The 57,671-nt window shown below is 43.4% G+C and carries 56 protein-coding genes, 2 pseudogenes, 1 riboswitch and 1 other annotated feature (1 of these 60 running past the window's edge); of the genes and pseudogenes, 19 read left to right on the plus strand and 39 right to left on the minus strand.

The features are described from left to right. Nucleotides 1–214 precede the first annotated feature (214 nt). Nucleotides 215–2,650 carry a hybrid sensor histidine kinase/response regulator gene (locus tag HC752_RS13005; RefSeq protein ID WP_190335600.1) on the minus strand — a complete coding sequence of 812 codons (2,436 nt, stop codon included), beginning with the start codon at nucleotides 2,648–2,650 and terminating at the stop codon, nucleotides 215–217. A 119-nt stretch (nucleotides 2,651–2,769) separates the two neighbouring features. Between HC752_RS13005 and HC752_RS13010 the strand changes: the two genes are divergently transcribed. Continuing rightward, the gene (locus HC752_RS13010) at nucleotides 2,770–3,339 is read left to right on the plus strand and encodes a UPF0149 family protein (protein WP_190335601.1); all 570 of its coding nucleotides are present in this window, start codon (nucleotides 2,770–2,772) and stop codon (nucleotides 3,337–3,339) included. Between the two features lie 96 nt (nucleotides 3,340–3,435). Here HC752_RS13010 and nadA read toward each other — a convergent pair whose 3' ends face one another. The 18 genes and pseudogenes from nadA to aspS form a co-directional block, all read right to left on the minus strand. After that, entirely contained in the window at nucleotides 3,436–4,497 is a 1,062-nt protein-coding gene (gene nadA / locus HC752_RS13015; protein ID WP_190335602.1) for a quinolinate synthase NadA, read from the minus strand. Between the two features lie 179 nt (nucleotides 4,498–4,676). Then, nucleotides 4,677–5,456 (minus strand): tol-pal system protein YbgF, encoded by a 780-nt coding sequence (gene ybgF / locus HC752_RS13020; protein WP_190335603.1) that lies wholly within the window; start codon nucleotides 5,454–5,456, stop codon nucleotides 4,677–4,679. A gap of 13 nt (nucleotides 5,457–5,469) precedes the next feature. Then, nucleotides 5,470–5,832, minus strand: a pseudogene (gene pal, locus HC752_RS13025) (peptidoglycan-associated lipoprotein Pal); the annotation flags it as partial. A gap of 77 nt (nucleotides 5,833–5,909) precedes the next feature. Then, nucleotides 5,910–6,006, minus strand: a pseudogene (locus tag HC752_RS25455) (peptidoglycan-associated lipoprotein Pal); the annotation flags it as partial. A gap of 69 nt (nucleotides 6,007–6,075) precedes the next feature. Next, on the minus strand, nucleotides 6,076–7,428 hold the full coding sequence (gene tolB, locus HC752_RS13030; protein WP_190335605.1) for a Tol-Pal system beta propeller repeat protein TolB: 1,353 nt from the start codon (nucleotides 7,426–7,428) through the stop codon (nucleotides 6,076–6,078). Between the two features lie 12 nt (nucleotides 7,429–7,440). After that, the gene (gene tolA / locus HC752_RS13035; RefSeq protein ID WP_190335606.1) at nucleotides 7,441–8,496 is read right to left on the minus strand and encodes a cell envelope integrity protein TolA; all 1,056 of its coding nucleotides are present in this window, start codon (nucleotides 8,494–8,496) and stop codon (nucleotides 7,441–7,443) included. Between the two features lie 18 nt (nucleotides 8,497–8,514). Beyond that, nucleotides 8,515–8,955 (minus strand): ExbD/TolR family protein, encoded by a 441-nt coding sequence (locus HC752_RS13040; RefSeq protein WP_190335607.1) that lies wholly within the window; start codon nucleotides 8,953–8,955, stop codon nucleotides 8,515–8,517. Continuing rightward, on the minus strand, nucleotides 8,955–9,641 hold the full coding sequence (tolQ, locus tag HC752_RS13045; protein WP_190335608.1) for a protein TolQ: 687 nt from the start codon (nucleotides 9,639–9,641) through the stop codon (nucleotides 8,955–8,957). Before tolQ ends, HC752_RS13040 begins: the two co-directional genes overlap by 1 nt. Next, a complete protein-coding gene (ybgC, locus tag HC752_RS13050) occupies nucleotides 9,631–10,053 on the minus strand; it encodes a tol-pal system-associated acyl-CoA thioesterase (protein WP_342029477.1) in 423 nt (140 codons plus the stop codon). Before ybgC ends, tolQ begins: the two co-directional genes overlap by 11 nt. Nucleotides 10,054–10,203: 150 nt before the next feature. Further along, nucleotides 10,204–10,512, minus strand: coding sequence for a cyd operon protein YbgE (ybgE, locus tag HC752_RS13055; RefSeq protein ID WP_190335610.1), 309 nt, complete (start codon nucleotides 10,510–10,512; stop codon nucleotides 10,204–10,206). Then, nucleotides 10,502–10,612, minus strand: a complete 111-nt coding sequence (gene cydX / locus HC752_RS13060; protein WP_190335611.1) for a cytochrome bd-I oxidase subunit CydX — start codon at nucleotides 10,610–10,612, stop codon at nucleotides 10,502–10,504. The genes ybgE and cydX overlap by 11 nt, the downstream gene beginning before the upstream one ends. A gap of 11 nt (nucleotides 10,613–10,623) precedes the next feature. After that, the gene (gene cydB, locus HC752_RS13065) at nucleotides 10,624–11,760 is read right to left on the minus strand and encodes a cytochrome d ubiquinol oxidase subunit II (RefSeq protein WP_190335612.1); all 1,137 of its coding nucleotides are present in this window, start codon (nucleotides 11,758–11,760) and stop codon (nucleotides 10,624–10,626) included. A 15-nt stretch (nucleotides 11,761–11,775) separates the two neighbouring features. Beyond that, on the minus strand, nucleotides 11,776–13,362 hold the full coding sequence (gene cydA / locus HC752_RS13070) for a cytochrome ubiquinol oxidase subunit I (RefSeq protein ID WP_190335613.1): 1,587 nt from the start codon (nucleotides 13,360–13,362) through the stop codon (nucleotides 11,776–11,778). A 512-nt stretch (nucleotides 13,363–13,874) separates the two neighbouring features. Beyond that, complete coding sequence (gene ruvB / locus HC752_RS13075) at nucleotides 13,875–14,888, minus strand: Holliday junction branch migration DNA helicase RuvB (RefSeq protein ID WP_190335614.1); 1,014 nt, start codon at nucleotides 14,886–14,888, stop codon at nucleotides 13,875–13,877. Nucleotides 14,889–14,909: 21 nt separating this feature from the next. After that, a complete protein-coding gene (gene ruvA, locus HC752_RS13080) occupies nucleotides 14,910–15,527 on the minus strand; it encodes a Holliday junction branch migration protein RuvA (protein WP_190335615.1) in 618 nt (205 codons plus the stop codon). 84 nt (nucleotides 15,528–15,611) lie between these two features. Then, on the minus strand, nucleotides 15,612–16,133 hold the full coding sequence (gene ruvC / locus HC752_RS13085) for a crossover junction endodeoxyribonuclease RuvC (RefSeq protein ID WP_190335616.1): 522 nt from the start codon (nucleotides 16,131–16,133) through the stop codon (nucleotides 15,612–15,614). A gap of 158 nt (nucleotides 16,134–16,291) precedes the next feature. After that, on the minus strand, nucleotides 16,292–17,035 hold the full coding sequence (locus HC752_RS13090) for a YebC/PmpR family DNA-binding transcriptional regulator (RefSeq protein WP_190335617.1): 744 nt from the start codon (nucleotides 17,033–17,035) through the stop codon (nucleotides 16,292–16,294). A 139-nt stretch (nucleotides 17,036–17,174) separates the two neighbouring features. Beyond that, complete coding sequence (gene aspS, locus HC752_RS13095) at nucleotides 17,175–18,953, minus strand: aspartate--tRNA ligase (protein WP_190335618.1); 1,779 nt, start codon at nucleotides 18,951–18,953, stop codon at nucleotides 17,175–17,177. A gap of 280 nt (nucleotides 18,954–19,233) precedes the next feature. On the opposite strand from aspS, the gene HC752_RS13100 reads away from it, so the two are divergent. The 6 genes from HC752_RS13100 (at nucleotide 19,234) to HC752_RS13125 (ending at nucleotide 25,356) form a co-directional block, all read left to right on the plus strand. Continuing rightward, nucleotides 19,234–20,100 (plus strand): DUF72 domain-containing protein, encoded by an 867-nt coding sequence (locus HC752_RS13100; protein WP_190335619.1) that lies wholly within the window; start codon nucleotides 19,234–19,236, stop codon nucleotides 20,098–20,100. 118 nt (nucleotides 20,101–20,218) lie between these two features. Next, nucleotides 20,219–20,947 carry a carboxy-S-adenosyl-L-methionine synthase CmoA gene (cmoA, locus tag HC752_RS13105; RefSeq protein ID WP_190335620.1) on the plus strand — a complete coding sequence of 243 codons (729 nt, stop codon included), beginning with the start codon at nucleotides 20,219–20,221 and terminating at the stop codon, nucleotides 20,945–20,947. A 46-nt stretch (nucleotides 20,948–20,993) separates the two neighbouring features. After that, a complete protein-coding gene (cmoB, locus tag HC752_RS13110) occupies nucleotides 20,994–21,965 on the plus strand; it encodes a tRNA 5-methoxyuridine(34)/uridine 5-oxyacetic acid(34) synthase CmoB (RefSeq protein WP_190335621.1) in 972 nt (323 codons plus the stop codon). Between the two features lie 149 nt (nucleotides 21,966–22,114). Then, complete coding sequence (locus tag HC752_RS13115; RefSeq protein WP_190335622.1) at nucleotides 22,115–22,861, plus strand: ATP-dependent zinc protease family protein; 747 nt, start codon at nucleotides 22,115–22,117, stop codon at nucleotides 22,859–22,861. Nucleotides 22,862–22,880: 19 nt separating this feature from the next. Beyond that, complete coding sequence (locus HC752_RS13120) at nucleotides 22,881–24,389, plus strand: inactive transglutaminase family protein (RefSeq protein WP_190335623.1); 1,509 nt, start codon at nucleotides 22,881–22,883, stop codon at nucleotides 24,387–24,389. A 4-nt stretch (nucleotides 24,390–24,393) separates the two neighbouring features. Continuing rightward, on the plus strand, nucleotides 24,394–25,356 hold the full coding sequence (locus tag HC752_RS13125) for an alpha-L-glutamate ligase-like protein (protein WP_190335624.1): 963 nt from the start codon (nucleotides 24,394–24,396) through the stop codon (nucleotides 25,354–25,356). Between the two features lie 96 nt (nucleotides 25,357–25,452). Here HC752_RS13125 and HC752_RS13130 read toward each other — a convergent pair whose 3' ends face one another. Together HC752_RS13130 and cysS are read right to left on the minus strand one after the other, a co-directional pair. After that, nucleotides 25,453–26,031: a thymidine kinase gene (locus HC752_RS13130; protein ID WP_190335625.1), complete on the minus strand. Its 579-nt coding sequence runs from the start codon at nucleotides 26,029–26,031 to the stop codon at nucleotides 25,453–25,455. 69 nt (nucleotides 26,032–26,100) lie between these two features. Then, on the minus strand, nucleotides 26,101–27,486 hold the full coding sequence (gene cysS, locus HC752_RS13135) for a cysteine--tRNA ligase (RefSeq protein WP_190335626.1): 1,386 nt from the start codon (nucleotides 27,484–27,486) through the stop codon (nucleotides 26,101–26,103). Between the two features lie 220 nt (nucleotides 27,487–27,706). On the opposite strand from cysS, the gene HC752_RS13140 reads away from it, so the two are divergent. The 4 genes from HC752_RS13140 (at nucleotide 27,707) to HC752_RS13155 (ending at nucleotide 30,956) form a co-directional block, all read left to right on the plus strand. Continuing rightward, nucleotides 27,707–28,201, plus strand: coding sequence for a peptidylprolyl isomerase (locus tag HC752_RS13140; RefSeq protein WP_190335627.1), 495 nt, complete (start codon nucleotides 27,707–27,709; stop codon nucleotides 28,199–28,201). A 38-nt stretch (nucleotides 28,202–28,239) separates the two neighbouring features. Further along, entirely contained in the window at nucleotides 28,240–28,965 is a 726-nt protein-coding gene (gene lpxH / locus HC752_RS13145) for a UDP-2,3-diacylglucosamine diphosphatase (protein ID WP_190335628.1), read from the plus strand. 137 nt (nucleotides 28,966–29,102) lie between these two features. Beyond that, the gene (locus tag HC752_RS13150) at nucleotides 29,103–30,314 is read left to right on the plus strand and encodes an EAL and HDOD domain-containing protein (protein WP_190335629.1); all 1,212 of its coding nucleotides are present in this window, start codon (nucleotides 29,103–29,105) and stop codon (nucleotides 30,312–30,314) included. Between the two features lie 138 nt (nucleotides 30,315–30,452). Next, nucleotides 30,453–30,956: a YchJ family protein gene (locus HC752_RS13155; protein ID WP_190335630.1), complete on the plus strand. Its 504-nt coding sequence runs from the start codon at nucleotides 30,453–30,455 to the stop codon at nucleotides 30,954–30,956. Between the two features lie 81 nt (nucleotides 30,957–31,037). On the opposite strand, the gene hisIE is transcribed toward HC752_RS13155, so the two are convergent. From hisIE to HC752_RS13200, 9 genes are all read right to left on the minus strand, one after another. Then, the gene (hisIE, locus tag HC752_RS13160; protein ID WP_190335631.1) at nucleotides 31,038–31,673 is read right to left on the minus strand and encodes a bifunctional phosphoribosyl-AMP cyclohydrolase/phosphoribosyl-ATP diphosphatase HisIE; all 636 of its coding nucleotides are present in this window, start codon (nucleotides 31,671–31,673) and stop codon (nucleotides 31,038–31,040) included. Next, the gene (gene hisF, locus HC752_RS13165; protein WP_190335632.1) at nucleotides 31,670–32,443 is read right to left on the minus strand and encodes an imidazole glycerol phosphate synthase subunit HisF; all 774 of its coding nucleotides are present in this window, start codon (nucleotides 32,441–32,443) and stop codon (nucleotides 31,670–31,672) included. Before hisF ends, hisIE begins: the two co-directional genes overlap by 4 nt. Next, nucleotides 32,425–33,162, minus strand: coding sequence for a 1-(5-phosphoribosyl)-5-[(5-phosphoribosylamino)methylideneamino]imidazole-4-carboxamide isomerase (gene hisA, locus HC752_RS13170; protein WP_190335633.1), 738 nt, complete (start codon nucleotides 33,160–33,162; stop codon nucleotides 32,425–32,427). Before hisA ends, hisF begins: the two co-directional genes overlap by 19 nt. Nucleotides 33,163–33,173: 11 nt before the next feature. Continuing rightward, nucleotides 33,174–33,788 (minus strand): imidazole glycerol phosphate synthase subunit HisH, encoded by a 615-nt coding sequence (hisH, locus tag HC752_RS13175; RefSeq protein WP_190335634.1) that lies wholly within the window; start codon nucleotides 33,786–33,788, stop codon nucleotides 33,174–33,176. A 14-nt stretch (nucleotides 33,789–33,802) separates the two neighbouring features. Further along, nucleotides 33,803–34,876 (minus strand): bifunctional histidinol-phosphatase/imidazoleglycerol-phosphate dehydratase HisB, encoded by a 1,074-nt coding sequence (hisB, locus tag HC752_RS13180; RefSeq protein ID WP_190335635.1) that lies wholly within the window; start codon nucleotides 34,874–34,876, stop codon nucleotides 33,803–33,805. Between the two features lie 15 nt (nucleotides 34,877–34,891). Further along, nucleotides 34,892–35,944: a histidinol-phosphate transaminase gene (gene hisC / locus HC752_RS13185; protein ID WP_190335636.1), complete on the minus strand. Its 1,053-nt coding sequence runs from the start codon at nucleotides 35,942–35,944 to the stop codon at nucleotides 34,892–34,894. Continuing rightward, complete coding sequence (hisD, locus tag HC752_RS13190; protein WP_190335637.1) at nucleotides 35,944–37,242, minus strand: histidinol dehydrogenase; 1,299 nt, start codon at nucleotides 37,240–37,242, stop codon at nucleotides 35,944–35,946. The genes hisC and hisD overlap by 1 nt, the downstream gene beginning before the upstream one ends. Before the next feature lie 4 nt (nucleotides 37,243–37,246). Continuing rightward, nucleotides 37,247–38,143, minus strand: a complete 897-nt coding sequence (gene hisG / locus HC752_RS13195) for an ATP phosphoribosyltransferase (RefSeq protein ID WP_190335638.1) — start codon at nucleotides 38,141–38,143, stop codon at nucleotides 37,247–37,249. Nucleotides 38,144–38,199: 56 nt separating this feature from the next. Then, nucleotides 38,200–38,332: a sequence feature (His leader region), on the minus strand. A 230-nt stretch (nucleotides 38,333–38,562) separates the two neighbouring features. Then, complete coding sequence (locus HC752_RS13200) at nucleotides 38,563–40,191, minus strand: Na+/H+ antiporter NhaC family protein (protein WP_190335639.1); 1,629 nt, start codon at nucleotides 40,189–40,191, stop codon at nucleotides 38,563–38,565. 98 nt (nucleotides 40,192–40,289) lie between these two features. Continuing rightward, a riboswitch (Lysine riboswitch) is annotated at nucleotides 40,290–40,473 on the minus strand. Between the two features lie 323 nt (nucleotides 40,474–40,796). Between HC752_RS13200 and HC752_RS13205 the strand changes: the two genes are divergently transcribed. The 4 genes from HC752_RS13205 (at nucleotide 40,797) to HC752_RS13220 (ending at nucleotide 46,725) form a co-directional block, all read left to right on the plus strand. Then, nucleotides 40,797–41,201 (plus strand): H-NS family histone-like protein, encoded by a 405-nt coding sequence (locus HC752_RS13205; RefSeq protein WP_190335640.1) that lies wholly within the window; start codon nucleotides 40,797–40,799, stop codon nucleotides 41,199–41,201. Between the two features lie 367 nt (nucleotides 41,202–41,568). Next, nucleotides 41,569–42,243, plus strand: a complete 675-nt coding sequence (gene imuA / locus HC752_RS13210) for a translesion DNA synthesis-associated protein ImuA (RefSeq protein WP_190335641.1) — start codon at nucleotides 41,569–41,571, stop codon at nucleotides 42,241–42,243. A gap of 3 nt (nucleotides 42,244–42,246) precedes the next feature. Continuing rightward, nucleotides 42,247–43,647: a Y-family DNA polymerase gene (locus HC752_RS13215; protein WP_190335642.1), complete on the plus strand. Its 1,401-nt coding sequence runs from the start codon at nucleotides 42,247–42,249 to the stop codon at nucleotides 43,645–43,647. 6 nt (nucleotides 43,648–43,653) lie between these two features. Beyond that, nucleotides 43,654–46,725, plus strand: a complete 3,072-nt coding sequence (locus tag HC752_RS13220) for an error-prone DNA polymerase (RefSeq protein ID WP_190335643.1) — start codon at nucleotides 43,654–43,656, stop codon at nucleotides 46,723–46,725. Nucleotides 46,726–46,822: 97 nt separating this feature from the next. Here HC752_RS13220 and HC752_RS13225 read toward each other — a convergent pair whose 3' ends face one another. Together HC752_RS13225 and HC752_RS13230 are read right to left on the minus strand one after the other, a co-directional pair. Then, nucleotides 46,823–47,473, minus strand: a complete 651-nt coding sequence (locus tag HC752_RS13225; protein WP_190335644.1) for a YccT family protein — start codon at nucleotides 47,471–47,473, stop codon at nucleotides 46,823–46,825. A gap of 60 nt (nucleotides 47,474–47,533) precedes the next feature. After that, nucleotides 47,534–48,505, minus strand: a complete 972-nt coding sequence (locus HC752_RS13230) for a porin (protein WP_190335645.1) — start codon at nucleotides 48,503–48,505, stop codon at nucleotides 47,534–47,536. A 514-nt stretch (nucleotides 48,506–49,019) separates the two neighbouring features. On the opposite strand from HC752_RS13230, the gene dinG reads away from it, so the two are divergent. The 4 genes from dinG to rsmS are packed head-to-tail and all read left to right on the plus strand — an operon-like array spanning nucleotide 49,020 to nucleotide 52,614. Beyond that, nucleotides 49,020–51,095: an ATP-dependent DNA helicase DinG gene (dinG, locus tag HC752_RS13235; protein ID WP_190335646.1), complete on the plus strand. Its 2,076-nt coding sequence runs from the start codon at nucleotides 49,020–49,022 to the stop codon at nucleotides 51,093–51,095. Nucleotides 51,096–51,116: 21 nt separating this feature from the next. Continuing rightward, a complete protein-coding gene (locus tag HC752_RS13240; protein WP_190335647.1) occupies nucleotides 51,117–51,896 on the plus strand; it encodes a TSUP family transporter in 780 nt (259 codons plus the stop codon). Further along, entirely contained in the window at nucleotides 51,893–52,444 is a 552-nt protein-coding gene (locus HC752_RS13245) for a primosomal replication protein (RefSeq protein WP_190335648.1), read from the plus strand. The genes HC752_RS13240 and HC752_RS13245 overlap by 4 nt, the downstream gene beginning before the upstream one ends. Then, nucleotides 52,441–52,614, plus strand: coding sequence for a pleiotropic regulatory protein RsmS (gene rsmS, locus HC752_RS13250; RefSeq protein WP_190335649.1), 174 nt, complete (start codon nucleotides 52,441–52,443; stop codon nucleotides 52,612–52,614). The genes HC752_RS13245 and rsmS overlap by 4 nt, the downstream gene beginning before the upstream one ends. 79 nt (nucleotides 52,615–52,693) lie before the next feature. Here rsmS and HC752_RS13255 read toward each other — a convergent pair whose 3' ends face one another. The 7 genes in view from HC752_RS13255 to HC752_RS13285 are tightly spaced (at most 19 nt apart) and all read right to left on the minus strand, a layout consistent with a single transcriptional unit that may run on beyond the window. Next, nucleotides 52,694–53,209, minus strand: a complete 516-nt coding sequence (locus HC752_RS13255; RefSeq protein WP_190335650.1) for a DUF3833 domain-containing protein — start codon at nucleotides 53,207–53,209, stop codon at nucleotides 52,694–52,696. Next, the gene (locus HC752_RS13260) at nucleotides 53,206–53,757 is read right to left on the minus strand and encodes a chalcone isomerase family protein (RefSeq protein WP_190335651.1); all 552 of its coding nucleotides are present in this window, start codon (nucleotides 53,755–53,757) and stop codon (nucleotides 53,206–53,208) included. Before HC752_RS13260 ends, HC752_RS13255 begins: the two co-directional genes overlap by 4 nt. After that, nucleotides 53,754–54,278, minus strand: coding sequence for a DUF2878 family protein (locus HC752_RS13265; protein WP_190335652.1), 525 nt, complete (start codon nucleotides 54,276–54,278; stop codon nucleotides 53,754–53,756). Before HC752_RS13265 ends, HC752_RS13260 begins: the two co-directional genes overlap by 4 nt. A 19-nt stretch (nucleotides 54,279–54,297) precedes the next feature. Beyond that, nucleotides 54,298–55,527 (minus strand): SAM-dependent methyltransferase, encoded by a 1,230-nt coding sequence (locus HC752_RS13270; protein ID WP_190335653.1) that lies wholly within the window; start codon nucleotides 55,525–55,527, stop codon nucleotides 54,298–54,300. Further along, the gene (locus HC752_RS13275) at nucleotides 55,521–56,279 is read right to left on the minus strand and encodes a DUF1365 domain-containing protein (protein ID WP_190335654.1); all 759 of its coding nucleotides are present in this window, start codon (nucleotides 56,277–56,279) and stop codon (nucleotides 55,521–55,523) included. The genes HC752_RS13270 and HC752_RS13275 overlap by 7 nt, the downstream gene beginning before the upstream one ends. Beyond that, a complete protein-coding gene (locus HC752_RS13280; RefSeq protein ID WP_190335655.1) occupies nucleotides 56,276–57,553 on the minus strand; it encodes an NAD(P)/FAD-dependent oxidoreductase in 1,278 nt (425 codons plus the stop codon). Before HC752_RS13280 ends, HC752_RS13275 begins: the two co-directional genes overlap by 4 nt. A gap of 16 nt (nucleotides 57,554–57,569) precedes the next feature. Then, on the minus strand, nucleotides 57,570–57,671 hold the 3' end of the coding sequence (locus HC752_RS13285) for an SDR family NAD(P)-dependent oxidoreductase (RefSeq protein ID WP_190335656.1). It continues 633 nt past the right edge of the window; the window shows 102 of its 735 coding nt (coding positions 634–735); the start codon falls outside the window, past its right edge — the gene reads right to left on this strand; it ends in the stop codon at nucleotides 57,570–57,572.

A 57,671-nucleotide genomic window follows, 5' to 3' on the forward strand; every position in this document is an offset into this window, starting at 1 on the left:
TGTTCGAATAACGTTTGCCATTCTTGGTTGGTTCGTCGTTTGACCATTTCAAGTCTCCTTTGAGTTGGAGACTTGATCTTATTATTCGAGACGGATGATTAGAACGCGGGGTTCATGATGCGCTTACGATTTATCGATATAATTAATGCGAAAAAGCACCGAAAGCTAAACCTCCGGAGCCTTAATAAGAGCTTTTTGTAATTAACTTACGAAGTCAGTCAGCTAAACTTAACGTCAGCACGTTAATGTCTTCTTCTGATGGCATTGTATTTTCACGAAGAGCTGTCACGATTGTGTCGATTGTGCTGAGTTCATCATTACTAAACCTTATGCTGTCTTGGCTTATGATGCACTCTAGGATCTGAGTTGCTTGTTCAAAGTCTTGGTTATCTAGGCAGACATACAAATCAATTAATCTCTGCTCAGTGTGCTTACTCGATGCTTTCATCGAGCTAGAGGAGCTGAATTCTAATGCATTCTTCTTCAACTGATTTAAACGTTCTGAGAACTTGATTAAAACATCATCTAATTCCCTTTCATCAATCGGTTTGGCGAGAATGTGGTCAGCTCCTGCATCCAGCATTTTTTCTCGTGTCTCTTTGAATACATCCGCGGTGCAACCAAGAATGAGTCCTTTAGATGATGGGTGTTTCAAGTGACGAATCCGCTGCGTCGCTTCAATGCCATCCATCACTGGCATATGGTTATCCATTAAGATGAGGTCAAAGGCTTTCTGAGTGACGATTTCAACTGCTTGCGCTCCATCGACAACGCTGGTGGTATCAAACCCCTTACTGCGTAAGAAGGCATCCATGATCATAGTGTTCGTTCGATTGTCTTCTACTATCAGGGCAGACAAACCATTACAGTCAAATTTTTGGTGAACGACGTCTTGTGTACTTTCTGGTAAGCAAACGTCTATTTGCAACGTTAAGAAGAAGCTAGAACCAATGCCCTCCTCACTTTTTACGCTTATATTCCCCCCCATTCCGTGTACGATTTTTTGAGTGATCGCTAGCCCAAGCCCTGTCCCACCGAAGCGCCGAGTAGTTGTAGATTCGGCTTGCTCGAACGGTTTGAATATTTTCCCTTGTGCTGATTTTGAAATACCAATGCCAGTATCACGCACTTGTATCGACAAGTAGACTTTTCCATCACGCTCATATTCGTTTAAATACACTTCAATAAAACCGCGAGAAGTAAACTTAATAGCGTTGCTCAGTAAGTTAAAAAATATCTGCCGGATCCGCGCTTTGTCGCCGTTGTACCAACGCTCTGGCGGCACTTCACTATATACTTTAAAATTCAACCCCTTTTCTGCCGCTAACGAAAAGTACACACTATTTATACTGCCGATAATGCTGATCAGTGGAAAAGGGGACGGGTCGAGCTCCAGCTTGCCTTGCTCTATTTTAGAAAAGTCCAAAATTTCGTTGAGAAGCGTCATCATATGCTCGCCGGACTCATAAAGACTATGTAGCAGTTTACTCTGATATTCCGTTAAGTCTGTTTTAGCCAGTATTTGCGCCGTACCTAACACACCGTTCATTGGTGTTCGAATTTCATGTGATAAGGTTGCGAGGAAGGCAGATTTCGCTTTGGTCGATGCTTTCGCCTTCACCGTTTCTTCTCTTAAGTACACCGTCTTGCTATTAAAACTATCAATGAGATGCTTTATTTCATCATGGCTGTTGTATTTCATATCAATGATGCCATGAGTCGTGCTATCGGACACCTTGTCTGCAATCACGACAATCGGGCGTATTAAGTAGCGATTAATTAAGTAGTAACCGATCATCACACAAAGCAACAAAAACGGCCCGATGACAAATTCCAAGCTCATCACCAATTCAAACGTTTCTTCTCCAACCAATCTTTTGGCGTTAACCACCTCAATTTCCCAATTGTATTTCCCAAACGACAGCCTAGAAATATAAATATCTTTTGTGAGTGAAAAGTTGTGCTCCGTTATGGCATTGCCCGTTTTGTCTTTAATCAACACACCGAGCTCATATTGATTGGCATGGTTTTGAACGTATTTAATTAATTCCGACAGAGAGATGTCGATAGTAGAAACCCCTTTAACCACGCCATTCTGATAGTAAGGTGTCGACGCCGTAATCATTTGAACATGGGTATACGGATCGATATAGACATCAGACCAAGAGACCTCTTGAGCCTTAACATTTAAAGCGGAGGTATACCAAGGTTCGAGATTATATCCTCTTGATTCTGGGTTGTTCCATAAATGGATGAGGTCAACACCGCCCTCAGAGTTCTTGTTATAGAAAAGGCTATTAAGCCGAATATCTTTATCTATCGAGTAAGGCTCTGGCCATGTACCGCCACTCACTATCATGTTGGTACTTTGTGCAATCATGGCGGGCAGAATAGATTTCAAGTCATCATATTGCTCTGAAGCTTCACCTACGGCCGCAATAGCGTATAACAAGCCTAGGGAACCGTTTAACGATTCGTCTAAACTGGTCGCAAGAAGTTCGGTTCTTAAATCTAAGTTTTGTTGAAGCTTACTTTTGATGGGAGACTCTACAACCAAGTAGGTAACGCTGCCTACGGTAGCAATAAAGAAACAGAGGTATAAACCTAAAGCGATGATACTTTTCTTTTTAAGTGAAGATTGAATCGCCATATTATTAGCCAACAATACACATATTAGAAAACCTATATCTAAGTATGGTCTTCATCAACCCTTTTTCCAGTTGCTTGAGCTTGATACACTATCTTAATCACTCAAGAAGGAAACGTATTTTGACTTTAACAGAATTACTTGCTCTACCAGAAATGGAAGACAAAATTTTAAACGAATACCAAATCCGTGGGTTTGTCACATCCATGGCAGCTGCTCCGAATATTATTGACCCAGCTGAATGGCTTGCGTTTCTTTGGGGCGGTGAAGAAATCGCCCCCTTTTCTACCCCTGAACATTTAGAGTTTTTTGCAGATAAAGTTATTGCTATTTGGAATGATGCGAGACCAAAACTACTTGAAGGGACTTGGCAGTGGCCTGAAAACTGCGCTCTAGATGACGAAGAAATTGTCAATGAACAAACTCGTCATTTCACTGAAGGGTTGTTACAAGGCTGGGGAGTATCTCGTGATGATTGGGAAACATTAATGCCCGAAGACAGTGAAGATAACGCGCTTTTAGGTGGCGTTATTTTATCCATGAGCATGTTGTATGATCCAGAAACGGCGGTCACCACTCTCGCACAGCAAGGAATAGAGGGGCTAGAACAGTTTGAAGAGATCTTCAATGCCATTCCCGTTATGCTTTGTGGGTTAACCCAACGTGGTGTGACATTAGCGGAAGCTCAGTAACGGCTGAGTTCTTACCTTGGATCACAATATTCCATAATCAAAAATGCCGCATGTATCGCGGCATTTTTCGTTTTTCTAAAGCACTGAATAAGGTCTTTAAGCGTTACCTTTTACTTGCATATTGAGCTGTTCTGCGAATTCCAACATCCGGTTTAGTGGAATAAGAGACTTCAATCGAACCTCTTCATCCACAAAAATTTCGTGCTCCTCTCCACCATCAGTTAGCGCACTCTCAATAGCCGATAGACCATTCATCGCCATCCAAGGGCAATGAGCACAGCTACGACAAGTCGCACCTGCGCCAGCAGTTGGTGCTTCAATAAGCTCCTTTTCAGGCACCAATTGTTGCATTTTAAAGAAAATACCCTTGTCTGTTGCAACAATCATTTTCTGATGCGGTAACTCTTTTGCTGACTTGATCAACTGGCTAGTGGAGCCTACCGCGTCTGCTAACTCTACCACGCTTGCCGGAGATTCTGGGTGAACCAAAATAGCGGCATCTGGGTAGAGGTTCTTCATCTTTTTCAATGCGTCAGCAGAAAATTCATCATGCACGATGCATTCACCTTGCCAAAGCAACATGTCTGCACCTGTTTTGTTCGAGATATAAGAACCCAAATGACGATCGGGTCCCCATATAATGGGCTTGTCTTCTGCATCTAGATGTTCGACAATTTCAAGCGCAATACTTGAGGTAACCACCCAATCCGCCCGTGCTTTTACTGCTGCCGACGTGTTGGCATAAACTACAACGGTATGATCAGGGTGGGCATCGCAGAATTCGGTGAATTTATCGGCTGGACAACCAAGGTCAAGCGAGCATTCTGCTTCTAGATTTGGCATTAGGATGCGCTTTTCTGGTGTCAGGATTTTTGCGGACTCTCCCATAAAACGCACGCCACCAATGATCAATGTACTTGCTGGGTGGCGATTACCAAACTTTGCCATTTCTAAAGAATCGCCAACGAAGCCACCAGTCGCTTCGGCCAACGCCTGAATTTCAGGATCAGTGTAGTAATGTGCAATCAATACCGCGTCTTTTTCCTTCAGCAACGTTTTAATATTGGCTATGTGCTGCTGCTTTTGGTCTTCAGTTAGAGGGACGGGTTTAGGAGGAAAAGGATATACGGTCTCAATTGTGTCTAAAATGTGGCTCATTGCTCTTGCTCTACGCAACTTCCAAGTAATCCGAGTATTGTATACCCAAATGACCGCAGGCTTCCAGAGCCTAGATAGGCAAGTGGTGAATTAGTTATTTCAATTTGATTGGTTTTGATACTTGGTACGAGGGAGAGATAGAAATAAATCAGGGTCACTAAGTGACCCTGATTTTTCAATTATTGCATCTGTTTTTTTGCCATATCAGCTGATGCGCTTTGAGGATATTCACTGATAACTTGCTGATAGTATTTTACCGCAGCATCCGACTTATTATTCCGCTTAGCAATGTCCCCAAGCTTGAGTAAAGCATCGGCCCGCTTACTCGACTCTTTATACGCAACAACTGAAGCAAAGCTTTTTGCTGCCTCAACATCCTGCTTTTTCGCAAAGTAGAGCTGACCTAACCAATAATGGGTATTGGAGGCGAACTTAGAATCTGGGAAATCTTTTTGAAACTGTTTAAATGCGGTAATGGCACCAGCGTAGTCACGCTGCTTCAAAATTAAATCAACGGCATCTTGATAAGCCGTTTGTTCGTCTTTGTTTGTGCTAAACGTTCCAGACGTTTCTGAGCCAGTTTCGGCCTCGACAACAGGCACCTGCTGTAATTGCTGCCTCGTATTGTCGAGTTCAACAAACAGCTCTCGTTGCCTTTCTAACATCTGTTTCATTTCGTAGGAATTACGTTCAACAATGCCACGCAACTCGCCCACTTCTGAATTTAAGTCGTCAATTTGCTGCTGCATTTGAATTTGAATTTTAGCGCGATTTTGCAGTAGACGCTCAAGACGCTGCACATCCGTCTCGTTAACAGACGATACCCTTGCCGAGGATGGGTTGGAAGTGGCGGTAGTGGTGCTATTGAGATCAGTTACTGGAGCTGGTGCGGCGAATACTCCATTCGCCGCACTTGCTAGTAACATAAGCGATACCAGTCGCTTAGAGTTACTGAACATAGGAGAATTCCTATTAGTATACTAGTACAGCGCGACGGTTTTTAGCGTAAACGTCTTCGCTTTGACCTAGAAGTAGAGGACGCTCTTCACCGAAGCTGATCACTTCAATTTGATCTGCCTGAACACCTAGGGCTTGTAGGTATTTAGCAACGGCTTCTGCACGGCGCTCACCTAGTGCAATGTTGTACTCAGGAGTACCACGCTCATCGGCGTGACCTTCAATGCGTACTTTAAGTGCAGGATCTTTGCTGATAAATGCCGCATGCGCCGCCAGCATATCTTCGTAATCAGACGAAATTGTTGAGTTATCAAACGCAAAGTAAACAGTCTGAGTTTCGCGAAGTTGCGCTTCTTTGATCTCTTGCTCTGTTAACTGAGACCCTGTCTCTAGTGGCGTTACTTCAGTTACAGCTTCTTTTACCACTTGCTCAGCATTGTTAGTTTGAGAAGCAGCAGAGGCGTCTGCCGCTTTGTCGCTTGAGCTACATGCCGTAACAGCTAGTACTGGTAGCGCAATCAGAAGCCCTTTAAGAACTTTATTAAGTTGCATCTTTTTCTTCCTTATTTGTCCGAAACTTTGTTTTAACCGATTTGCCGAACTACGTACAAATGGGTATTTCTACAAAAATGGTGACCAGGCGGGAGCTCTTACGCGCCCATTCGTTGCCGGTAATCTAGCTTTAAAGCGACCATCTATAGAGACCATAGAAAGTACATTCTTCTTCCTATACATGGAGCTGTAAATGACCATACCACCGTTTGGCGCAATACTTGGAGACTCGTCCAGTTGTGTTTTTGTTAACACTTGTACGGCTCCTGTTTCCAAATCTTGCTTGGCCAAATTAAACCCAGAATCGTTCTGATTAACCATAATCATGAACTTTCCATCAGGTGTGATTTGCCCACCCAAGTTTTGGCTGCCTTGCCATGTTAGACGGTTGGTCGCACCGTCTAACAAATTTACTCGATATATCTGAGGTTTACCACCCCGATCCGAGGTAAATATGAGTGATTGCCCGTCAGGATGCCAAAATGGCTCCGTATTATTTGCTCTACCTCTCGTTATTTGATTCAATTTTCGAGTTTGTAAATCAAGAACGTAAACCTGAAGGCTTCCGGACTTTGACAATACGATTGCCAGTTTTTTACCGTCTGGTGAGAATCTTGGCGCACCATTATGACGAGGGAATGACGTGAGCTTTTCACGTTTACCGGAATAAATATCCATTAAGAAAATTTCTGCACGTCCATTTTGGAAGCTAACATACGCCAGCTGACGAGCATCTGGAGACCAAGCGGGGGACATTAATGGCTGTTTTGAACGCAATACTAGGCGCTCATTATAACCATCGTAGTCTGCAATTCTGAGCTGGTAAGGAAATTTTTCTTTGTCATTAATAACAACATACGCAATACGCGTTAAGAATGCCCCTTTTTCGCCCGTCAGCTGCTCGTATACAAGATCAGAGATTCGGTGCGCATATTCGCGTAGTCTTGGACCTGGCACAGTGGCACGCTTGGTAAATAAAACATGGTCTTGCGATAGCACAAGTTCACCAGTATCACTCAAGGCTTTGCTTTGCCCACCCGTCAGTTGACCACGTACAACATCAACAAGCTGGTATTCAATTAAATAATTACCATCGGCTTTTTTGGTCACCGATCCCGTGAGTAAGGCATCAACGCCAAGCGCTGTCCACGACGAGAAATCGACATCAACATCGGAATAAGGCGTTTGAGGCATTTTGTTTGGGGCAACGGGGCTGAATTTACCGCTGCGCTGGAGATCAGAGGATATAACAGCACTAATATCGTGGGGTAACTCTCCCTCACCTTCCCATTTAAATGGAATGATGGCAATAGGTCGAGCCGAATCGATACCATCAGTAATCACCAACTCTAAAGCGGCGTTGGCTACGTTCGCCATGCTGATAAATAGTACCAGCAGTCCTAGTAAAAGGCGTTTAGTCACTTCTTAGTCCTTTTAATCTAATTCAACAGTTAGATTGATATTCTTTAGCTCTTCTGCTATTTCCTTGTCACTTGGGACAGGGAAAGAGCCAACTTGCGCAATCGCACTTTTGGTCGCAGTACACACACGAGAGTCACCGCCTAATACTTTAACGCCATTCACAATAGCATTGTTACCCGTATGTATTAGACGCATATTGACTTTGCACGACTTTCCCACAAATGAGTCATCCTTCAACAGGCGGCTCTGGATCAGTTGCTTATAAATAGCGCCGTATCGTTGAACTTCGCTGCTAACATGCTGCTGTTTTGCAGCTGAGTTTTGAGAGTTCTCACTTTCAAGACCAGCAAAGATATCGTTTAGAGCGGCTTCTTGCTCTTTTCGTTCCCTTTTAAGACGCTCTAAGCGCTCTTTTTCTTGTTTGGCTTTTTCAGCGGCTTCTTTCGCTGCCTTTTCTTTCGCTATCCGGTCAGCTTCTGCCTTCTCGGCGACTTCGCGCTCACGCTTGGCTTTTTCTTCCGCTTCCTTGGCTGATTTTTCCCTAGCAATCCTTTCCTGTTCTGCCTTCTCTATCGCCGCTTCTTGTTTAACTCGCTCTGCCTCTGCCTTTTTCACGGCCTCTTCTTTGGCTTTGCGTTCTGACTCGGCTTTAGCAACACGTTCACGTTCTTTGTTTGCTTTCTCTTCAGCAGCTTGACGCTCCTGTTCTTTCTTCTGACGCGCTTTTTCGGCTTCTCTTGCCTCTTTCTCTGCCTTGGCTTTTTCTTGCTTGAGCTTTCGAATGCGTTCTTCTTCTGCCTTACGGTTTTTCTCTAATTGCTCACTTTGCTTTCTTAGCTTATCTAGGCGTTCTTCTTCAGCACGTTGAGCAGCTTCTCTTTGTTGCCGAATTTCTCGAGCTTGTTGTTGAACCATTTTTGGATCAATAACAACCGCCTGAACCATATTGCCTGTTGTGTCCTTTTCTGGCTTAGAAAAGTCCGAGCCCCATAGAAGCCCCACAATAAGCACTATGTGCAATACAGCGGATACAATGATTGCTGAGGTATAGTTGTTCTTATTTTTCATCGATTAACCGATGCGTCCCTATTTTAAATCCGTCAGCAAACCCACTTTAGGGATGCCTGCCCGGCTTAACTCGTCCAATACCAATACGACTTCAGCATATGGGGTGGCGGCATCGCCTCCCACCGCAACTGGAGAATCTGGTGCAAGAGATATTTCAGCTTTCACTCGAATAATGATGTCTTCCAAACTCAGACCGCGAATAACGTCTTCATCGTTCACACTGAGCCCTAATTGCCCATTTTTGTCTATCTCTACGATAATAAAGCTCGCCTTACTGTTGCCAGCTAAGTCCGACGCAGGTTGTGCTGTGGTTGTTTTCGGCAACTCTACTTCTACGCCTTGCGTAACAAATGGCGACGTCACCATAAAGATAATTAAAAGCACCAGCATAACGTCGATGTAAGGTACGACGTTTATCTCTGCCGTTAGTTGTCTTTTCTTACGCTGGTAACCTGCCATTACTGTTCCTTACCAGCGATAGCCTGACGGTGCAAAATGCTGTGAAATTCTTCCGAGAATGTCGCGTAGGTATGCTCTAGTTTAGACACCTGATTACTGAAGCGGTTATACGCCATAACGGCAGGAATAGCGGCAAAAAGACCCATGGCTGTGGCGATCAACGCTTCTGCAATACCAGGGGCAACCATAGCAAGTGTTGCTTGTTTCACTTCACCTAACGCTATAAAGGCATGCATAATGCCCCAAACTGTACCAAATAACCCAATGTAAGGACTTATCGAACCTACTGTTGCTAAAAACGGCAAGCTGTGTTCTAACTCGTCAACTTCCCGTGAGACCGCCACTCGCATCGTACGCCCAGTGCCTTCCATCACGAAGTCAGGAGAGGTGCCTGGAGAACGACGTAATTTTGCGAATTCAGTAAAGCCCAAATAAAAAATTTGTTGGCTACCACTGATGTTGTCTTTTCGAGCTTTCACTTCTTGGTAGAGTTGAGAAAGGTCGACGCCAGACCAAAATTTATCTTCGAAGCGAGCGGCGTCTTGCAATGCTTCTTTTAGAATTTTACTGCGCTTAATAATCATCGCCCAAGAAATAACTGACATACCAAGTAAAGTCAGCATCACAAGTTTTACGAGTATACTTGCTTGTAAGAAAAGATCTAAAATTGAAATATCAGCTGTCACTGTCTATAAACTCCGCAGTCATTGAGCTTGGGATTGCCTGAGGCTTCATTGTTTTTGTGTTAACGCATGCTACCTTAATTGTTGCTCGGCACAATGTTTTGCCGTCAGGATTAACTAACTCCTGACAAAATACCATGGAAGCTCGCCTTAATTCAGTAATTGATGTTCTTACTGTCAATTGGTCGTCCAACCTTGCGCCTTGTAGAAAATCCATTTCAACATGACGAACAACAAAACCGAAGTGTTCAGTAAGAAGTTTTTGTTGGCAGACTCCGAGTGATCTCAGAAATTCCGTTCTGGCTCTCTCAAAGTAGTTAAGGTAATTGGAATGATATACCAAACCACCCGCATCAGTATCTTCGTAATAAACCCGAATTGACCACTCAAAGATGCGCGCAAATTCTCCTTTCACCAAGACACCAATCACAAAAATAATAAAACGTAACTATACCTTATGTTGTGACTTCATCAGGAAAAATAAAGGGATTTTTTGTGGTTAACACCAAAAAAACAAGAGCAGTTGTCTGATAACTGCTCTAAGAGGCGAAGGTTTAAACACAGATTACACAATAAAGCGCATAAGGGTAAAGTAAACGAGGGCTGCAATGGAGAGATAAGGGCTAAAGAACACCTGCCAAATCCAATGCCTTGGTTTAAACCCTATTCCATACACCATGCTGGAACATACACTGTAAATAAACAATGGCGCGAGAAAAGCACTAAACCCCCCTACGTCTTCTGTATATTGAGTCGGGTCCCACATAAAGAGCCCTACGTTGCCAAACGCCAACAGTAAGGAAAGAGCCCGCAAAAGGGCTCTATCCATAGGTTCGTGGAGCTTAGCAACAATGTCTGCCAAGTTATTCTTCACTGTCCTTATCCATCATTTCTGAGTGTTCTAACCAAAGCGCATTGATGATGCCAAACGCGCACGCCAGTAATACACCCAAGATCCATGCAAAATACCACATAGCAATGCTCCTTAGTAAAGTGTGCTTTTGTTTTCTTCAATGAACTTTGAGTCAAGACGACCAAACATTTTGTAGTAGGTCCATGTTGTGTAACTCAAGATGATCGGCACCATCACAAAGGCAACACCCGTCATCAGATTCAGTGTCAGTTCACTTGATGTCGAATCCCACATAGTCAAACTGTGGTTTGGTACTTCATTAGAAGGCATAACAAAGGGGAACATGGCAAAACCTGCGGTAAGAATGACACCTGCATTGGTTAAGCTTGACGTTAAAAATGCAAACCCACCTTTTTCAGAACGAGAGGCGACTATCGCTAGCAATGGCATAACGACGCCTAAAAATGGTGCTGCCCACATCAATGGATACTTCTCAAAATTAAGCATCCAAGCGCCTTCTCGAACCTCCACCACTTTGTTTAGTGGATTAGATTGCGCCGCAATATCAAGACCACTTACGACAACGTAGCCATCCATGTCTTGCACCCAAAAACCCGCACCTACAAAGGTGACAATGAGCAATACCCCAGAGACTTGAGCGACAACACGCGCTCTGTCATGCACCGCACCAGCGGTTTTCATTTGAAGCCATGTTGCACCTTGCATCACAATCATCGATAAGCTAACTACACCGCAAAGCAAAGCAAATGGATTCAGTAAATCAAAGAACGAACCGTGGTACGTCGGCATTAAGAATTCATTTAACTTAAATGATACACCTTGAAGCAAATTACCAAACGCGACACCAAAGATCAGAGGTGGTACGAAACCACTGATTGAAATAGCGATGTCCCAAGACTTTCGCCATTTTGGATCTTCAATCTTTGAACGGTAATCCAAACCAATTGGACGCAACCATAAAGCAGCTAAGGTAATCAGCATTGCTAGATAAAACGCAGAGAAGGATGTGGCGTAAACCAACGGCCAAGCCGCAAACAACGCACCACCCGCAGTGATAAGCCAAACTTGGTTACCATCCCAGTGCGGTGCAATTGAATTAATCATAACACGACGCTCTGTGTCACTCTTTCCAATGATAGGAACCAGAGCACCCACACCCATATCGAATCCATCGGTAACGGCGAAGCCAATGAATAGGACACCAATCAGCACCCACCAAATGAATCGCAAGATTTCGTAATCAAACATCTTTATGCTCCTTGCTTATGCTTCTACTTGCCGACCGACTTTGTCTTCGATCGAGTTGGCATTTTGTTCAAAGTGGTAACGACCTGTTTTAAGGCTGCTAGGTCCCTTACGCGCAAACTTCACCATCAAGTACACTTCTGCAATCAGGAACACTGTATACAACGCAAGAATAACGAATAACGATGTCCAAATTTCTGCTGCAGTCAGAGCCGATGCCGCAACATACACAGGCAAGATTTCACCTACTGCCCATGGCTGGCGACCGTACTCAGCGACAAACCAACCCGCTTCAATCGCAATCCACGGCAGTGGGATGCTGAATAAGGCGGCTTTAAGAACCCAAGGTTTTTGCTCAATTTTTTGTCGGCATGTCTGAATAAATGCGGCACCAAACACAAATAGCATGATAAAGCCGCACCCTACCATAATTCGGAACGACCAGAACAACGGCCAGACAGTAGGGATTGAATCATCCGCCGCGGCCTGAATTTGACTTTCAGTCGCATCGGTCACATTTTCAGTGTATCGCTTCAGAAGTAAGCCATAACCTAAGTCACCCTTCACTTCATCGAATGCTGCCAAGTTGGATTCTGACTTATCTCCTGCACGAAGTTTTTCAAGAAGTTCATACGCGTACATACCATTACGTATACGATCGACGTTTTCATCACGTAAGTCGCGTAAACCTGTTACTTGCTTATCGAAAGAACGAGTAGCGATGATGCCCATTGCGTATGGGACTTTAATGGCATAGTCGGTTTCCATGGTTTCCTGATTTGGTAAACCAAAGATCGTAAATGACGCAGGAGCGGGCTCTGTATACCATTCTGCTTCAACAGCGGCCAATTTGACTTTCTGAACATCCCCCAACTCATAACCAGATTCATCGCCAAGAACAAGTGTTGATAAGATGGCAGCCATACCGAATGATGCCGCAATCGCAAACGAACGACGAGCAAACGCTACATCTCGCCTTTTCAACAAGTAATAAGCACTGATACCAAGAACAAACATGGCACCACAAACGTAGCCAGAAGCAACCGTGTGTACGAATTTCACTTGAGCCACAGGGTTGAAAACGACCTCAGAGAAGCTCACCATTTCCATACGCATAGTTTCAAAATTGAACTCTGCACCAACTGGGTTTTGCATCCATCCATTGGCGATAAGAATCCACAACGCAGAGAAATTTGAACCAAGAGCGACTAACCAAGTCACCACTAAATGCTGTCGTTTGGTCAATCTGTCCCAACCAAAGAAGAAAAGACCGACAAAAGTAGACTCTAAAAAGAATGCGACGAGAGCTTCAATGGCAAGTGGCACACCAAATATGTCACCCACATAGTGAGAGTAGTAGGACCAGTTCGTACCAAACTGGAATTCCATTGTTAGACCGGTTGCAACACCGAGGGCAAAGTTAATACCAAAAAGCTTACCCCAGAACTTTGTCATGTCCTTGTAGATTTGCTTGTCGGTCATTACATAAAGGGATTCCATTATGGCCAGCAAGAAAGCCATGCCTAAAGTCAATGGAACAAACAGGAAGTGATACATCGCGGTGAGTGCAAATTGCAACCGCGACAGATCAACTACGTCAATCATGGTAACTCCTTTTCGTGTCGGCTGAGTGACACTGATTACACATTACAGTGTATGTTTAGGTTACTTGGCTGAAGCAATAGATAACAAGCAACACTAAATGTTGCGAAATAGCCGCCTATTGTTGCAAACCTGTACCTAAATGGTTAGTTTAATGTTAAGTGATAGCTAATACAGCTTTGGCTAATATTAGCGATAAAAGCGGCATGTTTCAAAAGATTTATACCCTAAATCTGCTTTGATTTAGGTCAAAGTCCAAGCTAAATAATGATTAAAAAACAACCAAGTTGATCTATATCAATCGAGGCGTATTTTCTGGCGCTCTATATATTGACTCACATCACACTAACGGAACTTTTAGGGGGGATTACGTGCTAGACTCTTATTCCAAAATGTTCTGAAAAAAACTGCAAAAAAAATGTAGCACGTTAAGAAAGTTGGCTTTTAGATAGGAAGTTGGCGCCATCGCCAACTTTTTAATGAAAGATTTCTCAGTGTACAATGTTGCTATTTTGTTATTTTCCTGGGTCATCAAGCCCAAAATGTAAATATGCCCTGCTTGTTGCAATTCTACCTCTGGGTGTTCTTTGTAAATAGCCTTGTTGGATTAAGTAAGGCTCTATTACGTCTTCAATCGTGTCTTTTTCTTCACCAATGGCGGCAGCTAAGTTGTCCAAACCTACAGGTCCTCCGGTGAATTTTTCCATAATAGCCAGCAAAAGCTTACGATCCATATAGTCAAACCCTTGGCTATCCACATCGAGCATATTCAATGCTTTGTCAGCTATGTCGCTGCATATGTGTCCATCACCTTTTACTTCAGCATAATCACGCACACGCCTTAATAAACGATTTGCGATACGTGGCGTACCGCGTGCACGTATTGCGACTTCCAGTGCTCCTTCAGGCTCCATAGAGAGGTTTAAACACTTGGCACTACGCTGCACAATGTTTTTCAAATCTTTTACGTCGTAGTACTCCAACCTTTGCACGATACCAAAACGATCACGCAGTGGTGAAGTTAACGAACCCGCTCGTGTGGTAGCTCCTATCAAAGTAAAGGGAGGCAAATCAATTTTTATGGAACGAGCAGCAGGTCCCTCACCAATCATGATGTCTAACTGGTAATCCTCCATCGCTGGATACAACACTTCTTCAACGACAGGGCTCAATCGATGAATTTCATCAATAAAAAGTACATCATTTTCTTCAAGGTTTGTTAAAAGGGCGGCAAGATCGCCCGCTTTCTCTAACACTGGTCCTGATGTTGTACGAATATTCACGTTCATTTCATTGGCGACAATATTTGCCAAAGTCGTTTTACCTAACCCTGGCGGACCAAATATCAAAAGATGATCTAGCGCTTCACTTCTCTGTTGCGCTGCTTTGATAAAGATTTCCATTTGATCACGAACATGATCTTGACCTTGATAGTCTTCAAGTTTTTTGGGGCGTATCGCCCTATCAATGACATCTTCTTCTTTGAAAGTAGGGTTTTCCGGCGCAATTAAACGGTCTGCTTCGATCATAAGAGTCTACTATTTTGAAAGTTATACCATCGATTTTAAGGCGTCGCGAATAAGCTCTTCACTGCTCATACCCGCTTTGGCGATCTGAGAAACGACCTTAGAGGCCATTTGTGGTTTATAGCCCAGTGCCAGTAATGCACTGATGGCTTCCTCTTCTGCATTTTGCTCGTTACTTTGTGGCAGAGAATCTATAGGGGCCGCATCGGTAGCCGGTGTAAACAAGTCACCTGCCCCCCAACCTTTAAGCCTATCTTTCATTTCAACAACGAGACGCTCTGCGGTTTTTTTACCAACACCTGGCAGCTTAACCAAAGTGGAAATATCTTCACGCTCAACACAAGACACAAACTGGCTTGCTGTCATACCCGACAAGATCCCTAAACCCAGTTTAGGGCCGACACCATTGGCTTTGATCACTTCACGGAATAAAGCACGCTCTTTCACCGTATTAAATCCGTAAAGCAGTTGAGCGTCTTCTCGCACTACAAAATGAGTGTAGATGATGGCTTCTTCGCCCACATTGGGAAGTTCATAAAAACAGCTCATTGGCATTTGTATTTCATACCCTACGCCAGACACTTCTATCAAGAGTTCTGGTGGCTGTTTCTCTATCAAAATACCGCGAAGGCGTCCGATCACAATCTTGTCCTATGGAATAAAATTTAATGAAAATGATGATAATGGATTACTGGATGGATAGCCAGTTCAATCACTTTTTGAGAATTAGCGATATCGCCCTTTTTTAGCGCTGGTGGCTTTACCCGCAAGCGCCACCAGCGTTTTATTGGTATTCGCATGGCATATCGCCACACCCAACGCATCGGCAGCATCCGCTTGAGGTTTTGAGGACAGTTTCAGCATACTGGTCACCATATGCTGCACTTGAGATTTGTCCGCGCCACCCGTGCCCACAACCGCTTGCTTAATAAGCCGTGCGGCATATTCATAAACGGGCAAATCCGCATTCACCGCAGCCACAATCGCACTGCCTCTTGCTTGTCCAAGCTTCAGCGCCGAATCGGCATTCTTTGACATAAAGACTTGCTCAATCGCAAACACATCGGGCTGAAACTGAGTAATAATTTCAGTCACACCTGCGTAAATTTGTTTTAGCCTACTTGGCAAATCATCATGTGAGGTGCGAATACAACCACTTCCCAAATAGTGAAGATACCTGCCCTGCTGGCGGATCACACCGTAGCCAGTAATGCGAGATCCTGGATCAATACCAAGAATTATCGACATAAATGTTTCCCATATAAAAAGGACTGCCACGATATACTGTTTCGAATACAAGCGCTTTTTCTTTTGCAAATGCCTTTAAATTTGCAAATACCTTTAAATTTACAGTGTTGAACGCTTGCATATGCTTTTCCTTTAAGTACATCGCGCCTTTGTGAAGGTTAGAGCGCTGCTGCGACTTCATCCGAGATATCACCGTTATGATATACCTCTTGAACATCATCCAGATCTTCAAGCGCATCAATCAGTCGTAGAAGTTTTGGAGCGGTCTCTGCATCGAGATTGGCTTTGGTTGATGGAATTAACGATACTTCAGCGTTGGCGGCTTCATACCCCGCTGCATCTAACGCATCTTTTACATTACCAAAGTCAGCGGGATCCGTATAAACATCAATAGAACCGTCGGTACTGGTTTCAATGTCATCAGCCCCCCCTTCTAATGCCACTTCCATCACTTCGTCTTCGTTCAAACCCGGTGAGTAAGAAATGACACCTTTTTTGTTAAACAGATAATTCACACTGCCATCGGTTCCTAAATTGCCGCCCGATTTAGAGAATGCATGTCGCACGCCAGAAACGGTTCGATTGCGATTATCCGTAATACATTCGACCATTACCGCAGTACCACCTGGACCATAGCCTTCGTAGATGACGGTTTCCGCGTTATCGTCACCCTCACCACCAGCGCCTCGGCTAATAGCACGGTTCACCGTGTCTCTCGTCATGTTGTTCGATAAAGCTTTATCAATGGCTGCTCGAAGTCTTGGGTTATTGCCCGGCTCACCACCGCCTTCTTTTGCTGATACAATGATTTCTCGAATCAGTTTAGTAAATATTTTTCCTCGTTTGGCATCTTGCGCCGCTTTACGGTGACGAATGTTCGCCCATTTACTGTGACCAGCCATAATTCACCTTTTCTGTTAATTAAACACTCCGACACGACATTCTTAACACTGCACAAAAATCATCTGAGTATTCTTGAATATGTTTTCATTAAAACAAAAACTCCCGCAGGTGCGGGAGTTTTTGTTTATTTCTTTGTGCTTACTCGGCGTCTTTTTCTTTCGCTACCGTTACCGCAATCGCCAGCTCGTTCAATGCAGCTAGGTTCGCTAAACTCGGTGCGTCCGTGAGCAAACATGATGCCGCGGTGGTTTTAGGGAATGCAATCACGTCGCGGATATTTTCCGTTCCACATAAAAGCATAACCAAGCGATCCAAACCAAATGCCAAGCCTGCATGTGGAGGCGTACCAAATTTAAGCGCATCCAGCAAGAAACCAAACTTCAAACGTTGCTCGTCGGCATCAATACCTAAAATATCAAATACGGTCGCCTGCATTTCAGCATTGTGGATACGAACAGAACCGCCACCCACTTCGTAACCGTTAATCACCATATCGTACGCGTTTGAGTTTGCTGCTGCTGGGTTTGCTTTCAATTCTGGTGCGGTCACACCTAGCGGAGAAGTGAATGGGTGATGCATAGCATGCAGGTTACCTTCATCATCTTCTTCAAACATTGGGAAGTCGACAACCCACAGTGGTGCCCAAGCAGATTCATCGGTTAATTCTAAATCTTTGCCCAATTTCAAACGCAGTGCACCCATGGCTTCTGCAACCGTATTTGCTTTGTCTGCACCGAATAGGATGATGTCACCCGTTTCTGCGCCAGTACGCTCTAGAATACCACTGATGACTTCTTCGCTTAGGAACTTAGCCACTGGAGACTGAATGCCTTCCATACCGGCTGCGCGATCGTTCACTTTCATCCACGCCAAACCTTTCGCGCCGTAAATACCAACGAACTCACCGTAGCCATCAATTTGCTTGCGAGTCAGTTTCGCGCCACCCGGCACACGAATCACGGCTACACGACCTTTTTCATCGTTTGCTGGACCAGAGAAAACGTTGAAATCAACGTCTTTCACCAAATCCGCCACATCAACCAATTCAAGTGGATTTCGCAAATCGGGCTTATCAGAGCCGAAACGACGAATCGCTTCACTAAATGGCATGACTGGGAACACTCCCAAGTCAACGTTTAGTAGCTCTTGCCACATATCGCGAACCATTTTTTCTGCCGTTGCGCGAACTTCGTCTGCACTCATGAACGATGTTTCGATATCGATTTGGGTAAATTCGGGTTGACGGTCTGCACGCAAGTCTTCATCACGGAAACACTTAACGATTTGGTAGTAACGGTCAAAGCCCGACATCATCAGAAGTTGTTTGAATAACTGTGGAGACTGAGGAAGCGCGTAGAAGCTGCCTTTGTGAACACGGCTCGGAACTAAGTAGTCACGTGCACCTTCAGGTGTGGCTTTTGTCAGTACTGGCGTTTCGATATCTAGAAAGCCATTGTCATCTAAGAAACGGCGAACAAAGCTTGAGGCTTTCGCACGCAATTTAATGCGATCGCTCATTTCTGGGCGGCGAAGATCTAAATAGCGAAACTTCAAACGCTGCTCTTCAGAGTTATTCTGGTTGAAGTCCAATGGAAGCACGTCGCTGCGGTTGATGATTTCCAAGCCTTTCGCCAGAATCTCAACTTCGCCTGTCGCCATGTCTGTATTAATTTGGCTGTCTGGACGAGCGCGGACTTCACCCGTCAATTTGATGCAAAATTCATTACGCAACTGGTTAGCTACTTCGTAAGCATCTGCCATATCCGGGTCTACGACTACCTGAACTACACCTTCGCGATCTCGCATATCAATGAAGATAAGACCGCCTAAATCACGGCGACGGTTTACCCAGCCGCACAGCTCTACAGTTTGTCCTGCAAGGGACTTGTTCAGGTGACCACAATAATGGGTACGCATAATGAATTTCCCAATCTCTAATTAGTTATCAATTTCTAAGCTGCCGATGCGTGAAATTATCGACAGTGCAAAGTGCCATTTATACGCTGAAAGTCGGCGAAAATCGACCTCATCGAATACAATTTATTGCGATTTATCGAGTCTTGATGCCATTTTGCCAGTCAATTGACCAAATAAGCACCAAAACTAAGATTATGGGACGAGAGTATATATTGAATTTGCCTCTCGCTTCAAAAATCTCGTAATGTAGTGGCATTCACCATTATTTAGATGACGGAATATGCAGAACTTACCTCTTCGGCTCGGTCTGACCATGTGGTCTCACAGTGCATGGCAGGCAGGGTTTTATGGCAGTGGGACTCAGAATTCAGAAAGGTTGGAGAAATATGCTCAGGTATTTCATACGGTAGAGGGCAACACCACCTTTTACGCCACGCCTTCGGATTCCACCGTTCAAAATTGGAAAGCCGCTACCCACGATGATTTTCGATTTACTTTTAAGCTACCGAAAAGCATTACTCATGAACATAAACTCCGTGGTTGTGAACCGTTGCTAAAAGAGTTTATGAACGTAATGGAACCACTTCATCATCGAGTCGGTATGTGGACAATTCAGTTGCCCGCACAATTCGGTCCCAGAGACCTCCCTGCTCTGCGCTCTTTTTGCCGCCTGTTTCCCAAAGGTTTTCCTTTAGGGGTGGAAGTCCGCCATCTGGATTTTTTCAATAAAGGCAAAGAAGAACAGGAATTGAATCGTTGGCTGTATGAAGAAGGGATTAACCGAATCATTATGGATAGCCGCCCTGTCCACTCTGCGGCGCCAACCACCGATGCCGTCATTGATGCCCACAAGAAGAAACCCAAGGTGCCAGCCCATGCGGTATCTACCGCTTCTCACCCTATGATTCGCTTTATTGGTCATCCAGAATTAGAGGCTAACCTGCCTTTCTTTCAACCTTGGTTAACCAAGATTCCAAGTTGGATTGCCGAAGGGAAACAGCCTTATTTGATGGTTCATACCCCAGACAATACTGAAGCGCCAGAATTTGCTCGCACACTATATGGAATTTTGCAAAAACAGACGGATTTACCTGAGCTCGCCGCTTCACCTGCTTTTACTGAGAGCAAACAAATCAGTATGTTTTGATGTCTACCTGATCAGCAAGAAAACCCTTGGTGACAGATAAGCAAATATTCCTTAAAATACGCCCCTTTTTTAAGATCTGAATTCAGGTCGCGTTTTAGTCTACGATTGCGAGTTTGCCATGAGCCCAAAAGACACCATCTTTTCCGCCCCTATTGAAAAGATTGGAGATTTTACTTTCGATGCGAATGTTGCTGAAGTTTTCCCTGATATGATCCAACGATCCGTTCCTGGGTACAGCAACATCATCTCTGCGATTGGTATGCTCGCTGAACGTTTTGTCACACCTAATTCTAATATTTACGATTTGGGCTGTTCTTTAGGCGCCGCAACGCTCTCTATGCGACGTCACATTAAACAAGACGGTTGCAAAATTATTGCTGTAGACAACTCGCAAGCCATGGTGGAACGGTGCAAATTGCATGTGAACGCCTACCGCTCTGAAACGCCGGTAGAAGTAATGGAAGCCGACATTCGTCACATTGAAATCAGTAACGCATCCGTTGTCGTGTTAAATTTTACACTTCAGTTTTTATCGCCTGACGATCGCTTCATTCTACTTGAAAAAATACACGCAGGTTTAAAACCAGGTGGTATCCTGATTTTGTCTGAGAAGTACGTATTTGAAAATGACTCAGCGAATGAACTGTTGATTGATCTGCACCACGACTTTAAACGCGCTAATGGCTACAGCGAACTAGAAATCAGTCAAAAACGCAGTGCTATCGAAAATGTCATGCGCCCAGATTCCATACAAGCCCATAAAGAGCGATTCGAACAACTCGGATTTTCAAGTTATGAAGTGTGGTTCCAATGCTTCAACTTCGGTTCTATGTTCGCCGTAAAATAGCGAATACTCTTTATTCTTTTTTATTGAAAATTTTAACGACGAAACCATGTTCAATTTTGCTCACTTTTACCAACTTATTGCTCAAGACACTCGCCTTCAACCTTGGTTGAATATCCTACCTCAGCAGCTTACAGACTGGCAAAATGCAGAGCACGGGGATTTCGAGCGCTGGCTGAAAGCACTGAATAAAATTCAGGAAGGCAAACCGGATAATATCGACTTAAAAAATTCGGTAACGCTATCGAATAGCACCCCCTTAGCATCAGGCGAATTAAAAAAGCTAGAAAGCTTACTAAAAACATTTCACCCATGGCGTAAAGGGCCTTACCACCTCCATGATATTCATATCGATACGGAGTGGCGAAGTGACTGGAAATGGGATCGCGTGCTTCCTCATATCTCCCCTTTGAACAATCGTTCTGTTTTAGACGTCGGTTGCGGCAACGGTTATCACATGTGGCGAATGTTGGGCGAAGGCGCAAGATTGTGCGTGGGCATTGACCCATCGCATCTATTTCTGGTTCAGTTTGAAGCCGTGAGAAAACTCATGGGGGGCGATCAACGCGCTCACTTATTGCCTCTTGGTATCGAGCAGCTGCCTGAATTGCAAGCCTTTGACACGGTATTCAGCATGGGGGTTTTATACCATCGACGCTCTCCTCTTGATCATCTCATCCAATTGAAAAACCAACTGGTTTCTGGTGGCGAGCTGATTTTGGAAACGTTGGTGATTGAAGGTGATGAAAACGCGGTATTGGTGCCCGTTGACCGTTATGCCCAAATGCGTAATGTGTACTTTTTTCCTTCCGCCAAAGCGCTGAAAGTATGGCTAGAAAAATGTGGATTTGAAGATGTTCGCATCGTTGATGAGAACGTCACAACGACAGGAGAACAACGCACAACAGATTGGATGACGCACAATTCCTTACCTGACTATCTCGACCCTGAAGATCCCAGCAAAACCGTGGAAGGTCACCCAGCGCCAAGGCGTGCTGTTCTGGTTGCTCGAAACCCCTGAGCTCCCAAATCTTGTGTTTTGAGGTGAAGATCTCAAAAAAACGCCTTAAGCTCTGACAACAGATTAACATTAGGATGCTTCACGCATCCTTTTTAATAATATACACTTTGCCTCACTTCCCGCTTTCAACCCGCAATAATAGGTCAATAATGCTTAAGAAGGTCGCCGCCTTAGCTGTTATTACAGCGCTTTCCGGATGCTCGCTGATCGATGGCGATAAATACAGTCAGTCTACTCAAGCTGCCATCCAACAATCTGAAACAAACCTGACCAATCAGCTTCACTCTTACTCAGCTCAAATTGACAAGCAAAACGATCAAATTAACTACTTAAGTATAGAGCTGTCGAATTTAAACAACGAAATATCCAAACTCAGACAAGAGCAAGCCGCCCAGTTCAAGAAACTAAGAGCAAAGAAAGCCGTGATTGAGCCGCCAAAGCACACAAGCCCCGTTGTGGAGCCGTCTCGTACCCTCATTCTTGGTGGCATTGAGAAGGTCAAAATCGACACCATTAAACAACAGTTTGATGCACGTGTTGATACAGGAGCAGCCACGTCTTCCATCAATGCTGTCGATATCCAAGAGTTTGAACGCAACGGCAATACATGGATTAAATTCCATATCAGCGATGGTAAAACGGCAAAAGAAGATCAACTTTGGATTGAATCCCCCGTCATTCGCTATGTCAAAATTCGGCAATCCACCAGCGAAGAAACGGAGCGCCGACCAGTGGTAGAACTTTGGGTGCAAGTGGGTAACATTCATGAAAAAGCGCAATTTACTTTGGCCGACCGCTCTCAAATGAGTCACGCTATCTTGTTAGGTCGTGAGTTTATTCAAGACATCGCTCTTGTGGATGTCAGCAAATCTTATCTGCAATCTGAAAACAAATAATCGCTAAGGAACGAGTACCATGACGTCTAAAGTGCCCTTTTACCTCGCGGTAGCCCTTCTCATTATTGCAGGGATTGCACTCAGTATTCTTCGCCATACCGATTATGGTGTCCCTTGGACACCGGGCGAAACGAGGCAAGTATGGGATGTGGAAGCCCGGGTCGAATTCACCGCAAATGGCAAATCAGTGAAAGCTTCTCTTGCCGCGCCTGGCACTCAAAGTGGCTTCACTTTGATCAATGAAAGTACGTCTTCACCCGGCTATGGCGTGGCCTACGTCAATACAGATGTTAGTCGTAGAGCAGAGTGGAGTATTCGAAGCGCAACTGGACCACAAGTTATCTACTACAAAGCACAATTTCTTGTTGATGAACAAGCAAAAGCCGCCGTCGTTCCTCCTTCTGATAAACCCATTGCAAAGCCTATTTTCGATGGACCACAAGATGCAGCCGCTCAGTCTTTGCTCCGGCAAGCGACAAATCGTAGTGCTGATAATGCAACGCTAACCCGTGAATTGATCAAACAGCTCAACGACAGTGACAACCAAAACGCGGCTTTATTGTTAAACACAAAAGACACCGTCAGCACCATGTCTAAGCTACTCAGTTACGCGGCTATCCCAAATAAAGTGGTGGGTGTCATCCAACTTGAAGATGGGCGACGCCGTCAAAACATCGTTCCTATGATTGAAGTATGGGATGGAAATAAGTGGGAGTTGTTCGATGCCAATACTGGGATTCAAGGAAAGCAAAGCCACTGGCTTGTGTGGGACGATTCTAATATTTCCCTTCTTGATCTGATTGGTGGGAAGAACAGCCAAGTCTTGTTTTCGATGATTGCTCAAGAAGTCACGCCTCAGCAAGCAACCAGTAAGAAAGTAGAAGCTGACAGCTTATTGAATTTCTCTATTCATAGTTTACCCATTGCAGAGCAGTCGATGTTTAAAACCATCATGCTTATCCCGATTGGTGCATTGATCGTTGTATTTCTGCGCGTCATTGTGGGTTTGAAAACGTCTGGAACCTTTATGCCTGTACTCATCGCGGTGGCGTTTGTACAGACACAGCTCCTCACGGGTATTGTTGGTTTCTTGCTGATTGTTGGAACGGGTTTGGTTATCCGCGGGTATCTTTCAAAGCTTAACTTACTGTTGGTCGCTCGGATCTCTGCCGTCATTATCACCGTCATCTTGATCATTTCTATCTTTACGATTGTGTCGTTCAATATCGGGTTGAATGAAGGGCTCACCATTACCTTCTTCCCTATGATCATCCTTTCTTGGACGATAGAAAGAATGTCGATTCTTTGGGAAGAAGAAGGCGGGAAAGAGGTCTTTATCCAAGGGGGTGGGTCTCTTCTCACTGCGGTATTGGTCTACCTTGCTATGACCAACTCATTTGTTCAGCACCTGACGTTCAACTTTATTGGGCTTCAGCTCATCGTTCTTGCTCTAATTTTGTTACTTGGTACCTATACAGGTTACCGCTTGACCGAACTTAGACGCTTTAAGCCACTAGCCGAGGACTAAAGCCATGTGGAGTAAGTTCACCTCCCCCTTTAAGCTGAAAAGCAAAGGGATAATGGGAATGAATCAGCGTAATCATAGCTATATCGGACGGTACAACGATCGTTCAAAGTATCCGTTGGTTGACGATAAACTGAAAACAAAAATCATCGCAGAACGCGCTGGTGCCGCAGTACCAAAGTTAATTGGTGTTATCAGTCATCAGGCGGAAGTAAAGTCTATTCACAAAATGGTAAAAGGCTGGCCTGGGTTTGTCATTAAACCCGCGCAAGGCAGCGGCGGAAAAGGCATTTTGGTGATCACTTCCCACAAAGATGGGGAGTACATTAAACCGTCAGGTTCCGCCATCAATAAAGAAGACGTCGAGCGCCATATCAGTAACGCCCTCGCGGGTTTGTTTTCTCTTGGTGGTAAAAATGATGTTGCGGTAGTGGAAAACCTCATTAAGTTTGACGATTGCTTTGAAGGTTTCAGTTACGAAGGCGTACCCGACGTCCGTATTATTGTGTTCAAAGGCTACCCAGTGATGGCCATGATGCGATTATCAACGTCCGATTCCGACGGAAAAGCGAACTTACACCAAGGTGCGGTCGGCGTAGGCATTGATATTGCGACAGGAAAAGCAATACGGGCAGTACAATTTGACCAGCCGATCCAAGTGCACCCAGATACAGGGAAAGATCTTTCTCTGCTGCAAGTTCCTCATTGGGAGCGTTTGCTGGTATTAGCGTCCAGCGCGTGGGAAATGACTGGGTTGGGTTACATGGGCACTGATATGGTGTTGGACAGAGAAGAAGGTCCTATGGTGTTGGAGTTGAATGCTCGACCTGGATTGGCAATACAAATTGCCAATGGCTGTGGTCTTTTACCACGCCTTCGCCATATTGAAAGCTTGGGGGAACCGGCTGAATACCCTAAGCCTGAAGAGCGAGTTGCCTATGCGGCGAAGACTTTTGGTTCGCAAAGATAACGTAAAGTTAACCTGTATTGGTGCAGCTAACTACCGATACCTCATAACCTAAAAGAGCCCCCTTCTGGTGCTCTTTTGGTCTTTATTCGTTGTTCTTTATTTTCCTAGCGCTTCTTTATAGTGCTTACGGCAAACAGAGACATACCGCTCATTTCCACCAATAGCCACTTGATCGCCTTCAGCGATGGCGTTGCCTTGCTCATCCGTTCGTATAACCATGTTGGCTTTTCTTCCACAATGGCAAATGGTTTTCAACTCGACCAGCTTGTCTGCCCATGAAAGTAAGTAGCGACTCCCTTCAAATAACTCACCCAGAAAATCGGTCCGCAAGCCATAACATAAGACAGGTATGCCTAACTTATCGACGACTTCTGTTAATTGATACACTTGATCACGTGAAAGAAACTGACACTCATCAACCAGAATACAATGGCGTTTTTTCTCTGCATTATGTTGTGAGATTTCTGTGTAGAGATCGGTTTCCTCATTAAACAATTGAGCTGCTGATTGCAGACCAATTCTGGAACTGACTTTACCCGTCCCGTAACGATCATCGAGTGCCGCAGTGTAAATCAAAGGATTCATACCACGCTCTTGATAATTAAATGAAGATTGAAGAAGCGTTGTCGATTTACCCGCGTTCATCGCCGAGTAATAGAAATACATTTGAGCCACAGAAGGTTTCCAAAATTATAAATCAGAAAAAAGGGCTGAAACCTCAGCCCTTTATAAAATCGTTACTATTTATTTACGACGCCAGATTGTCCCTTCAGGACCATCTTCAAGTACGATGCCCATGTCAGTCAACTTGTCACGTGCCATATCCGCGTTCGCCCAATCTTTTGCCGCTCGCGAGTCGTTACGAAGCTTAATCAGTGCCTCGATTTCAGCAACTTCATCATCATTGCCCGACGCCGCACCTTGTAAGAACGCTTCTGGCTCTTGATGAAGAATCCCAATCACATCGGCTAATTCACGCAGCAGTGCACCCAGTGCAGAGGCTTTTTCTAAATTTTCACCTTTAAGGCGGTTTACTTCACGTGCCATATCAAACAACACAGAATACGCTTCAGGCGTATTGAAATCATCATTCATAGACTCAGTAAAGCGAGTCACATACTCTTCACCACCTGCTGGAGACGCCGTTAAATCCAAACCACGAAGAGACGTATACAGACGCTCAAGAGAAGCACGAGCTTGGTTTAGGTTTTCTTCGCTGTAGTTTAGCTGGCTACGATAATGACCAGACATTAAGAAATAGCGAACCGTTTCCGCATCATAATGAGTCAAAACATCGCGAATGGTAAAAAAGTTGCCTAGTGACTTAGACATTTTTTCGCGATCGACCATCACCATACCGCTGTGCATCCAAGTGTTGACATACTGAGTATCATGAGCACAGCATGATTGTGCAATTTCATTTTCATGGTGCGGGAATTGCAAATCTGAACCACCACCATGAATATCAAAATGATCGCCTAGAATAGAAGAGTTCATTGCAGAACATTCGATGTGCCACCCCGGACGACCTGGCCCCCAAGGCGATTCCCACGTTGGTTCACCCGGTTTGGACATTTTCCAAAGTACAAAATCTAATGGGCTGCGTTTTGCCAGCTCAATATCAACACGGGCACCCGCTTGAAGTTGATCCAAATCCTGACGAGACAGTTTTCCGTATTCATCGTATTTCTTCACTTCAAACATAACATCACCGTTATCGGCAACATACGCAAAGCCACGCTCTATTAAGGTTTCGACTAATTCAATGATTTCTTGAATAAACTGAGTGGCTCTTGGCTCAACATCTGGGCGCTTCATATTCAATGCATCAAAGTCGGCGTGCATATCACCGATTAAGCGCTCAGTTAAGGCATCGCATGTCTCACCATTCTCTGCCGCTCGTTTGATGATTTTGTCATCAATATCGGTGATATTGCGAACAAACGTCAAATCGTAGCCAAGGTAACGAAGATAGCGTGAAACAACATCAAAGGAAACGAACGTACGACCATGCCCGATATGACAGAGATCATAGATAGTTACTCCACAAACATACATGCCAACTTTTCCAGCATGAATGGGTTTAAATTCCTCTTTTTGTCGTGTGAGTGAGTTGAATATCTTTAACATGATCTCTATTTATCAATTGGTGGTTTTTAGGACGCATGAGTATAACAAGACAGCTGAAGTTAAGTAATAGCTCAATTTCAGAAATCACCTTTGAAAATGTTATTTCGCTCTAATCGAACAAGTTTTACTCATGCTACGTTCCTTAGTGTACCGCTTGTGTAAATTTGAAGTTACGCTAGAATTCGGTATCCATTCCAATTAATTTTTAAAGGAAGCTATCATGATCACCCTTCACACCAACTTTGGTGACATCAAGATCCAATTAAATGATGAAAAAGCACCAGAAACCAGTGCTAACTTTTTACAGTACTGCCGTGATGGTTTTTATGACAACACTCTTTTCCACCGCGTTATTGATGGATTCATGATCCAAGGCGGCGGCATGACTTCAGGTTTGCGTGAGAAAGAATCCCGCGCGCCAATCAAAAATGAAGCGAACAATGGTTTGAGCAACAAAGTGGGCACACTTGCCATGGCTCGTACTATGGAACCGCATTCGGCGAGCTCTCAATTCTTCATCAACGTTAACGACAATACCTTCCTTGATTTTAAATCGGAAAGCCTAGACGGCTGGGGTTACTGTGTATTTGGTGAAGTTATCGACGGAATGGACGTTGTAAACAAAATTAAAGACGTTGCGACTGGTTCAATGGGAATGCACCAAGACGTTCCTCTTGAGGAAGTGCTTATCACTGGCACAACCATCGAAGAATAATCAATCAAGGGAGCTTCTCGCTCCCTTTTCTAAGGCTTATGACCACTCTTTTTATTTCCGATCTGCATTTATCTCCTGCTCATCCTGAAATTACAGAAGGCTTTTTTTATTTCCTTGAGCATCACGCAGCGAAAGCTGAAAAGCTGTATGTATTAGGTGACCTGTTTGATTTCTGGATAGGTGATGATGATAACTCCCCTTTTAGCCGATCTATTGTAAACGCCTTCAAATCGCTCACTGATTCTGGCGTGCGTTGTTATTTCATTCACGGAAACCGCGATTTTCTAATCAGTCACCGTTTCAGTAAAGAGAGCGGTGTTGAGCTTTTGCCTGAAGAAGTAAAAATAGACCTTTATGGAACACCGACACTGCTTCTTCATGGCGATACATTGTGCCTTGACGATGTTAAGTACCAAGAATTTAGAAAAACCGTTCACCAACGATGGCTGCAAAAATGGTTCTTGTGTGTACCACTGTTCCTGCGAAAGAAAATCGTCAAGAATATTCAAAATAAAACCCGAAGCAACAAGAAAGCAAAAGCTTTGGAGATCATGGATGTTACAGAGCCTGAAGTGAAACGAATCATGGATTTGCATGGTGTTTCTCTGATGATTCATGGACACACGCATAGGCCGGATGAACACCATGTTGAGCTCATGAATACCCATGGTAAAAGAGTGGTATTGGGAGATTGGTATAAGGAAGGCTACGTATTAGCCTATAATGAAACTGGGGGTAAACGAATTACTTTTCCACTTAAATAATTCCTTTTCCACTTAAATAGATAAAGCACCCCATCTAACGTAACACAGTGTAACGGGCGATTGAGCTAGATATAGATAAATCTTTTCGTCTGATTACTATGCAGCACCACTCCAATAACTAGACGCGAGCAATACCATTGAAATACTCTTATGTTGCGCGACAACCCATATTTGACCTTGCTCTCCAGACTATGGGTTATGAGCTGCTATTTCGTGATGGTCCGAATAATACGTTTCCAGACATTGAACCCGAACTGGCAACAAAGCGGTTATTCAGCGATCAGTTTTTGAGCCCAAATCAAAACAATTTGGGTTCAAAAAAAGGGTTTGTCAATTTCCCTTATGACAGTTTGATCAATCAAATACCTGCTCTGTTTCCACGTAACTCGATTATTATTGAAGTACTGGAAAACTGTGAACCGACAGATGAGCTTTATAAAGCGCTTGAAGACTTATACTTACTTGGCTACAAGATAGCTCTGGATGACTTTATTCCAAGCCCAGAATGGAAGCGTTTCTTGCCTTTGATATGTATCATCAAATTTGATATTCGCACAGTCCCTATCAGCAAAGCAGCCTACTTCATTTCAAAACTTAAGAGCACAAATATCCAATTTTTGGCAGAGAAAGTAGAAACGTATGAAGAGTTCCAACAAGCAAAAGAGGCTGGGTTTACTTTATTCCAAGGGTACTTTTTTGCTAAACCTGAAATGATACAGCATCGTGCTATTGAGCCTTCACTGCTCACTGTTGTTCAGTTGTGCAAAGAAATCTCTAGCAACCAAATCAATTATGACGAGATTGAACGCTTGGTCGCAACGGATGTCTCTCTCTCGTACAAGCTTCTACGTTATGTCAACTCCTCTTCTAGTATTTCGAATGAAATCAAGTCATTCAAACAAGCTCTGGTTTATTTGGGTGAAAATAAACTAAGGAAATTTGTCTCTTTGGTTGCCGTTTCAATCACGAATGAAGGTAAGCCCAGTACGCTTTATACCTTGTCGATAACCCGAGCTAGGTTCTGCGAATTGTTGGCATCTCACTGCCAAAATAAGACGAATAAAGGTCTCGCTTTTCTCACTGGCATGTTGTCTTTGCTGGATTCTTTATTAGATCAACCCATGGAAGAAATTCTCCAATCCATACCTGTTGATAACAAGGTTAAAGATGCTCTGCTAAACCAAAGCGGTGTGTTGGGAGACATTTACTCACTGGTTAAAGCCTTTGAACGTGCTGATTGGGAAACGGCTATATCCAAGCGAGGCGTTCTTGAATTAAGTGAGGGTTGTGTTGCTGATTGTTACCGCGAAGCGATCAGTTGGTCACAAGAGTTAATGGATGTAGATTAACGTCTGTTTGCCTCTTATTGCTCTCTACCTTTCACTTTTAAAGCGTGGTAGCCTCCTACCCTGAAATAAATTTAAACTCAGGCTAAATTGAAGACACACTTTGGTTTAGCTTACGATGCTTTGTCTGGTAGAAATTCTATGTCTCATTGCCCATGTGGAAACCCCCAACCTTATCAAGATTGCTGTGAAATCGTGCACTTAAATCACGCTGCTGCTGCTCAGCCCGAGATGTTGATGCGTGCTCGCTATAGCGCACACGTTAAAGGACTGGTGGACTTCGTTGTTAACACCTACCATCCATCAAAAAAGGCCAATGAGCAAAGGGAAGACATTGCCAGATCCGTGAACAGCGACTGGTGTAAACTAGATGTGATCAACACCGAAAGCGGAAGCCATGCCGATGAAGGTTATGTTGAGTTTAAAGCCTACTTCAATGAGGATAACAAGCAGTATTGCTTAGGGGAGCGATCTCGATTCCTGCGGGAAAATGGCGTGTGGTATTACATTGATGGGATCTTTCCAGAAGAAACACAACCCATGGAAGATCCTAGGCTAAGTCAGCCAGTGACCAACTTGAAAGTTGGACGAAACGACCCATGCATTTGTGGCAGTGGTAAAAAATTCAAAAAATGTTGCGGCTAGCTAACACGGTACAGTAGACAAAAAACAAGGATGAAAGAAGCCTCTGAATGAAGAGGCTTCTATAAACAGTAAATTAAAAGACTATTTATGGCGCTCTTTCAGTTTATTGATAACGTCGTTCATTGATAGCCCTTGATCTTGCAGTAACACCAGCAAGTGATAAATCAGGTCGGCAGACTCACAAACTAGCTCCGCCTTGTCGCCCGACGTCGCCGCAAGCGCAACTTCAACCCCTTCTTCGCCCACTTTTTGCGAAATACGCTTGGTGCCACGGGTATATAAGCTGGCAGTGTAGGAAGAGTCTGGATCGGCGTTCTTGCGGGCAGCCAATAACTGCTCAAGCTGATGAAGCCATACCATTTGAGACTCTTCTTGGGGGTCGCAATCCCAACACGTTGTTGTGCCTTTATGGCAGGTGGGTCCAACAGGCTCAACCTTTACAAGCAAAGTATCGTTATCGCAATCTAATGAGATGTTTTTCAATGCGAGAACGTTACCCGACGTTTCACCCTTAGTCCACAAACGTTCTTTCGTTCTTGAGAAAAAAGTGACTTGCCCCGTTTCTCCTGTTTTAGCCAACGCGTCTTGATTCATGTACCCCATCATTAAGACTTGGCTAGACTGAAAATCTTGTACGATGGCTGGAACTAAACCTTCAACCTTGTCCCAATCGATGCGCTCAGACAGTGCATTGACTTCCGCGGATTCAAAACTCATAATCGCACCTCTACACCTACTTCTTTCAAATATTTTTTCAGCTCACCGATATTGATGACTTGCTTGTGGAAAACCGAAGCCGCTAGAGCTCCATCCACGTTTGTCGCTTGATATGCCTCGGCAAAGTGCTCCATGGCACCAGCACCACCAGATGCAATCAATGGGACGTTGCAGACTTTTCGAACCATATTCAATTGTTCGATGTCATACCCATTTCTCACGCCATCTTGATTCATCATGTTCAAGACGATTTCACCCGCACCACGTTTTTGGACTTCTTGAACCCAATCTCGAGTTTCCCACTGCGTTGCTTTTGTGCGTGCTTCATCGCCTGTGAACTGATACACCTGATATTTACCAGTCTCTTTATCGTAGTAGGAATCGATACCGACAACGATGCACTGAACACCAAATTTATCCGCCAAGTCTGTGATCAACTCTGGGTTGGCAAGCGCTGGTGAGTTGATGGACACCTTATCTGCACCAAACTCTAAAATTCGCGCGGCATCTTCTGTAGACTTAATGCCCCCCGCCACACAAAATGGAATATCAATCACTTCCGCTACGCGGGCAACCCAGCTTTTATCAACCACACGACCATCACTCGATGCCGTAATATCATAAAAGACCAACTCATCAGCACCCTCTTGAGCGTATCGCTGAGCAAGGGGCACGATATCACCAATGATCTCGTGATTTCGGAATTGGACCCCTTTCACCACTTGACCATCACGGACATCAAGGCACGGGATTATTCGCTTTGCCAACATGAAAAGGCCTCCTCAGCTGTAAATTTACCGTCTAACAAAGCACGCCCAACAATAACACCAGCGACACCACTTCCTTTTAACGCTTCAATATCAGCCAATGAGCCAATACCACCAGACGATTGAAACTGTACTTGCGGGTACTGTTTACATAAATCGACATAAAGCTCGACGTTCGAGCCCGCCAATGTCCCATCACGGGAAATATCGGTGCAAAGTACGTGCGTTAAGCCGACCATTAGATAATCTTCAATAAGCGCTTCAATAGTGACGCCAGAATCTTCTTGCCAACCAGAAATAGCAACTTTGCGCACACCGCTCTCGTCAATATTGATGTCGAGGGCTAATACCAGTTTCTCTGCGCCGTACTTCTCCATCCAACCTTTGACAAGTTCAGGTTGCTTCACGGCAGTAGAGCCCACAACCACACGTTGGGCTCCGGCTTCCAGTAAGCTGACCACGTCTTGTTCGCTTCTTACCCCACCGCCAATTTGAATGTTGGCTGGCGTACTCGCCAGCAGTTTGGCGATCAAATCAAGCTGGCGTGCCGTCGTATCTTTAGCACCAGTCAGATCGACCAGATGCAGCCAATTCGCGCCCGCTTGATGGTATAAATTGAACTGTTCAACCGGATCCACTTTGTATTCGGTTACTTGACCGTAATCCCCTTGATAAAGACGAACGACCTGACCTTCAATTAAATCGAGAGCTGGAATAATCACTTATAGTTCCCTTATAAATTCAGAAAGTTTTCAATGAGCTTAGAGCCGGCTTGAGAAGAACGTTCTGGGTGAAATTGCACACCATAATAGTTACCACTTTGAACCGCTGCGGTGAACGGCCTTCCATAATCACAGTTGGCAATCGTATAGTCACCCACTGGCATAGCAAAGCTGTGTACGAAATAGAAATACTCACCTTCCTCAATCCCCTTAAATAACGGGTGCCCAGTTTTGGCTGAAACCGTATTCCACCCCATATGTGGCAAAGGTAAATCGCCGGTTTCCATTAAGGTGACTTCCCCATCACACAATCCTAGACATTCCACCCACTCATTGGCTTTTTGTCCTTTCTCTTGAGAGGCTTTTCCTAGTAGCTGCATACCTAAACAAATACCGAGCAAAGGTTTCTCAACTTTCTTAACAAGATCAATCAGATCTCGCTCTCTCAGGTTTTTCATTGCCTCACTTGCGGTTCCAACACCGGGCAAAAACAGCTTATCTGCCGCGAGTACCACATCAGGGTCTTTAGAAATGACGACCTCATAGCCCAAGCGTTCAATCGCAAACTTCACAGAGGACACATTGGCGCATCCGGTATCAATAATGACAACTTTTTGTTCTGTCACGTGTCGGTTCCCCTTTAAAGCATGCCTTTGCTGCTTGGTAATTCGTTGCCTTCTACTTTGATGGCTTGGCGAAGTGTGCGACCAAATGATTTGAATAAGCTTTCTACAATATGGTGGTCGTTGTCACCTGTAGAAGATAGGTGCAAGGTACACGCCATTGAATCCGCGATTGATCGGAAAAAATGTTCCGCCATTTCTGTTGAAAAGTCACCCACCATTTCACGGCTAAATTTTGCATCAAAGACTAGGTAGGCTCTGCCAGATAAATCGAGGGCACACTGAGCCAAACATTCGTCCATTGGCAAACTGAACCCAAAACGTCCAATACCACGCTTATCACCTAAAGCTTCTTTCAGAGCTTGCCCCAATGCCAGTGCCGTGTCTTCAACGGTGTGGTGATCATCAATGTGCAAATCCCCTGCAACACTGCACTTCATTTGGAATCCGCCGTGCGTTGCTATCTGGTCAAGCATGTGATCAAAGAAACCTAGGCCGGTTTTGATGTCATTGCCACCTTGCTCATCAAGGTTCACGTTTACCTTAATGTCAGTTTCTTTGGTAGTACGAACGACTTCAGCAATGCGCGCTTTTACGGTCAGGTCTTTGACAATCTGCTTCCAACCCATGGTGTCTGGGTTGTATTGAATTCCTCTAATCGCCATGTTCTCGGCTAATTGAAGATCCGTTTCGCGGTCGCCTATCACCACTGAACTTCGAAAGTCCACTTTGCCACCTTGAAGATACTCTTTCACCATACCCAATTGTGGTTTTCGGCAAGAACACTTGTCTTCTTCAAAGTGCGGGCATATCAGAACGTCGTCAAATTTCACCCCCTGCGATTCAAACATTTCCATCATCATATTATGTGGAGCGTCGAAATCTTCTTGAGGGTAGCTGTCTGTACCGAGCCCATCTTGGTTCGTCACCATAACCAATCGATAACCCGCCTCTTGCAATGCCAGTAGGCTAGGAATCACGTACGGTTCGAATTTTAATTTATCGAGACGATCCACCTGAAAATCGACGGGTGGTTCAACAATCAACGTACCATCACGATCAATAAATAGAATTTTTTGCTGCTTGCTCACGACGACTTCCCTTCTTTAAGCGACATTTTTAGCTAACTGATTGCGAATAAAAGCGACAACTTTTTCACATTCTTCACGATTTCCAACACTGATGCGTACGCAGTTTTCAATGGGCGAATTTCGCAAAATGATTCCACTGTCCCACGCAGCTTTGAATATGGCTTCACCATCTTCAAATTTAACGAGCAGGTAGTTCCCCCATCCTTCAAAAACCTCCACCCCTTCCAACATGCTAAGTCCGACTTGAAGGTAGGCTCGGTTTGCGTTCAAATCTAACGATTGGAATTTCATTCTGGCTAACCCAGCCTCAGAAAGCGCTTGAATGGCAATCTCTGCGACCGGAATGGGGACGGGATAAGGTGCGATGACTTTCAACAGCACATTGATCAATTCTTCATTTGCCAATGTGAATCCACAGCGTAGCCCTGCCAACGCAAACGCTTTAGAAAGCGTACGTAAAATGGCAAGATTAGGATACTGCGCTAAGAGATCCGACGTTGAAGCTTCTGGGCAGAAATCAATATACGCTTCATCCATCACGACGATGGCGCGATCTTTTGTCATTTCAAGCAAAGAAACAATGTCTTCACGTTTGACTAGATTCCCCGTTGGGTTGTTAGGGCTGCATACGAAAACCAGCTTCACATTCGCTAAATTGTCTTCAATCCCGTTCAGATCCAACTGCCAATCCTGTGTTAATGGGACCGCTTTTCTCTCAACACCAAAGGTTTCTGCGCTAATGGCATACATACCGTATGTGGGTGGGCAGTAAAGAATGGCATCTTCATTTGGTTCACAGAAAGCACGAATCAATAGTTCAATGCCTTCATCTGCGCCGCGCGATGTTAAGGTTTGCTCCGGCTTAACACCGGCATAAGCGGCATACGCGTCAATCAGATCTTTGGGTTGACATTCGCTATAGCGATTTAAGCGCGCAAAATCCGTTTTGTATTCATTATCGAAAGGCGATTCATTAGCATTGAGCCATACATCTCCCGAGCCGCCAATTTTACGGGCAGAAAGATAAGGCGTTAACGTTTGAACCTGCTTACGAGCCAGCTTTTCCATCACAACTCTCCTTCTTGCAATTTTTCTATGCGAATGGTGACGGCACGTTTGTGTGCGTCAAGCCCTTCGGCCTCCGCCATCGTGACAACGGTTGGGGCCAAAATTTTCAACCCATCCGATGTTAACTCTTGTACGGTCATGCGCTTGGAAAAGTCGGCTAAACCCAAGCTTGAATAGGTGCGAGTGTATCCATAAGTCGGAAGCACGTGGTTGGTACCTGAGGCATAGTCACCAGCGGACTCTGGCGACCAGTCACCCAGAAAAATAGAGCCTGCATTATCGAGCAGAGGAAGCAGTTCACGAGGTTTTTTGGTTTGAACAATCAGATGTTCAGGACCATAAAAGTTCGAAATAGAGACACATTGCGTTAGAGAATCTGCTATTACAATCAAACTTGAGCCCAAAGCTTGCTCTGCAATGTCCGCACGAGATAGCGCCTTTAGCTGACGCTGAACGGCATCCGTGACTTTGTCGGCAATGACGGGAGAAGGCGTTACCAGCACCACTTGAGAGTCTGGTCCGTGTTCAGCTTGGCTCAGTAAATCGGCGGCGATAAACTCTGGTTCTGCGGTGTCATCGGCGATAACAAGCACTTCTGACGGACCTGCTGGCATGTCGATAGCCGCACCACGAAAATCGTTGCTTACCTGACGCTTTGCTTCTGTTACGTACGCATTACCTGGTCCGAAAATCTTGTCGACCTTACTTACAGAATCGGTGCCATATGCCATTGCGGCGATCGCTTGACCACCGCCCACATTATAGACTTCGTCGATATTACACAGTTGCGCGACATAAAGAATTTCATCCGCAATCGGAGGGGGTGAGCACAATACGACTTTACGACACCCTGCAATTTGGGCAGGCACACCTAACATAAGCACAGTAGAGGGTAAAGGCGCACTGCCGCCTGGAATGTATAACCCAACGGTATTAATTGGGCGAGTCACTTGTTCACAAACGACGCCTGGCTGAGTCTCTACTTTAATCGGCTGGGATTTTTGAGCTTTATGAAACATAGCGATGTTAGCATACGCTTGCTCTAGAGCTTGTTTCATTTCACTAGATAGACGACTTGACGCTGCCTGAATGTCCTGCTTAGACACTCGAACGGAAGCCGGAGTCACACCATCGAATTTTTCAGTCAATTCGATCAATGCTGCATCGCCATCTGTTCGTACTTTTTTGATCACATCAGAAACAGCAGCGGTAATATTCGCTCCTGCCGTTATGGCAGGGCGCTCTAAAACAGCGTCTTGCTGCTCTTCACTTAAGGATTGCCAAACTACGGTTCTCATCCCATTACTCCATCATTTTTTCAATTGGCAGTACCAGAATTGAGCTTGCGCCAAGTGCTTTCAATTGCTCCATCGTTTCCCAGAAAAGATTTTCGGTGCTGACAAGATGTACGGCAACGCGGTTTTTCTCAGCGGACAACGGAAGCACAGTTGGATCTTCAGCGCCTGGAAGTAAAGCTTTGACTTGCTCTAGCTTATCGGTCGGAGCGTGTAGCATGATGTACTTCGACTCTTTGGCTTGTAGAACCCCTTGCATACGCGTCAATAACTTTTCGATCAGAGCGGTTTTGTCAGTATCAAACTCACCTTTGCGTTGAATCAGAGTCGCCTTAGATTTGAAGATAACTTCCACTTCTTTAAGGCCATTTGCTTCAAGTGTCGCACCTGTCGAAACAAGGTCAGCAATCGCATCAGACAGCCCTGCTCGCGGCGCAACTTCAACAGAACCCGTTAATACACAGGCACTGAACTCAACACCTTGTTCATCCATGTAGCTTTTAAGTAGTTGAGGGTACGTTGTTGCAATGCGTCTACCGGCAAGGTCTTGAGGTCCTTTATATTCTTCATCTTTATCAATAGCGATGGATAAGCGACAACCACCAAAATCTAAACGACGAAGCGGGACAAATTCGCATGGTTCTCCTAGTGCTTTTCTGTCTAAACGTACTTCTTCCAATTCATTTTCGCCAATGAAACCTAAGTCAACAACGCCGTCCATAATAAGACCAGGAATATCGTCGTCTCGCACAAGCAGAAGATCGATAGGCATATTTTCGGAGTGAACGACAAGTCTTTCCCCCATAATGTTGAACTTAGCACCACATTTTTTAAGTAGGTCTAGACACTCTTTACTCAAGCGTCCTTTTTTTTGAATGGCAATTCTTAGGCGTTGTGTTTGCATTACGATGTCCCTATGCGAAATTTAGTGAATATTTAATATTTTATAAGCCGTTAAAAATGAAAAAACCCTCGGGAATTTTCTCTCCCGAGGGTTTAAATCTGTATTTTCTGATTCAACCACCGAGAGTTCTGAGCCTCTCGGGTATGCGTAAACCTCCCGAAAGACTAATCAGGATGATGATGATGAATGTTCATTACACTTTTACGCATAGTTAGTTTCTCCTTGAGTTAACTCCACACTAACTAAGCTCAAATGGATTTGCAAGACTCTATTCAAAAAAAATGACCTTCTCGATAATCATACTTTTTTGCTTGCCCTTAGAAACGGTGAAACAAATGCATCCAGTTGGTTAATAAACGACAACGCGGTAGAAAGGAAAAGAGCAGGCTTTCACCTGCTCATTGCATAACGTTTATCGCTTATACCTTAATGGGACTTTGTCTACGTTTGGAAGCGACACTCAAAGCACCGCACACCACAACAAATGTCACACTCGCGGCTGCGAATGAGAATAAAATGGATGATGTCATTCCTAAAACAATAAACCCAACACAAGATACCAGCGCAATGGATAGTGCATAAGGCAATTGCGTTGCAACGTGGTCAATGTGATTACAACGGGCACCTGTCGAAGACAATATCGTCGTATCAGAAATGGGGGAACAGTGATCTCCAAATACAGAACCCGCTAAAACCGCACTCAACATAGGAAGCATCAACGCTAAATCGGTCGCACCAGCCATATCACCCGCGATAGGTAACATAATGCCAAATGTTCCCCAAGAGGTCCCCGTCGAGAATGCCATCAAACCAGATAGTAAGAATAAAATAACTGGCAGCCAATGAGCACTGATGTTTCCTTGAACTAAGGATGAAAGGTAAGTTCCTGTTTTCAAGTCGCCTATGACTGAACCAATTGTCCATGCAAAAAACAAAATTAATATTGCACCGAACATTGAACCCGCACCGACCCATAAAGTTCGAACAATTTGAGAGAACTCAATTTTCTGTCGGAAAACCGTAATCAGTGCTGTCACTAAACCAATGAGACCGCCGTAGCATAAAGATGTACCCACATCGGTATTTTCAAACGCACCTAACAGATCAAATCCTTTACCTGATTCGGCAAGTGATTCTGCTCCAGTGTATAACATAAAGAATATTGTCGCTAAAATTAAAGCAACAATTGGCATAATTAAATCAGCAACTCTGCCCTTTTCACTTTCGCTAATATCAAGGTCTTCACTTAATTCATAGCTAGATTGATTATTAACGTCATCAAATCCCATTCCTTGAGAAGCTTCAATTTCTTTTTTACGCATCGGTCCAACGTCTAACTGGAACCACACCACAGCAAACACCATCAGCAATGCAAATACCGCATAAAAATTCATTGGAACCATATTGACATAAGCACTCAACGCAGAAGAATACCCCGTTAGCCCGTGAGTGACTAAAATACCACCGATAATGGTCATTATATATGCGCCCCAACTAGACACTGGCATTAACACACACATCGGTGCTGCAGTAGAGTCTAGAATATAAGCAAGTTTAGAACGCGATACATAAAATCGGTCGGTCACTGGGCGAGATATAGCTCCGACGGCTAAGCTATTAAAGTAGTCATCAACAAAAATAAAAACACCTAAAAATGCAGCAAGTAACTTTGAGCCACGCTTACTTTTTACTCGGCTTTGTGCCCATTCCGCAAATGCTCGAGTACCGCCAGACAATGTCAGCAAAGCTGTTGTCATTCCTAATAATAAAAGAAAAGCAACAATACTCATATTCCAGCTATTAAGGCTGCTTTCTTCTGCTTTTACACCATCAACAGTAACTTCATTAGTTTCAATAACTACGCTATATACTTTATCCCATATATATTTAATTGAATCAGTAATTGAATAGTCAGTGATCAGTAAACCACCAAGCAAAATGCCCATACCTAATGAGATAAGAACTCGGCGGGTAATAATAGCCAGCCCTAAAGCAACAAGCGGTGGCAACAACGAAAGGGGAGATGATGCAAAATCTAATAAATTCATGATCTTCAGAAACCAATATTTGGTTAGAGATCTACTGCAGTTGGTATTATATATACCTTAAGTTGAACAAGCGAAAGGGAAGTGAACACTTCACCCAACCCCACAGTAGCGCTCCATAGTTTAACAACAATATAGACTATGGCAGTGTTATACCTATTCGGATATAACCCCAGCATTGAAGCGTGATGGCTTTCAATACTTCGGCAATAACGCCTTTCTGTTTCCCTCTTCGGTATCACTCTCTTGAAACATACTGATCGTTACTGCGCCTCTACCTTGGGTGCTGTATTGATTAAAAAACCACCACCCAAATCAGGTTCGAGTAATTCTACGGATACAAAAGCGTTTTGCAACATATAATTTTAATTTTCAACCGTCTTGATGAAACTTTCGACTAGACTGCGTGTCTATATACCATATACTTACACTTTTCTGACATTTAGCGCATTAAATATTGACGTATTCTATCCTGCTAAATAAGTAATTAAATATATTTTTAGAAATGTGTATTTGAATTTCGATATATTTGAAATAAAATTATATTGTATTCTCGATTTACACTGTTATTATTGTGTACGTTTACTAAAATAAGAATGGGACTGAACATGTCAGATATTGCAAAAACCCTGCTTAATATTCGCAGTCTACGAGCATTTGCTCGTGATCTACCGCTTGAGCACTTGGAAGAAGCGCTGGATAAATTAACTACCGTTGTTAATGAACGTCGCGAAGTTGAAGCTGCAGAATTAGCAGAAAAAGCCGAGCGCGAAGCTAAATTAGCTGAATACGCAAATATGATCGCTAAAGATGGAATCGATGTAGATGACCTTATTGCAGCGCTATCCGGAGAAACAAAATCTAAAGCGAAGAAAAAGCGTGATCCTCGCCCAGCAAAATATAAATACACGATTGATGGTGTAGAAAAGACTTGGACAGGTCAAGGTCGTACTCCTTCTGCAATTCAAGCACAATTGGATTCAGGTAAAGATCTGGATGATTTTCTAATCTAGCTTTCAGTTTGTTACAAAATTTATTGTAACACTGGGCATGTCCCTTGATTCTACACACCAGTGTTTCATATATTGAGCCGAAATTTATATAGATTTCGGCTTTTTTAATGCCACTCTTTGCATTACACCCACCATCCCCTCACAACATATTTTTATATTATTGATAACCATTCAAACCATTTTATTTAAAATATATTCATCTAAGCTCACTCTAATTATATTCTTTTTCCAATAATACACTTAAACCATACCCTTTTGATTTATTTGTATTTTCTCTCCTATCGATTCAACCAATTCAGAAAATCCTTGCCGCTCCTTTCCGAATGCATATACTATAAATACTGTACATTTATACAGGCTTATGAAGATGCATGAGATAATAAAGGCACTAAAACAAAAAAACTTACTATGGAACGGGACAAAGACACTACACCAAGCAAATGTTGTTCCTTCAGGCTATACCGAGCTAGATAACAAATTAGGCGGTGGCTTTCCAAATAAAGGGGTTATCGAAATCAATACGTTTACTGGTATCGGTGAGTTACGACTGTTAGATGCATTTTTAAGCAACATTACAGACGACAGACTCAGGGTCTTTATTCATCCTCCTGGAAAGATATGCGGTGAGTTTTTCGTAACGCAAGGCTATAAACTTGATAAGATTATTGTTGTTTCCCCAAAGAACGGCAAAGAAGCTTTATGGGCTACCGAGCAATCCTTGAAAAGCGGAGCCTGTTCTCATGTATTACTCTGGTGTGACACATTAGAAATACATCAAGTAAAGCGGTTACAAATGGCAAGTGAAACGGGTCATTGCTCACTCGTTATCTTCAAACCACAGAAACAAACCTTTCCTCTGCCCGTCTCTCTCAGTTTAAACCTTGAAGCTCATTCAACTGGCTTAAAGATTACAATCAATAAACGTAAAGGAAGGTTAGGGAGAACAACCTTATGTTTAGACATGTCTCGTCACTGGATGAATTTAACTAAAGCTCCTACAAATAATATCGTTGTGCCCTTTCCTCTTCTTAAGCGAAGATAAACGATGTTGTGGCTTTATCTGAATTTTACTCATCTACAGCTTGATGCTTCATTTTGTGGCTCAGCTTATGATGGTCATATTGCTATCGTTAATAACGAAAACCTAATCGTACAACTTACACCTTGCGGTTATGCCGCTGGACTAAAACTCGGTATGAACCTTGGAACAGCAGCATCACTCTGCCACGATTTACAAATTCATTCATACGACGCCAATATTGAACAAACAAAATTACGGGAAATAGCACGATGGCTTTACTTAATCACCTCAGACATCACATTGTTTGAACCTAATGGCATTCTTTTGAAAATCAGCGATATGCTCTCACTGTATTCTAATATTGAACATTACTGGTCAACCATTCAATCTCACTTGCAATACTTTAATATACGCTATGATTATTCAACAGGATTTTCCCCACTTTCAGCACAAATACTTTCTCAACAGAAAATACATTTAATTACAGATAATAAACAATTCTTAAAAAAGAAACTTTATGCGTTACCTTTATCGGTTAGTGGACTGCCTCACCAAACAGTAGAAAAACTTTCCCGTGTAGGTATTGAGACTTTCTCTGATCTATTAGCCGTACCTATGGCCGATATTGCTAAGCGTTTTGATATAGATCTTATTAACTATATAGGAAAAGTAACAGGCAGGTTTAAGCATCCTGTTGATTTCTATCATCCACAACAAACCTTTAAATATTCTCTCGATCTATTCTATGAGATAGAAAATGTTCAATACCTCGAAAAACCACTAAGTAAATTACTGAAAAAATTGGAACATTTTCTGAAATTACGTGATCAAGTTGCTCATGACATTGACGTTATTTTACGTCTTAGGAATAAACAGTATGTCAGCTTTACAATAAGTTCAGCACAAGGGGAGTATCTAGCTGTTCGCTGGATAAACTTATCCAAACTTACCTTAGAGTCTATTTCAATTAGTTCTCCCGTAATAGCAATAAGCTTGGGCACTAAACGAGTTGAGCAGCAAGCCAGCTTCAACACCGACCTATTTACAGGTCAGAAAGGTAAGACAACGGCACTAGAACTCATGTCCGTATTGGAAGCGAAATTAGGCAAAGAAGCCGTGAGCCGACCTAGTGTTATTCCAGATCCTCGACCCGAAGTTGCCAATATATACTCTTCTCCCCTCTCTGAACAACTGGATGACCCTTTATTCAAGCCTAAACTTAGACCGAGTATTCTCCTCCCGCATCCTGAACGCCTGACAGAGGAAGTATCCATCACACAAGGACCGGAAAGAGTGGCTACAGGCTGGTGGGATAATCACCCTGTAATCAGAGATTACTTTATTGCTCACAGTCATGATGGTCGCTGGCTTTGGGTATTCAGAACACCAAAGAAACAATGGTTTCTGCACGGAATATTCAGTTAGGTTTTTATGGGCTACACCGAGTTATTTTGCCAAACTAATTTCTCTTTCTTAGAAGGCGCTTCTCACCCAGAAGAGTTAGTCGTTCAAGCTGATTTCTTACAATATTCAGGAATGGCTATTACTGATGAGTGCTCCGTTGCTGGTGTGGTGCGGGCTTATAAGGCGATACAAGTCCAAGAGTTACAACTAAAACTCATTGTTGGTTCATTATTTCGAATGGGGGGTGAGCTTGAAATCATTCTACTGGCCACAAATAGGCAAGGGTATGGTGAATTATGCCGAATTATAACCAATGCACGAAGACGCAGCCCTAAAGGGGAATACACTTTGTCCGAATGGGACATTATGTCGGCAAAACATTGTTTGATTATCTGGCTACCGACCCACGAAGATGGTGACTTTCACTGGGCGAAATGGTTAACCAAATACCATTCTCATAGGTTATGGATTGGCCTGCAACGTCACCTTCAGCATGATGATCATGCGTTTATACGGCACTGTGAGCATCTTAGTGCTTTATACCATATACCAATCACGGCTTGTGGTGGCGTCCTCATGCATAATACGGCTAGGCTTCCTCTACAGCATACTTTAACTGCGATTAAACATGGTACGAGCGTCAGCAAAGCAGGTCGGTTACTGAAAAGCAATGGTGAGCATTCACTTCGCTCAAAAGAAAAGCTTCAAAGGGTATTCAAGAAAGAATGGTACACAGAAACCGAACGTATTCGCGCGCGCTGTCGTTTCGACTTAGGCTCACTGAAATACGAGTACCCAAGCGAGCTGGTTCCAAATGGCTACACGGCAATGGCTTACTTAAAAGAGCAGGTAAAAGCAGGCAGCAAACGCCGCTTTCCTCAAGGTGTACCACCTGAGATACAAAAGCTTATCGATAAAGAGTTGGCTTTAATTGAAGAGTTAAATTACCCATTTTACTTTCTGACCATCTATGACATTGTCATGTTCGCCAAGCGCAAGAAAATTCTCTACCAAGGTAGAGGATCTGCTGCCAATTCTGTTGTTTGTTACTGTCTAGAAATCACAGCCGTCGACCCTCGCCAAATATCCGTACTTTTTGAACGATTCATCAGTAAAGAACGGAATGAACCACCCGATATCGATGTCGATTTTGAACATGAACGACGCGAAGAAGTCATTCAATACATCTATCAGAAATATGGTCGCAGCCGTGCAGCACTCTCTGCCACCGTCATCACCTACCGGTTTAAAAGCGCGGTAAGAGAAGTGGGCAAAGCTTTAGCGATTTCAGAAGAACAACTCGAGTTCTTTATCAAAAATGTAAATAGGCGAGATAAAGCATTGAATTGGCAAGCACAAATAGTCGAGTTGGGTCTCGACCCTAACGCTTATCAAGGACAGCTTTTCATTCAATTGGTCAATGAAATACTCGGGTTTCCGCGCCACCTTTCTCAACATGTCGGTGGTTTTGTCATTTCATCAGGTCCTTTATATGAGCTGGTTCCTGTTGAAAATGCAGCTATGGACGAACGCACTGTTATTCAATGGGACAAAGATGATCTCGAAAGTTTGGGGCTACTCAAAGTAGACATATTAGCGTTAGGGATGCTGACGGCAATTCGCAAGTGCTTCAAGACCATCCAATCTTTCCATAATATTGAATTAAGCATCGCGGATATTACTCGACAGCAAGATGATCCAAACGTGTATGGCATGATTCAAAAGGCCGATACCATCGGTGTGTTTCAGATAGAATCTCGCGCTCAAATGAGTATGCTGCCTAGATTACGCCCCAAGAACTATTACGACTTAGTCATTCAAATCGCCATCGTCCGCCCAGGTCCAATACAAGGCGACATGGTTCATCCATTCCTCAAACGACGTAATGGCATTGAAGACGTCACCTACCCATCGGAAGCCGTCAAAGATGTTCTATCAAGAACAATGGGGGTACCCATATTTCAGGAACAAGTGATCAAACTTGCGATGGTTGCAGCCGGTTTTTCCGGAGGAGAAGCCGACAAACTTCGACGAGCAATGGCGTCGTGGAAAAAGAGTGGTCAATTGATGCAGTTCCGCTCCAAACTCATTAATGGCATGCTAGAGAGAGGTTACCAAGAAGAGTTCGCGAAAAGACTCTTTGACCAAATATGTGGATTTGGTGAGTATGGTTTTCCTGAAAGCCACTCTGCTTCTTTCGCAGTCCTTGCGTACGTCTCATCTTGGCTTAAATATTACTACCCCGAAGCTTTTTATACAGCACTAATGAACAGCCACCCTATGGGGTTTTACAGTGTCTCTCAGCTAGTCCAAGATGCTCGAAGGCATGGGATTAATGTAAAACCAATTTGTGTGAATCACTCAGACTACGATCATTTAGTAGTAAGAAATAACGATAGTTTTCATATTCGATTAGGGATGAGGCTAGTCAAAGGATTAAAAAAAGAAACTGCAGAAAGAATCACTCACCGCCGCCCTCATTCAGGTTATCAACACACTTCAGATTTGAAAAGTATAGGAATCGAACGTAAAGATTTAGAAACTCTCGCCTCTGCAGATGCACTAAAAGCATTTGCTGGTAATCGTTTCTCCGCACGTTGGAAGATAATGGATGATGCTGATGACCTCCCCTTGTTTCATTCACAGAAAGAGCAAGATAGTCGCTACTTTTATCAGCCTGACGATTTCAGTACCTTAACAGAAGACTACGCCGCTACAGGGCTTTCTTTAAACAAGCACCCTGTCACGTTGTTAAGCAACGCAGGTATACTGCCGAAATTCACGCGTATGCAAGATCTTTCTAATAAACCGCATAAGTCTCTGATTACTGTGATTGGCTTAGTGACAGGCAGACAATCTCCCGGCACAGCCGCCGGAGTCACCTTTTTTACGTTAGAGGACGACACTGGAAACGTGAATGTCGTTGTATGGGGAGCAACAGCAAGAGCCCAAAAGCAAGCTTACCTTACGGCAAAGATTCTAAAGGTAAAAGGGATTCTAGAACGAGAAGGGGAAGTTATACATGTAATTGCAGGAAAACTGACTGACATGACCAACCACTTATCCAAATTAAGAACACAATCAAGAGACTTTCATTAACCTCAGTTTTGGATAAGAAATAGTATAACTTATTGAGTTAATTGAAAGAATTAAAAAGCAAGAAAGCGGCAATTGCCGCTCTCAACTATATAATTCTTTATTCTTGGTCGATCATCCATTTACGAAAAGCCTTACGCTCCTCTTTGGACGCTTTCAAGTACCAAGCTTGCAATTGCTCTAACGTCTGAGTTTTTTCACCTTGAGCCACTTTAGCAACCGATTTTTGAGGCTTAGCGACTGGAGCTGCTTTTGCGGTCGCAGCTACTGCTAAAGGTGCCGCTGAAAATGAAATGCCCTGCTTCTCATTATAATCGCGAACTAGTGCTTTCACATCCCAATAAGGAACAAAGCCCCCTTTCCCTTCTAAAAAAACAGACTGACTTTCAATTAGATCACCATCTTCATACACAAGCCATTCCGGGTTCTTATTAAAAGTATTACGAGCATGCTGAACACTATAAACTTTAGGATGTGCAATCGTAATGTCTTTACCACTTGATTGGAAAGACACAATATATGGGTTGGAGGTAAAAATATCCTTACTTCCACCCGTCCCAAAAGATTTGGACATTTTAACTACAGCCTGATTGGTCCCTTCAGATAGCTTGAAGCCTTCTTCAAACTCTGAACTCTCCATACCATTCAATACCAAAAGGTCGACACCTGATTTTAGCTCTAACTGCGCTGCACTTAAAAAAGTAGAAAAGCACATTGTCAAAGGAACGATAAACGTATTCCTAAACTTCATGAATCCTCCATAATAAAAAAGCCACCCTAAGGTGGCTTTTATACAATACTTTAAAGCGAATTAGAATGACGCTTTAACACCGAAGCCGTAGCCAGTCTCAGTGTTGTCAGCAGAAGTGTGACCAAGTTCTGCGTAAGCTGTTACGTTAGAAGTCAGAGCGTAACCAGCGTTTACATATGCATCATTTTGAGCATCTTCGCCGTCTGCTTTAGAGTTCGAGATACCGCCAGAGAAAGTCCAAGCGTCAACTGTGTAAGTTGCAGCAGCACCGATGATACGTACTTTGTCTTCAACTTTAAATTGCGCATACATAGCTTCAAGCTTCAGTGCGTCGATAGTATAAGCACCTTCAACTGCTACAGTCTTAAGAGTAGAGTCAGCACTTACAGAAGCAACTTTAGTTGTCTTGTCGTAAGAACCTAGTCCTTTTGACTGACCAAAGAATACCGCAACATCAGCATCGCCAAAACGCGCACCTAGTTTAGCATCGATGTGGGTACTGTCTTTGTCGGCCATTTTACCGCCGTCATTGTCAGCGCTTGGAGTTCCGTGACCTGACTTGTTTTGCATGAAAGCGATACCGCCGTAAAATTTACCTTTGTCTAGGTTGTATTTTACAACTTCAGAGCCGCTGAAGTTTGCTGAATCTACAGCAGACTTGATACCGAATAGGTAATCGTTACCGATACCAAGGTCATCAAGAATCGTTGCTGTGCGACCAAATACGATGTCACCCATAGATGCAGAGTAGAAACCAATGTAAGCATCACCAATATCTGTACCAGTATCTTGTACTTCGAAGAAGCCGCCTACTTGAAGGTCATCGTTTAGAGCGTAACGTAGGTCAAATGCGAAATCCGCATCATCAACAGTTTGAGTTAGCTCAGAATCTTTCTTAGTGTCTTTCTTGTAACGAACTTCGATGTCGCCTTTAAGGTTAGCTGTAACGCCATCTTTGTTGTAAAGTTCGATAGATGCGTTTGCAGAACCTGCAACCGCCATAACTGCTAGAGCTACTAGAGTCTTTTTCATAATAATCCACTGCCTTTTCTTAGCTGGGAATTCCTTTTCGGTTCCCTTATTTAGTTTTATTAGAGTCGATTCTCGAGCATTTGCTTAAGGCACAACTCCTCTAAATTTCGATGTTAAGATTGCAGAAGAATCCGCTACATGTCAAATGACTAAAAAAATAAAAATAAAAATTCGTAAACAACCAAAATTCAACAACTTACATTGACAACATAAAATTTTAGAGTGAAATCACATCACATTTTCTTAGAAAATCTTTTCCTGTTGTTTTTATTTTTTCAGCACAAAAATTTAATAAATTAAAATTAAGGCGGCAAATTAAGTCAATAACTCTACTTAATGGGGTTTCTTGATATTATTATCTATACTTTTTACCGACTTTACCTAACCCCATGATCGTTCAATTTTTTTTTGTGATTGAGATCTAGATTTACCTAAAAAGCACGCCATTCTGACGAAAACACATGCAACAGCAGGATTGTGCTACAATCTCGCGCGGTTAAATCAGAGGCAGAAAATGCTTAATACAACGATTCAAAAGTCCATTCGCAGCAGCTATAGCAATCTGCAAAATCATTTAGAAAACTTTATACCAAGACGCGCACAAAACTATCTCGTATCAGAGATTGCTCGCACATTGGCAGGGCAGTATCACAAATCAAATAGAATGCTTGTGGCCGAAGCAGGAACAGGAATCGGTAAGTCTTTAGCGTATTTAATGAGTGCCATCCCTTTTGCGTCTTTTAGTAAGAAGAAGGTAGTGATTTCTACCGCGACAGTTGCGCTACAAGAACAATTGGTTCACAAAGACCTCCCACTATTTCGTAGAATTAGCGATGTTCCGTTTTCATTTGCATTAGCAAAAGGTCGGCAAAGATATTGCTGTGCTGAAAAATTAGCCGTAGCAAGTGGAAGTTCAGATCAACAAATTGCTATTTTTGAAAACAAGCCATCGAGCAGCGATATAGAAACGTTGCAACAAATGTACTCTCAATTGAGTTCAAATAAATGGGATGGGGAGCGAGACTCATGGTCAACCCCTATATCTGATATTTTATGGTCACGTATTGTCAGCGACAAACACAGCTGTAATGCAACATTACCTTCTCACCGTGATTGCCCTTTTCAAAAAGCACGCTCTCAGTTAGATAAAGTCGACGTCATTATCGCAAACCACAGCTTAGTCATGGCAGACGCCGAATTAGGAGGCGGAGTTATTCTTCCGGAGCCTGAACAGACTATTTTTATTTTTGATGAAGCCCACCACCTCCCTAAAGTGGCACGTGATCACTCATCTGCTTCAGCAAGCTTAAAAGGAGTGGCGTCTTGGTTAGAGAAGTTAAATTCACAATCTGCAAAGCTGTGCTCTCTAGCTGATGACAAGCGAGTAAGTCGATTTAGAAATGAGCTTCAAGACTCGATACAACACCTAATTCCAAGCCTCAACCAACTGGCGAAACAATTCGACCCTTCGCTATTTGTTGAAAAAAGTTACCGCTTTGAGCACGGCGAGCTACCAACATGGCTAGAAAATGAATCTCAGGAACTTAAGAAAGCGAGTAAAAAGGGCGCGCAAGCTCTAGCTAAGATCGCCGATTTAATTTCCGAGCGCGTAAAAGAAGGAGAGTTATCAAATCGTTTAGCTGAGCCCGCATTGGCTGAGATTGGGTTCTTCTTGCAAAGATACGAAAATTTATCGAAGGTTTGGCATTTAATGGCAGAACCAACAAGAGAGAAAGGTGCACCATTAGCTCGATGGGTGGAAACCTCGGAAGAGCGTGAGGGCGACTTTATTATATCGGTATCTCCGTTGGAGGTAGGTTGGCAACTAGACCAGCTATTGTGGAGTCGCTGCGCGGGGGCTGTTTTGGTCTCTGCCACGATGAGAGCGCTCAACTCCTTTTCTTTTTTTTGCCGTCAGACGGGTATCAGCGAGAAAAAGGAAGACGGTACACAATTTCTTGCACTCGCCTCTCCTTTTGATTACCAAAATCAGGGGGAGCTCTACATACCTAAAATTAAATTCGAACCGCAAGCCAGCGAGTTTACCGATTGTTTAATTGAAACTCTTCCCTCCTATATAGAAGATGGGAAGGCCAACTTGGTTTTGTTTGCCTCTTATTGGCAAATGAATAAAGTAGAGCAAGGTATAGAGAAACTCGCAAAGAAAAATAAATGGATGCTACAAGTCCAAGGCGAAACCTCGCGTAACGAGATCCTAAAGAAACATAAATTTTACTGCAGTAAGAAAAAAACCAGCATTCTCTTTGGAACAGGGAGTTTTTCAGAAGGGTTAGACTTACCTGGTGAATTATTAGAAAACCTCATTATTACTAAAATTCCTTTTGCGGTTCCCACCTCTCCAGTAGAAGAGGCTCATGCGGAGTATATTGAGCGGAAAGGAGGAAACCCATTTCTCCAAATTTCTGTGCCAGAAGCCAGCAAAAAGCTCATTCAATCTGTCGGTAGATTGCTGCGTAAGGAACGAGATTCTGGTAGAGTCGTCATCCTAGACAGGCGACTCGTCACAAAGCGTTATGGCAAGTCTTTAATAGACTCATTACCCCCATTCAAAAGACGTATCGATTATTAATAACAAATAATAAGCAATCATATGGAATTTATAGAACCAACAATGTTGGTTGTTCTCGCTCTTGTGGCATTTCTTGCAGGATTTATTGATGCGGTAGCTGGTGGCGGCGGAATGCTTACTGTCCCCGCGTTACTATCGATAGGTTTGCCTCCGCATATCGCCTTAGGAACGAATAAACTCGCAGCAACCTTTGCCTCTTCTACAGCCGCGCTCACCTACTATAAGAAGCGGTTATTTAAGCCAGAATGTTGGAAGAAGGCATTCATTGGCACACTCATAGGTGCGACCATAGGCACCTTTGCCGTCGATGCTATTAGCACTGAATGGTTGGAGAAAGTACTTCCTCTCGTGATTCTCATCACTGCCTTGTATACGATCTTCCATAAGCCGGTGAACGCATCAAACAATGCCATACCCGCACCGTGCCCTAGCCTGACGAAGAAACAATGGTTACAAAGCCTCACTTTAGGGTTCTATGATGGTGTCGCAGGGCCAGGAACGGGGGCGTTTTGGACCGTTAGCAGCATGGCTTTATATAAAATGAACATTCTGCTGGCTTCAGGATTAGCCAAAGCCATGAACTTCACCAGCAATGTGACCTCTTTGGTTATGTTTGCTTTCTTAGGACACATTAATTGGGTTCTAGGCCTTACGATGGGTGTATGTTTAATGGTCGGTGCTTATGTAGGCGCTCATTCCGCCATCAAATTTGGAGCAAAATTCATTCGTCCTGTTTTTGTCACCGTCGTGGTTGTGCTGGCGGGTAAACTGGCGTTTAATGCTTGGTTTGTAAACTTATGAAGCACTTCAGCTCCCTAAAAGAAAACATTGCTCAATTGAGCCTTCAATCGGCACAGCTTGACCGCCAAAGAGGTGAGCATCATCAAGCGCTTTTTGATGAAAGGCTTTTCCACTGCAAGGCGCGTTTATTGGTGCCTTGTGTCCAAGAACTTGAATCAACCTTTCAATCCATTCTAAGAGAACAAGAAAATGGAAGGCTAACGCCTCTAAGAGCCGAGCATTTAACGACTAAAATGCTCGCTCAACTCGAAGCCATACAACGTGAACTATCGACACAAACCATTAGAGAAAGCGAAATAAAGCACTCACGTCCTTTTCAAAAGCCAATCAATCAGCTTTATCAGGAAATGGCACAACATCAAGAATGGGAGCGTCGACTAGAAGAACTCGTTGTCGAAAAAGCCCGAGCGCTTGAATCCGTTCCTGAGCACATGCAAACGCAGGCTCAACAAACACTCATGGCTGCAGAACAACGCCTTAATCGTTGCCAAGAATCTAAACTAAAAATCGAAAACCAAATCACCTATAGGGAGCGCAATCCAGTATGAGTCATTCCAATTCATCTCCATTGAATACCGCACCAGACGAAATCAAACTGGCGGTTGATCTCATCTACTTGCTGGAGTCTAACGAAATAGAAGTAGAAACGGCTTTAGCTGCTCTAGAAATTGTAAAATCCGATCTACAAAAAAAGTGTTTAGCTAAAGACAACAAATAGCGAATTTATCAAGTCACTTCTTTTGGAAAAATCGCTTCCGTACTTTTGAGATAAAAGAGCCGCTTCTGAGATAAAAAAGTCACTTCTGAAAAAAAATCGTCACCTCTGCGACTTCTATCCCTAGTTTTCGTATAGACGTTCGATTAAAGACATGACGATCATCTTGACGATACAACCAGTCGTCAAAGTGTACTTCTAGCTCAGAACCATCAACTTTGAGTAAAAAATCGTATTTCCATTGAAGGGCGTTGCCCGCCTGAATCCCAACCGCTTGACCAATGATGTCATCTGCTTTCCCTAGAAAGCGACCATCCCCTTGACGCTCAATCGTCCATACACGCTGATCTTTTTCACCGTCATCAAAAATGAAATCTTCAACTAACACCAACGTGTTTCCGCTGACTTCTCCCGAAAGTTCAACAGAAAATCGCCGAGTTTGTTTTTTGGTATAATCCTGAACCATTCCCCAAGCCTTTGTTTCACCTTGAAAGTAACCAAACAGGTCAAAATTCGGCGTTGCTTCACGATATTCTTCAACATCAGCAGTACACGCACTCAGTAAAACAGAAAACCAAAGTGTTAAAATTGTTCTCATCTAATCTTTCCCAATAACTGTCTACGATGTTTTGGGTATTCGGTGTTAGGTGAAAACCAAATAGACAAAAAGGCATCGTTCAGTTGTTCATTTGTAATGTCGCCCAAGTGGGTGGTTTGATTGGCGGAATCGTAAAAAATGAATTGCCCTTTTTCTCCATCTGATATGTAAACCAAACGCTCACCTTTACTAACATCAGGTAAAATATCGGATAGCGTCGATATCCAATTCTCTTGCTGCTCGGCGCTGTACCCTAAATGCTGCCATTGTTCTTGAGTTGCATCGAGTAGCTGCTGCTTAGGGATGTCTCTCATGTAATTAATCAGCAATGCCATCGGGTGAGGAGAAACATCTGTACTTTCTTCATATACTCCACTGGGCGTTTTAAGCTCGGACTTATAAATATCAAAAAAGAGCCAACTCAAGCTCGATTTCCCAACCGTTTTCCAACCATCCCAGTCCTGATCATCTTGAGAATTCGGAGTCGAGCTTTGGGCGTGTGCCGTCATCAGCAAACCAATAATTAGAAATCCGATGTACTTATTCATAACTTCCCCCAGCGAGAGCTTAGTAATGTGGTTACAAAATAAGCGAGCAAAAACCATTCCAAAAACAGAAGTGAAAGCGTTTTGGGGGTACCGAATACCCACTCCACGGCACCAAGCCTTTGCCCAGCATAGTAGCTAAACCCACCAAACACAGACACCAGAGTTATTACGATATGTCGAGGCGTACGGTTCACTATGGCTTTCATTTGAACGGAATACCAACCAAATAACACCCATAGCAAAAGCAACCAAACTGGAAATGCATCGATAGAGAAAGTAAATAAACCCGATTGCCAATTAATAAAGTCAATGACGATACCAACTGAGCTAATTGCCATAACTAGCCTGAGCTTTTGAGCATTTTCGTAGAGGCAATAAGCCAACGTAACCAGAGCGCCCGTGAGGAGCCAAAAAAGTGTCTCTTCCCGGCCTATAACAGCAACAAACCAGAGCATTTGAAACCACACGCTGCTAAGGAATACAGATCCATTGCTTTTTTCGAACAAAGGCTTACGCATCATAAGTGGATCTGGCGACCAATTATCGGACTTTATGAAACGTTAAATGAACCGTGCTGATCGTTTTGGCTAGAAATCCACCTTCACAATAGCTCATGTAATAACGCCACATACGGACAAAACGTTCATCATAACCAAGCTGAATAACTTGAGAATAGGATTGGTTAAATGCGTAATGCCAATCGGAAAGAGTACGGGCATAATCTTGCCCTATGTCATATAAATCTCTTATCACAAATTGACTGTTACGTGTCATTTGATCCATTAGGTATGTCACAGACGGCAAAAAACCGCCAGGAAAAATGTATTTTTGAATGAAGTCGACATCTTTTCTGTATTTGTCAAATCTTTGGTCAGCAATGGTGATCGCTTGAATAGCGAGCAACCCATCAGGCTTTAACAGCGAATAACATTTGTCTATATAGGAAGAAAGATACTGTTTACCTACTGCTTCTATCATCTCTATTGAAACCACTTTATCGTACTCGCCTTCCAGTAAACGATAGTCTCTCTTCAAAAGAGTAATTTTGTCTCTTAGTCCCGCTTTAGCTATAGACGCTTTAGCGTATTGATATTGTTCTTCCGAAATCGTCGTGGTTGTAACACGGCACCCATAGTGGGAAGCCATATAGATCGCCATCCCTCCCCAACCAGTGCCTATCTCCAACACATGGTCATCTTCATTGAGTTTTAGCTGCTTGCAAAGCCTGTCCATCTTGTTGATTTGCGCCACAGCTAACGAATCATCTTTCGTTTTGTATACACCAGAGGAATACAACATGTTTTCATCAAGAAACAGCTGATAAAGATCATTCCCTAAGTCGTAGTGCGCTTCTATGTTCTCTTTTGATTGCGACAACGAGTTGCGATTCAGCCAATGCGAAAATTGCAAGGTGAGCTTTTGTATCCAACTGACTTTGCTATCAACAGCATCTAAAGTGTCAAGGTTTTCAGCCATAACACGCGTAACGGTTGTCAAGTTTGGGCTATCCCACCAGCCATCCATATACGCTTCAGCTCCAGCGATGCTGCCACCTTTTAGAAGCCTCTCGTAAAACTTGGGTTCATGAATTTCAATCACAGCATGTAAGTCAGACAAGCTGTCACCAAACTCCACTCGCTCACCAAAACTTTCAATAATAGTGATATGACCTCGTGTCAACTGAGATAGCATTCTAAAAATCAATGAACGATAAGCTTGTTGACGCACACTGAGCCCACCTTCAGAAACATATGAACGGCTATTTAGCATGAGGGTGTCTCCTTCTTTTTGTTATTTGGATGAGAATAAACTTTTGCCCCTTTCACCCACAATTTAAGAGCATGCCAGTAAATACCAGTGATAATTTTTAGTGCCATAATGGGTGTTTTCAGTAGGTATCTAATCAGAGTCATTCTGTTCAAAGGTTTAGCCATCATCGTCATAGAAGCATCAAATACCTTTTCTTCTTGGTGGCATTCCAAGTGAATTACTAATTTTTTATTAAGAGGTTTGAGTGACCACACATATTTCTGGTTTATGGGATTAAAGGGTGAGACATGAAATTCTTTATCGTGACGCCAATTTTCTCTTTCCGCACCAGCATTGGAATCGATTGCATAGTAATGGCACTCGTTCCATGGCGTATTGCTCACCTCCGCAAGCAAATATTTCCAGTCCCCTGCCTCATCATACAAATAATAAAAATTTACCGGACTAAAATACAAACCGAAGTAGCGCAAATGACAAACCGCTTTCACCTTGCCCTTCAGCCTGACGCCAGTAAGTTCAAACACTTTGTTCTGAACAGCCAGTTTTAAGTCCCCACTGCCTACATAGTCTTCTCTACGGAATCGAGCCCAATGCCAAGCTTTATCGCCAAAGCCGACAAGCTTGTCTTTTAGAATGTCTATCTCATCGAGATCTAAGCACGGCATAAAGAGTGGGTATCTCAAACTGTGTTTGACTGGAGAGAATCGCCTATGAGTCACTTCTCCATCTAACATGCAACTCGAAACCATCATGCGACCTCCTTCTCTAAAGCACGGCTCCGCAACCGAATACCTTCAACCACATCCAGCGCACTTCGAACGCCATCTTCGTGGAACCCGTTGTACCAATATGCCCCACAAAACCAAGTAGCATTGAACCCATCAATACTGGGCTTTTGCTTCTGAGCAATATGGGATTCTTTAGTGAAAACAGGGTGATGATAAGTAAAGGTTCTAAGGATTTTATCTGAATCAATCTTATCGTTTGAATTTAGCGAAACACAGAATGTCTGTTCGCTCTCAATATGTTGCAGAATATTCATATTGTAGGTAAGTGATGGGAGCGCTTCTTGTTCACCCTTTTTGCCTGAAAGCAAATAATTCCATGACGCCCATGCCGCTTGGCTTTTCGGTAACAGCGCTGTGTCTGTATGCAACGTGACTTCATTAGCCTGATATTTCATCTTAGAAAGCAGATCATGTTCCCTATTGCTCGGGTCTTGAAGCATTCTTAATGCTTGGTCGCTATGACATGCAAAAATAACGGCATCAAAATGCTCCGTTCCAAAAGACGATTGAATAAGAACACCGTCAGGTTGTCGCTCAACGGTGTTTACTGGGCAATTCAACCGTATCTTTTCTTTGAAGCCTTTGATCAAAGGCTCGATATACGCTTTAGATCCGCCCTTAATAACATACCATTGAGGACGATCTGCAATATCGAGTAACCCATGATTCAAGAAGAAATTAAGGAAAAAGGATAAAGGGAAACCGCGCATATCCGCTAAGGTGGAAGACCAAATCGCCGCGCCCATTGGAAGAATATAATTATTGGAAAAGTATTCACTAAACTGGTGCTGAATAAGAAAATCACCTAACGTCTGTTCTTCGCGGTGAGATTGAGTCGCTGCTTTCTTTGCGAGTTTGTTGAAACGTAATATCTCATAGATAAAGCGATAGAACTTGGGGTTCAAAAGATTTCTTTTTTGGGCAAACAGAGTGGATAAAGTATGACCGTTGTACTCTAAGCCGTTACTCTGATTACTCACGCTAAAACTCATTTGAGTGGGTGTGCCTGTAACGCCTATTTCATTCATCATTTCAATGAAGTTCGGGTAAGTCCTGTCATTGTAAACAATGAACCCCGTATCAACAGAATAAGACTTGTTTTCTATCCTTACGTCTACGGTGGCGGTATGACCACCGATATAATCATTCGCTTCAAAAACTGTAATGTCGTGCTCTTGGTGAAGGTGATAACCGCACGTTAACCCAGAAATACCTGATCCTATTATTGCTATTTTCATGATTTTCCCTTCAACTCTAAACCGTAGTAACCCATTTAGAGATGAACAAGCGCTGCCATGAATATGGCAAAGCCCCTATTAATCTCAAAATCATTGTGAAACGACGTGGAAAATAAAT

This window comes from Vibrio sp. S9_S30 (assembly GCF_014694455.1).
Classification (GTDB): domain Bacteria; phylum Pseudomonadota; class Gammaproteobacteria; order Enterobacterales; family Vibrionaceae; genus Vibrio.

Excerpts from the sequence above, each read along its gene's own strand:
- HC752_RS13005 (WP_190335600.1), bottom strand. The coding sequence starts at position 2,650 with ATGGCGATTCAATCTTCACTTAAAAAGAAAAGTATCATCGCTTTAGGT.
- nadA (WP_190335602.1), bottom strand. The coding sequence starts at position 4,497 with ATGAGCCACATTTTAGACACAATTGAGACCGTATATCCTTTTCCTCCT.
- ybgF (WP_190335603.1), bottom strand. The coding sequence starts at position 5,456 with ATGTTCAGTAACTCTAAGCGACTGGTATCGCTTATGTTACTAGCAAGT.
- tolA (WP_190335606.1), bottom strand. The coding sequence starts at position 8,496 with ATGAAAAATAAGAACAACTATACCTCAGCAATCATTGTATCCGCTGTA.
- HC752_RS13040 (WP_190335607.1), bottom strand. The coding sequence starts at position 8,955 with ATGGCAGGTTACCAGCGTAAGAAAAGACAACTAACGGCAGAGATAAAC.
- cydX (WP_190335611.1), bottom strand. The coding sequence starts at position 10,612 with ATGTGGTATTTTGCATGGATCTTGGGTGTATTACTGGCGTGCGCGTTT.
- cydB (WP_190335612.1), bottom strand. The coding sequence starts at position 11,760 with ATGTTTGATTACGAAATCTTGCGATTCATTTGGTGGGTGCTGATTGGT.
- cydA (WP_190335613.1), bottom strand. The coding sequence starts at position 13,362 with ATGATTGACGTAGTTGATCTGTCGCGGTTGCAATTTGCACTCACCGCG.
- ruvB (WP_190335614.1), bottom strand. The coding sequence starts at position 14,888 with ATGATCGAAGCAGACCGTTTAATTGCGCCGGAAAACCCTACTTTCAAA.
- ruvC (WP_190335616.1), bottom strand. The coding sequence starts at position 16,133 with ATGTCGATAATTCTTGGTATTGATCCAGGATCTCGCATTACTGGCTAC.
- HC752_RS13090 (WP_190335617.1), bottom strand. The coding sequence starts at position 17,035 with ATGGCTGGTCACAGTAAATGGGCGAACATTCGTCACCGTAAAGCGGCG.
- aspS (WP_190335618.1), bottom strand. The coding sequence starts at position 18,953 with ATGCGTACCCATTATTGTGGTCACCTGAACAAGTCCCTTGCAGGACAA.
- HC752_RS13100 (WP_190335619.1), top strand. The coding sequence starts at position 19,234 with ATGCAGAACTTACCTCTTCGGCTCGGTCTGACCATGTGGTCTCACAGT.
- cmoA (WP_190335620.1), top strand. The coding sequence starts at position 20,219 with ATGAGCCCAAAAGACACCATCTTTTCCGCCCCTATTGAAAAGATTGGA.
- cmoB (WP_190335621.1), top strand. The coding sequence starts at position 20,994 with ATGTTCAATTTTGCTCACTTTTACCAACTTATTGCTCAAGACACTCGC.
- HC752_RS13115 (WP_190335622.1), top strand. The coding sequence starts at position 22,115 with ATGCTTAAGAAGGTCGCCGCCTTAGCTGTTATTACAGCGCTTTCCGGA.
- HC752_RS13120 (WP_190335623.1), top strand. The coding sequence starts at position 22,881 with ATGACGTCTAAAGTGCCCTTTTACCTCGCGGTAGCCCTTCTCATTATT.
- HC752_RS13125 (WP_190335624.1), top strand. The coding sequence starts at position 24,394 with ATGTGGAGTAAGTTCACCTCCCCCTTTAAGCTGAAAAGCAAAGGGATA.
- cysS (WP_190335626.1), bottom strand. The coding sequence starts at position 27,486 with ATGTTAAAGATATTCAACTCACTCACACGACAAAAAGAGGAATTTAAA.
- HC752_RS13140 (WP_190335627.1), top strand. The coding sequence starts at position 27,707 with ATGATCACCCTTCACACCAACTTTGGTGACATCAAGATCCAATTAAAT.
- lpxH (WP_190335628.1), top strand. The coding sequence starts at position 28,240 with ATGACCACTCTTTTTATTTCCGATCTGCATTTATCTCCTGCTCATCCT.
- HC752_RS13155 (WP_190335630.1), top strand. The coding sequence starts at position 30,453 with ATGTCTCATTGCCCATGTGGAAACCCCCAACCTTATCAAGATTGCTGT.
- hisIE (WP_190335631.1), bottom strand. The coding sequence starts at position 31,673 with ATGAGTTTTGAATCCGCGGAAGTCAATGCACTGTCTGAGCGCATCGAT.
- hisF (WP_190335632.1), bottom strand. The coding sequence starts at position 32,443 with ATGTTGGCAAAGCGAATAATCCCGTGCCTTGATGTCCGTGATGGTCAA.
- hisC (WP_190335636.1), bottom strand. The coding sequence starts at position 35,944 with ATGGAAAAGCTGGCTCGTAAGCAGGTTCAAACGTTAACGCCTTATCTT.
- hisD (WP_190335637.1), bottom strand. The coding sequence starts at position 37,242 with ATGAGAACCGTAGTTTGGCAATCCTTAAGTGAAGAGCAGCAAGACGCT.
- hisG (WP_190335638.1), bottom strand. The coding sequence starts at position 38,143 with ATGCAAACACAACGCCTAAGAATTGCCATTCAAAAAAAAGGACGCTTG.
- HC752_RS13200 (WP_190335639.1), bottom strand. The coding sequence starts at position 40,191 with ATGAATTTATTAGATTTTGCATCATCTCCCCTTTCGTTGTTGCCACCG.
- HC752_RS13205 (WP_190335640.1), top strand. The coding sequence starts at position 40,797 with ATGTCAGATATTGCAAAAACCCTGCTTAATATTCGCAGTCTACGAGCA.
- imuA (WP_190335641.1), top strand. The coding sequence starts at position 41,569 with ATGCATGAGATAATAAAGGCACTAAAACAAAAAAACTTACTATGGAAC.
- HC752_RS13215 (WP_190335642.1), top strand. The coding sequence starts at position 42,247 with ATGTTGTGGCTTTATCTGAATTTTACTCATCTACAGCTTGATGCTTCA.
- HC752_RS13220 (WP_190335643.1), top strand. The coding sequence starts at position 43,654 with ATGGGCTACACCGAGTTATTTTGCCAAACTAATTTCTCTTTCTTAGAA.
- HC752_RS13225 (WP_190335644.1), bottom strand. The coding sequence starts at position 47,473 with ATGAAGTTTAGGAATACGTTTATCGTTCCTTTGACAATGTGCTTTTCT.
- HC752_RS13230 (WP_190335645.1), bottom strand. The coding sequence starts at position 48,505 with ATGAAAAAGACTCTAGTAGCTCTAGCAGTTATGGCGGTTGCAGGTTCT.
- dinG (WP_190335646.1), top strand. The coding sequence starts at position 49,020 with ATGCTTAATACAACGATTCAAAAGTCCATTCGCAGCAGCTATAGCAAT.
- HC752_RS13240 (WP_190335647.1), top strand. The coding sequence starts at position 51,117 with ATGGAATTTATAGAACCAACAATGTTGGTTGTTCTCGCTCTTGTGGCA.
- HC752_RS13245 (WP_190335648.1), top strand. The coding sequence starts at position 51,893 with ATGAAGCACTTCAGCTCCCTAAAAGAAAACATTGCTCAATTGAGCCTT.
- rsmS (WP_190335649.1), top strand. The coding sequence starts at position 52,441 with ATGAGTCATTCCAATTCATCTCCATTGAATACCGCACCAGACGAAATC.
- HC752_RS13255 (WP_190335650.1), bottom strand. The coding sequence starts at position 53,209 with ATGAGAACAATTTTAACACTTTGGTTTTCTGTTTTACTGAGTGCGTGT.
- HC752_RS13260 (WP_190335651.1), bottom strand. The coding sequence starts at position 53,757 with ATGAATAAGTACATCGGATTTCTAATTATTGGTTTGCTGATGACGGCA.
- HC752_RS13265 (WP_190335652.1), bottom strand. The coding sequence starts at position 54,278 with ATGATGCGTAAGCCTTTGTTCGAAAAAAGCAATGGATCTGTATTCCTT.
- HC752_RS13270 (WP_190335653.1), bottom strand. The coding sequence starts at position 55,527 with ATGCTAAATAGCCGTTCATATGTTTCTGAAGGTGGGCTCAGTGTGCGT.
- HC752_RS13275 (WP_190335654.1), bottom strand. The coding sequence starts at position 56,279 with ATGATGGTTTCGAGTTGCATGTTAGATGGAGAAGTGACTCATAGGCGA.
- HC752_RS13280 (WP_190335655.1), bottom strand. The coding sequence starts at position 57,553 with ATGAAAATAGCAATAATAGGATCAGGTATTTCTGGGTTAACGTGCGGT.